Raw genomic sequence first — 55,819 nt, 5'->3', positions numbered from 1 at the left:
CGGGGAGCGGCATCAAAGGCGACGTCCCGCGGGCTCTCGTGTGTGCTGAACGCTAGACGATCGGAGGTGGTGGTGGTCAACTCCCGTCCCGTGCCGCCCTCCCGCGCGTCGTTGGTCGAGGTGCGCAACCGCGCGCTCCAGGCGACCGACGTGTCGTTCGTCATCACCGACGCCGCACCCGGTGGCCCGATCATGTGGGTCAACGACGCGTTCGTGCGCACCACCGGCTGGACGCTCGACGAGGTGCGCGGCCGCAACCCCGACGTCCTCCACGGGCCCGGCACGGACCCGGCGGCCTCGGCCGAGCTGGGCCGCGCGGTGCGCGAGCGCCGTGGGGCGACCGTGACGCTGCTGAACTACCGCAAGGACGGCACCACCTTCTGGAACCAGGTGACGATCACACCCGTGCGGGACGCCGCGGGCGGGGTCGTCCAGTGGGTGGGCGTGCAGGTGGACGTCACCGCGCAGGTGCGACGCGACGACCAGCAGCGCAGGTCGATCGCCGTCGAGCGGCGCGTGCGCAACGGCCTCCAGCTCGTGGCCCAGGTCTCCGAGCTGCTCTCGGACGTCGACAACCCCACGCTGCTGCGCGAGATCGCGCGTCTGCTGTGCCCCGAGGTTGTCGCGTGGGCCGGGTTCCTCCTGGACGACGGTGGGCTGCGCGCGGCCGAGGGCATCGGCGTGCACCACGAGTCGGGGGCCGAGCAGCGGCGTGAGGCGGCGCACCGTGCGGGGCGCCGGCCCGAGCCCGCCGGTCCCGACCCGGTGGCCGACCTGCTCGCGGGTCGTGTCGAGGGACCCGTCGAGATCGACCCGCGCGCGGACGCGCTGGGCCCCGCGACCTGCGCGGTCGTGACCCAGGTGCGCCGCGGCGGCACCCCGCCGTACCCCGTGCTGGTGCACGCCGTGCCGGGCCGCAGCCGCAACCTGGGTGTGCTGGTGACGGTGCCCCACGGCCCGGGCGGTGCGGCCGAGCTCGACGAGCACGACCGCACCGTGCTGCACCTGGTGGTCCGACGCGTCGGCATGGCTGCGGACAACGTGCGGCTGTACGCGCGAGAGCACCGCCTCGCCGAGACCCTCCAGCGCGCGATGCTCCCGGAGCAGGCGCACGTGCACGACCTCGACGTGTGGAGCTACTACGCCCCGAGCGCGGGCCACGCCCAGGTGGGCGGGGACTGGTTCGACGTGCTCCAGGTCCAGGACGACCTGGTCGCGCTCGTGATCGGGGACGTCGTCGGGCACGACGTCGAGGCCGCCGCCGCGATGGGCCAGCTGCGCTCGGTGGTGCGGGCCTACGCGCACGACCCGGCCGACCCGGGTGACGTGCTGAACCGTGTGGACCAGCTCGTGGCGGGCATGCGCGTGCCGCGCTCCGCGAGCCTCGTGCTCGCGACCCTCGAGCGACGGGCCGAGCGGTGGCTGCTGCGCTACTCGCGCGCGGGGCACCTGCCGCCCGTCGTCGCGCGCGGCCGGGAGGTCACGCGCCTCGACGGCGGCGCGGGGCCGATGGTCGGCTTCGGTGGGGGCGAGGCGGGCCGGGCCACCGGCACCCACCTGCTCGAGCCCGGGGACCTGCTCGTCCTGTACACGGACGGGCTGATCGAACGGCGCGACCGCGGCCTGCGTGAAGGCATCGCGGCCCTCGAGGCCGTGGCGCGCGACGTGGGCACGCAGGACGCCGCCGGTGTGGGCGAGGAGCTGCTGCTGCGACTCGCGGACCAGCCCGAGGACGACGTCGCCGTGGTCGTCGTCCGGGTGCCCGATCCGCAGGCCGACCCGCGCTCGCTCACGTCGCCGCGCCGCAGGCGCTGGTCGCTGCCGAGCGAGCCCGGGTCGATCGCCCGTGCCCGGCACGCCGTCGTGCGCACGTGCGAGACGTGGGGCATCCCCGGTGCGCAGTCGGCCGAGCTCGTGGTCTCGGAGATGGTCGCCAACGCGGTCATGCACGGGTGGGGTCACGTGGTGCTGCGTCTGTTCGACACGGGTGAGGGCCTGCGCATCGAGGTCGAGGACTCCAACCCCGTGCCGCCGGTCACGACGGACGGCCACCCCGGGCGGGTGGGCGGCTACGGCATGCGGATCGTGGAGCGGCTCGGCGAGTGGGGCTGGCGCCCCGCGGGCAGCGGCAAGCTGGTGTGGGCGCGCGTGCGACCCCAGCCGATCAGCGCGGCCCGGGACCGCTGAGCCGCGGGCGCCAGGTCAGGCCGGTGCGCGCTCGACGGGGCAGGCGTGCTCCTCGTCGATCCGGAACAGGTCGAGCGCACCGCACACCTCGAGCACGAAGAGCTCGCGCTCGTCGATCCCGCGCAGCACCGTCGCGCCACCGCGACGCCGTGCCGAGTCCGCGAGGGAGATGAGGAAGGCGGCGCCGGTCGAGTCCATGAAGGTGACGCCACACATGTCGATCACCAGCAGCTGGCGGCGCAGGCCGGTGACGCGTGCGGCGATCTCCGGGAACTGCTCGCGCTCGGCGAGGTCGAGGTCACCGGTGATCACCAGGCTCGCGGTGGCGGCCGAGGTGGCGATCTCGATCATGGGATGGCTCTCCGTGCGCTCCAGGGGTTTCAGCGCGTCGGTCGACCATACCGACGGCGGACCGTCGCGACCAGCCGGTGGCCGTGGGGCACGATGGGCGCATGGACGACCTCCTCGCCCCCGAGCCCACGCACCTGCCCGACGTCGACGCCCGCGTGCGGGGCGACCTCGAGTCGGGGGTGAGGGCGGACGAGGCCGCGGCGCGCACGCCGACGTCGTCCCTCGCCTGGGCCGTCCTGGCCGAGGGGGCCCTGGCCACCGACGAGCCCGTGGCCGCGTACGCCTACGCGCGGACCGGCTACCACCGTGGCCTCGACGCCCTGCGGCGGGCCGGCTGGCGCGGGCGCGGCGCGGTGCCGGTCGGGCACGGGCCGAACCAGGGGTTCCTGCGGGCGCTCCTCGCGCTCGCCGAGGCCGCGGCCGCGATCGGCGAGGACGACGAGGCCGAGCGCTGCCGCACGTTCCTGGTCGACTGCGGGACGAGTGCGGACGAGGTCGCCGCGCTGCGCTGAGCCGCCACCGCCGCTGCGGGGCCCGGGGTCACGGCTGACCGCGCACCGTCTCGGGTAGCCTCGATCCGGCCACCGCCCCGTGTGGCCGGGTGCTGCATGCGTGCGCGCCCGTGTGCGACCGGAGGAACCCACATGCCAGCCGTCGTCGTCCTCGGTGCCCAGTGGGGCGACGAGGGCAAGGGCAAGGCCACCGATCAGCTCGGCTCACGCGTGGACCACGTCGTGAAGTTCAACGGGGGCAACAACGCGGGCCACACCGTCGTCATCGACGGCGAGAAGTACGCGCTGCACCTGCTGCCCTCGGGCATCCTCTCGCCGGGCGTCACCCCGGTGATCGGCAACGGCGTGGTCGTGGACCTCGAGGTGCTGTTCCGCGAGATCGACGCGCTCGAGGCGCGCGGGGTGGACACCTCGCGCCTGCTCGTCTCGTCGGCCGCGCACCTCATCGCGGGCTACAACCGCACGGTGGACAAGGTGACCGAGCGGTTCCTCGGCAAGCGCCGCATCGGCACCACGGGTCGCGGCATCGGCCCCACCTACGCGGACAAGATCAGCCGCGTGGGCGTGCGGGTCCAGGATCTGTTCGACGAGCACATCCTGGCCCAGAAGGTCGAGGGCGCCCTCGACCAGAAGAACCACCTGCTCGTGAAGGTCTACAACCGGCGCGCGATCACGGTCGAGGAGACCGTCGAGGAGCTGCTGACCTACGCCGAGCGCCTGCGCCCGATGGTCACCGACACGTCCCTCGTGCTCAACCAGGCCCTCGACGCCGGCAAGACCGTGCTGCTCGAGGCCGGTCAGGCGACCATGCTCGACGTCGACCACGGCACGTACCCGTTCGTGACGTCGTCGTCGGCGACCGCGGGCGGCGCGTGCACGGGCGCGGGCATCGGGCCCACCCGCATCGACCGCGTGGTCGGCGTCATCAAGGCCTACACGACCCGCGTGGGCGAGGGCCCGTTCCCCACCGAGCTGCTCGACGACACGGGCGAGTGGCTGCGCAAGCAGGGCGGCGAGTACGGCACGACGACGGGGCGCCCGCGCCGCACCGGCTGGTACGACGCGGTGATCGCGCGCTACGCGACGCGCGTCAACGGGCTGACCGACCTGGTGCTCACCAAGCTCGACACCCTCACGGGCCTCGAGCGCGTGCCCGTGTGCGTGGGCTACGACGTGGACGGCGTGCGGCACGACGAGATGCCGTCGAACCAGAGCGACTTCCACCACGCGACCCCGGTCTTCGAGGAGCTCGACGGCTGGTGGGAGGACATCTCGCACGTGCGCGAGTTCGACCAGCTGCCCGCCGCGGCGCAGCGCTACGTGCTCGCGCTCGAGGAGATGTCGGGCACCCGCATCTCGGCGATCGGCGTGGGCCCGGGGCGCGAGGCGACGATCGTGCGCCACGACCTGCTGAGCTGAGCGCCGGTCCGCGGGACGGGGCTCCGCCGGGCGGGGTCGGTCAGTAGGCTGGCGGCCCGTGAGGATCCTCGTCATCGGTTCCGGCGCGCGCGAGCACGCCATCGTCCACAGCCTCGCGGCGGGTGAGCACGAGCTGCACGCGGCCCCGGGCAATCCGGGCATCGCCGCGCAGGCCACGCTGCACGAGGTGGACCCGCTCGACGGCGCAGCGGTCGCGGGCCTCGCGACCCGGCTCGAGGCCGAGCTGGTGGTCGTGGGCCCTGAGGCCCCGCTGGTCGCGGGCGTCGCCGACGCGGTGCGCGACGTGGGGATCGCGTGCTTCGGCCCGAGCGCCGAGGCCGCGCGGCTCGAGGGCTCGAAGGCCTTCGCCAAGGAGGTCATGGCCGCCGCCGGGGTGCCCACCGCGATGGCGCACGTGTGCACCACCCTCGACGAGGTCGCGGCCGCGCTCGACGCGTTCGGCGCGCCCCACGTGGTCAAGGACGACGGCCTCGCCGCGGGCAAGGGCGTGGTGGTCACGTCCGACCGCGACGCCGCCCTCGCGCACGCCCGCACGTGCCTCGAGGGCCGGCCGGGAGCCGCCGTCGTGGTCGAGGAGTTCCTCGACGGTCCCGAGGTCTCGTTGTTCTGCCTCGCCGACGGCACCGACGTGGTGGCCCTCGCCCCCGCGCAGGACTTCAAGCGGGCCCTCGACGGCGACGAGGGCCCCAACACGGGCGGTATGGGCGCGTACTCGCCGCTGCCCTGGGCACCGCACGGGCTGGTCGACGAGGTCCTGGGGCGCGTGGCGCGGCCCACGATCGCCGAGATGCAGCGCCGCGGCACGCCGTTCGCGGGCGTCCTGTACTGCGGGCTCGCGCTCACGAGCCGCGGGCTGCGCGTGGTCGAGTTCAACGCGCGCTTCGGCGACCCGGAGACCCAGGTGGTGCTCGCACGCCTCGCGACGCCGCTCGCCGAGCTGCTGCACGCGGCCGCGACCGGGCACCTGGCGGATGCGGCAGACCTGCACTGGCGCGACGAGGCCGCGGTGACCGTGGTGGTCGCGGCGCACGGCTACCCGGGCTCGGTGCGCGCGGGCGACCCGGTGGACGGCCTCGCAGAGGCCGCTGAGGTGCCGGGCGTGCACGTGCTGCACGCGGGCACGGCCGCGTCCGACGGCGGTGTGGTGTCCGCGGGTGGGCGCGTGCTGTCGGTCGTCGGCGTGGGGGCGAACCTCGCGGCGGCGCGGGCCACGGCCTACGAGGGCGTCGAGCGGATCGACCTGCGGGGCTCGCACCACCGCGGCGACATCGCGCTCGCGGCGGCCGAGGGCCGCGTGACCGCACCCGACGGGCCCGAGGTCGACGACGACGCGGACGACCCCGACGCGCTGATCTCGAGCGGGCTGTGACCGCGCCGGCGCTCCCCGGGTGGAGCCACGTCTACGCGGGCAAGGTGCGTGACCTCTACGTGCCCGAGCCCGGCTCGGCGGCCGCGGTAGCGCACGGTGACGTGGTGCTGGTGGTCGCGAGCGACCGGATCAGCGCGTACGACCACGTGCTCGCGACGCCCATCCCGGACAAGGGCGCGGTGCTCACGGCGCTGAGCCTGTGGTGGTTCGACCAGCTCGCGGACCTGGTGCCCAACCACGTGGTGACGGCCGAACCGGGGGAGGCCGGCGTGCCGGCGGCCGTGGCCGGGCGCGCGATGGTCTGCCGACGGCTCACGATGTTCCCGGTCGAGTGCGTGGCCCGCGGCTACCTCACCGGCTCCGGGCTCGTGGAGTACCGCACCGACGGCCGCGTCACGGGCATCGCCCTGCCTCCCGGGCTGGTGGACGGCTCGCGCCTGCCCGAGCCGATCTTCACGCCGGCCACCAAGGCCGCCGTCGGCGAGCACGACGAGAACGTGCCGTTCGAGGCCGTCGTCGGGCGCGTGGGCGAGGCCGACGCGACGCTGCTGCGTGACCTGACCCTCGCGGTCTACGCGCGTGCGGAGGGCATCGCGCGCGGGCGCGGCGTGATCCTGGCCGACACCAAGCTCGAGTTCGGCCGGGCGCTCGAGGGCCCGCACACCGGTGCCGTGGTGCTCGGGGACGAGGTGCTCACGCCCGACTCGTCGCGGTTCTGGCCCGCCGACGCCTGGGAGCCGGGGCGCGCGCAGCCGAGCTTCGACAAGCAGTACGTGCGCGACTGGCTCACGTCGTCGGCCTCGGGCTGGGACCGCGCCTCGGACGCGCCGCCCCCGCCGCTGCCCGACGACGTGGTCGAGCGCACGCGGGCGAGGTATCTCGAGGCTTACGAGCGTCTGACGGGGAGCTCGCTCGGGGTGTGATGCGCCGCCTTGCCGGGGTGGCCGGCGGCGTGGCCCACGTCACACCGTCCGGGTGCTGGTGAGGGGTCCCTCAGTTAGGTGAGCCTATGCTTTACTCGAGGCGACCCGACCTGAGGAGCTCGTGTGACCGTGCAGTCCGACGTGCAGACCGCTGCGCCGCGACGGTCGTCGTCGTCCTACCGGGCGTTCGAGGTCGAGGTGCTGCGCACGCGCCGCCTGAGCCCGAGCTTCCTGCGGATGACCTTCACGGGTCCTGAGCTCGACCGGTTCGGCACCGCCGGCCTCGACCAGCGCGTCAAGCTCGTGCTGCCGGCCGCGTGCGGTGCACGGATCGACACCCAGGAGTTCACGCGCGACGACTGGTTCACCGGCTGGCGGGCCAAGCCCGACGCCGAGCGTGAGCCGCTGCGCACCTACACCGTGCGTGCCGTGCGGCCCGCGCAGCGCGAGGTGGACGTCGACGTCGTGCTGCACGGCGTCACCCCGGGCAAGGTCACGACGCGCGGCTGCGGCCTCGCCGAGCTCCTCGGCTGCGCGTGCCAGGCGCAGGCCGGCCCCGCGGTGCGCTGGTGCGCTGCCGCCCGCAAGGGCGACCCGATCGTGCTGCTCGGCCCGGATGCGGACTTCGACGGCCCGCCCGTGGGCCTCGAGTGGCGTCCGCCCGCCGAGGCGTCGACCTTCCTGCTCGCCGGCGACGAGACCGCGGTGCCCGCGATCTGCTCGATCCTCGAGGCCCTGCCGCGCGAGGCCCGCGGCCACGCCTACCTCGAGGTGCCCACCGCGCACGACAGGCTCGACATCCGGGCCCCCGAGGGCGTCGAGGTGCACTGGCTCCCGCGCCAGGGCGGCGCCGCGGCCGGCGACGAGGGCGTGCGTCCCCGCATCGACGTGCCGCACGGCCTGCTGCTCGCCGCCGCCGTGCGCGGGGGTGCCGCTCGCCTGGTCGCCGAGCACGACGCCGAGGTGGCTGAGCTCGACGAGGTCGACGTCGACGCCGTGACGCTCTGGGACGTGCCCGCGGAGCCCGCGGCCGACGGCGGTGTCTACGCGTGGATCGCGGGTGAGGCCGGCGTGGTCAAGGAGATGCGCCGCTTCCTGGTGCGCGACCTGGGCATCGACCGCCGCTCGGTCGCGTTCATGGGCTACTGGCGCGAGGGCCGCGCGGAGTGCTGACCGGCTGTCCCTGCGTCAGGCGACCTGGAGGGTCGTGATGCAGGTGGGGTCGCCCTCGCCGGTGCTGACCGGCTGTCCCTGCGTCAGGCGACCTGGAGGGTCGTGATGCAGGTGGGGTCGCCCTCGCCGGTGCTGAACGGGACGCTGCCGGTCTTGTCGGCGTAGGTGACCTCGATGGTGCCCTCGACATCGCGCGGGAGCCAGAAGCCGACGAAGCCGTTGGCGTAGGTGGTGGCGTCCTCGTCCACGAGCACCGTGCCGTCGTCGGCCGTGATCGTCACGGAGACTGGCTGCTCGACGAGCTCGCCCTGGCACGTCGCGAGCGAGTGGTAGTAGCACTCGTGGGTCTGGTCCACGTAGGGCGCGATCGAGACGTACAGCTCGTCCTCGGGCAGGGCCACGGCGACCTCCTGCGTGCCATCGCCCAGCAGCACCTCGTCCTCGCGCACCGAGGCCATGAAGGCGAACGGGCGATCGTCGGTCGAGGCGTCGAGCTGCTCGACGATCTCGCGGCCGTCTATCCCGTCGAGCCCGAGCTCGGCCTGCAGGGAGTCCTCGGGACTCGACGTCGAGCAGGCCGCGAGCAGCAGCAGCGACGCACCGGCCGCAGCGAGGCGGCTGAGCACGCGGGGGCGGGACGAGGACGAGGTCGCTGCAGTCATGCGCTCCATTGTCACGGCCGACGTCGTGACAGCGCCCAGGACGATCGTCCTCGGGGGCGCGAGCGGTTGGGTAGAGACGTAGCCTGCTCCGATGACGGAGTCCCCGAGCCTCGTGCTGCGGCGGGCGCGGCTGGTGCCGCTGCCCGGCCGGGCCGCCGAACCTGCCGCTGACCTGGGCGGACGTGGGCTCGTGGACGTGCGCGTCGAGGGCGGACGCATCGCGTCGGTGACGCCGTCGGGCACCGGCACGGGCGAGGGTGCGAGCGAGGTGGTGGACCTCGACGGCCGCTGGCTCATGCCGGGGCTGTGGGACGCGCACGTGCACATGGCGCAGTGGGCGCTCGCGCGGCGCCGGCTCGACGTGTCGGAGGCTGCGTCCGCCGCCGAGGTCGCGCGCGCCGTCGTCGACGAGCTGCGGCGCACCCCCGTGCCCGACGGCGGCGCGCTGGTCGCGGCCGGCTTCCGGGACGGGCTGTGGCCGGACGTCCCGACGGCCGAGCTGCTCGACCGTGCCGTGGTCGACGCCGGCCTGCCGCCGGTCCCGGTGGTCGTGGTCTCGGCCGACCTGCACTGCGCGTGGTTCAGCAGCACCGCGCTTGCCGAGGTGGGCGTGGACCACCCGACCGGGCTGCTGCGTGAGACCGAGTGGATGCCCCTCATGGCCCAGGTGGACCGGGCCCCCGAGGTCGCGCTCGACGCCTGGGTCGACGACGCCGCGGCGGCCGCGGCGAGGCTCGGCGTGGTGGGCATCGTGGACCTCGAGATCGCCGACAACGTCGCGGCCTGGTATCGGCGTGCTGCCGCCCGGCCGCTGCGGCTGCGGGTCGACGCCGCGCTGTGGCCCGAGCACCTCGACGCGGCGATCGAGCGGGGCCTGGCCTCGGGCGCGTGGGTGACCCCGGACGGCCTGGTGCGCGTGGGCCCGTTCAAGGTGATCGCGGACGGCTCGCTCAACACCCGCACCGCGTTCTGCCACGAGCCCTACCCGCCCGTCACCGACGGCGTCGCGTGGACCGGGGCCCTGAACGTCGAGCCCGAGCACCTCGCCGAGCAGATGACCCGCGCCGCCCGCCACGGGATCCGCTGCGCGATCCACGCGATCGGGGACCACGCGAACGCCGTCGTGCTCGACGCGTTCGAGGCCACCGGTGCCCGAGGCTCGATCGAGCACGCCCAGCTGCTCACTCCCGACGACGTCACGCGCATGGCCGCACTGGGCGTGGTCGCGAGCGTCCAGCCCGAGCACGCGCTCGACGACCGGGACGTGGCCGACGTGCACTGGGCGGGCCGCACCGGCAGGTCGTTCGCGTACGGGGACCTCGCGCGCGCCGGCGTGACCATGACGTTCGGCTCCGACGCGCCCGTGGCCCGGCTGGACCCGTGGGCGGCGATCGCCGCGGCGGTGACCCGCGCGCGCGACGGCCGCGAGCCGTGGCACCCCGAGCAGGCCGTGAACCTCGGCACCGCGCTCGCGTCGTCGGTGCGCTCGCGGGTCACGCCGGGTGAGCCCGCAGACCTGGTGGTGCTCGACGCCGAGCCCGTGCCCGACGGCGACCTGCTGCGCGCGATGCCCGTCGCGGCCACGATGCTCGCGGGCGCCTGGACCCACCGCGCGCTCTGACGCGCAGCGCGGCAGATCCGGATGGCCGTCACCCTTGCTCACCGGTCGACCGGCGCTCGAGGCTGTGTGGCATGGGCGAGCCATCCGCAGGTCTACCGGCGACGCTGGGGAAGCCTGCCACCCGAGCCCTCCAGGCCGCTGGCTACGGCACGATCGGCGACCTCCGCGGAGCCAGCGAGCGGGAGCTCCTTGATCTCCACGGGGTCGGACCGCGAGCGATCACGATCCTGCGAGAGCACGGGACGGAGCTCGTGCCGTGACTCCGAGGACCACGCCGTCCGCGGCATGACCGTGCGTCGAGGGTCGCCGCGCCGACGCGGCTCGCGGGAACGCTCAGTCCTCGAGGATCGCCGCCGGCTCGCCCGGGCCCCATGACTGCAGCTCGACGGGGTTGCCCTCGGGGTCGGTGACGTAGCACCAGGTCACCGAGCGATCGGCAGCGACCTGGGTGCGCACGATCTGCCCGAGCGCGGAGCCACCGGCGGCGAGGACCTCGCGCCGGGCCGCCGCGACGTCCGCGACCTGGAAGGCGAGGTGCCCGTAGCCGGGGCGGTCGACCGCCGTCGGCGGCTTGGGCGGCATGGTGCCGAAGCTGTAGACCTCGAGGGTCGGCCCGTCCGGGCCGTGGCCCGGCAGCCGCAGGTGCATGCCGTTGAGCGTGGCGTCGGTGACTCCCGTGCCTGCCGCGACGACGGGGCCGTACAGGTCACGCTCGGGCGGCACCGGCTCGCAGCCGAAGAGCGTCACGTAGAAGTCGACCAGGCGACGCCAGTCGTGTGCGACGACGTTGGTGTGGCCGTACCGGACACCTTCGATCATGGTGCTTCCTCGCTGTCGAGACGTACGCGGTCAGCTCGTGGGGTGCAGGCCCAGGTCGAGCGGTGTGCGGCTCGGCTCGAGCACCGCGGCCACGATCGCCTCGATCGCGAACGCGCTCGCCTCGGCCAGCTGCACGTCGTCGGGCGAGAGCAGCCACTGCACCTGGAGGCCGTCCATGACGGCGAGGATGCTCGCCGCGGCCCGGTCCACCGTGGCCGGCGCCGTGATCCCGCGCTCGGCGCACACCGCCGCGAAGGCCTCGGTGATCTCTCGCCGCAGCGTCTGGTAGCGCTCCTCGAAGTACGCGCGTCCGGGGTGCTCGTCCGTCACGGACTCGGCCGAGAGCACCGCGTAGGCCTGCACGATGCCCGGCCGGGTCTCGTTGGTGAACGCGGTGCGCACCAGGTGCCGGAACAGCTCCATGCCGCCCGGGATGTGGGCGCCCTCGAGCGGTGCGACGTCCTCCTGGTCGCGGTACTTCAGCACCTCGACCAGCAGCTGATCCTTCGAGCCGAAGTGGTGCAGGATCCCGGCGTGCGTCATGCCGACCTGGTCGGCGATCTCGGTGAGCGGCCCGTTCTTGTAGCCCTTGGCCCCGAAGGTCGCCGTCGCGGCGCGCAGGATCTCGGTGCGCTTGACCAGGGTCTCGGGCCGCGCGCGGGGAGCGCGCCTCGTGGTCATCGCGTCCTCGTCTCCCTCATCGTGCCCGCGCGCGGCGGGCGTCGCCGGGGCCGCCGTCGGCCCGTCTGGCTCGGTCGAGTCTAGGTCTCCGGCCCCGCCGCCGAGCCGGGAGGGTCACAGGTTGGTCACGGCCTCTGGACATCACTTACTGACAGCGTAGTAACCTCTCGACCGCCAGGCACCCGGATTTCCGGACCGACGTCGTCGTCGGCCCCGCACCCCCGGACGGCACCTCGCCGGCCTGGTCGCACGCCCGTACGCGTCGCGTCGACCGCCGTGACGTCCGTCTCGAAGGAGAGATCGATGAGGGTGAAGTCCCGTGCCATCGCGCTAGGCCTCGCTGGGGCCCTGGCGCTGACCGCGTGCTCAGGCGGAGGGTCGGGTGACGACGACGCGAGCCCCGCACCGGGTGACGGCGCCGCGCTGACGATCGCCAAGCCCGACGGCGCGATCACCACCGAGTCCCACAACCCGTACCTGGGTGACTCGTCCGCCTCGAAGTACGGCTACGCGAAGGTGATCTTCGAACCGCTCGCGCTCGTCAACCCCACCGGAGACCTCGGCACGACCCCCTGGCTTGCCGAGTCCGTCGAGTGGAACGACGACTACACCGAGCTCACGGTGGTGCCGCGCAGCGGTGTGACCTGGAGCGACGGCACCGAGTTCACCGGTGACGACATCGTCTACACGTTCGACCAGTACCTCGACGGTCGCCTCACCGACACCGCGGGCCTGAAGTACGAGGGCGCGACCGTCGACGGCGACGCGATCACCCTGAGCTTCGGGGAGTCGAAGTACACCGCCCAGGCGCGCGTGCTGCACACGCCGATCGTCCCCAAGCACATCTGGGAGGGCCTCGCCGACCCGAACACCGACCCCCTCACGGAGGACGGCACGGCGGTGGGCACCGGCCCGTACGTGCTCGACTCGTGGTCCACCGAGTCGGTGACCCTCACCGCGAACCCCGACTACTGGGGCGGCGAGCTCGCGGTCCCCGAGCTGCACTACATCTCCTACGGTGACAACGCGGCGCTGACCACCGCGCTCGTCTCGGGCGAGGCCGACTGGGCGCAGGCGTTCATCCCGCAGATCGAGGACAGCTACCTGGCCGCCGACGAGGACAACCACTTCCTGGTGTCCCCCACGGCCGGCGCCGCGACGCTGTTCATGAACCTGCAGACCAAGCCGTTCGACGACCCGGCGCTGCGTGAGGCGCTCGCCTGGACGATCGACCGTCAGGCCTACGTGGACATCGCCCGTGAGGGCGCGAGCGAGCCGGTGTGGAACGTCACCGGCCTCAGCAGCGTGCTCGAGGACGAGATCGTCCCCGAGCTCCAGGGCGAGGAGTACGCCGTCGACGTCGACAAGGCGCGCCAGATCCTCACCGACGCCGGTTACACGTGGGAGGGCGATGCCCTGATCGACCCCGACGGCACGCCTGTCTCGTTCTCGATCTCCGTGCCCGCCGGCTGGAGCGACTGGAACACCGAGCAGGCCCTCATCGCCGAGGAGCTGGGCGAGGGCCTGGGCATCGAGGTCGTCGTGGACCAGCCCGACTGGGGCGGCTGGGACGCCGCGCGCCAGGAGGGCACGTTCCAGGCGATCATCCACTGGCTCGAGGACACGGGGAACGCCTACGGCCTCTACACCTCGACCATGGACCCGCGCTGGATCGTCGACGACCGCGCGCAGTTCAACTTCGGCCGCTTCGAGGACCCGGCGGTCACCGAGGCGCTGAACACCTACGCCACCGCGTCGTCCGACGACGAGCGGACGGCCGCCTCGGCCGTGCTGCAGCAGGCGTTCGCCGAGCACGTGCCCGCCATCCCGCTCGGCGCGCACCCCCTGCTGGGCGAGTACAACACGCGCAACTACGTGGGCTGGCCCACGGAGGACGACCAGTACGCCTCCGCCGACCCGACCCAGCCGGGGATCGTCCAGGTGCTGACGAACCTCGAGCCCGCCGAGTAGCCGAGCCGACGGGGCGGGTGGCGCACGCACCCGCCCCGTCCTCGGCGACCAGACCCCACGAGAGCGAGCGCGCACCGATGAGCGATCCGCTGCTGTCCGTCCGAGACTTCTCGGTCACCTACGACGTCGACCCGCCCGTCGAGGCGGTCAAGCACGTCACCCTCGAACTGCGCCGCGGCGAGATCCTCGGTCTCGCCGGCGAGAGCGGCTGCGGCAAGACCACCCTCGCGTACGGCGTGCAGCGCCTGCTCAAGGCCCCGGCCGTCATCACGAGCGGCTCGGTCGTGTTCCACGACGCCTCGGGCGAGGACGTCGACGTGCACCGGCTCGACGCCGAGCAGATGCGCCGGTTCCGCTGGGACAAGGTCTCGATGGTCTTCCAGGGCGCGATGAACGCGCTCAACCCGGTGGCGCCCATCGGGTCGCAGCTCGAGGACGTCTTCGAGGTGCACCGCCCGGGCATGTCCCGCGCGCAGCGGCGGGAGGCCGTCGCCGAGCTGCTCGAGATCGTCAAGGTGGGGCGCCAGCGCGCACGCTCGTTCCCGCACGAGCTCTCGGGCGGCATGCGCCAGCGCGTGATGATCGCGATGGCGCTCGCGCTGCGCCCGCAGCTCATGGTCATGGACGAGCCGACGACGGCGCTCGACGTGCTGGTCCAGCGCGAGATCCTGCGACAGATCTCCCAGCTGCGCCACGAGTTCGGGTTCACGGTCGTGTTCATCACGCACGACCTTCCCCTGCTGCTCGAGATCAGCGACCGCATCGCGATCATGCGCGAGGGCGAGATCGTCGAGCTCGCCACCGCCGAGCAGATCTGGACGGCCCCGCGCGACGAGTACACGAAGACGCTGCTGTCGTCGTTCCCCCGCCTGACCGGGGAGAGAGGAGTGGTCGCGCGATGACGGTCCTCGAGGTCGACCGCGTTACCAAGGTCTACGCGGTGCGCGGCGCAGGCCAGATCAAGGCGCTCGACGACGTGAGCTTCACGCTCGAGTCCGGCCGCACGATCGGGCTCGTCGGGCAGTCCGGCAGCGGCAAGTCCACGATCGCGCGGATCCTCACCCAGCTCGAGACGCCCACGAGCGGGCAGGTGCGCCTCGACGGGCAGCCGATCCCGCGCCGCGGCGCCGGCCTGCGGGCCTACCGCCAGAAGTTGCGCATGGTGTTCCAGGACCCGTTCGCGTCGCTCAACCCGTACCACTCGATCCGGTACCACCTCGAGCGCCCGCTGCGCCTGGACGGCGTCGTGCCCGGGGCCGAGGTCGAGGACGAGGTACGGCGACTGCTCACCCGGGTCCGTCTCGACCACGACGTGATCGACCGGCGCCCGCACGAGCTGTCGGGCGGTCAGCGCCAGCGCGTCGCGATCGCCCGCGCGCTGGCCTCGCGGCCCCGCCTGCTGGTGGCCGACGAGCCCGTCTCGATGCTCGACGTCTCCATCCGCCTCGGCGTGCTCAACCTGCTCGCCGACCTGGGGCGTGAGGAGGGCCTCGGCGTCCTCTACATCACCCACGACCTGGCGACCGCCCGACACTTCAGCGACGAGATCCTCGTGCTCAACCAGGGCCGGGTGGTCGAGAGCGGCCCGGCGGACGACGTGATCCTCCGCCCGCAGGACCCGTACACCCGCGAGCTGCGCGCCGCGTCGCCCGACCCCGAGAAGCACTTCGGCTCGGTGTCCGGCGCGCTCGGAGGTGCCCGATGACCGCCGTCCAGCCCCATCCCGCCGAGCCCTCGCCGACGCGAGACGCCCTTGAGGTCGGCACCACCGCGACCACGGTCGCGCGGGGACGCTCACGCGTCCCGTGGCGGTTCCTCGCCGGGCGCGCCGGCTTCTACCTGTTCACCCTCTGGGCCGCCATCACGATCAACTTCTTCCTGCCCCGCATGATGAAGGGCGACGCGGTCGACCAGTACCTCTCCCGCAACCGCAACGTCAGCCCCGAGGCGGCCGACGCCCTGCGCTCGTTGCTCGGCCTCGACACCGACAAGTCGCTGCTGCAGCAGTACGTCGACTACTGGGGTCTCCTGCTGCGGGGAGACCTCGGCGTCTCGCTGCTGCACGGCCTGCGCCCGGTCACCGAGGTGATCAGCCAGGCGTTGCCCTGGACCGTGGGGCTGGTGGGCTTCGCGACCGTCGTCTCGTTCGCGATCGGCACGATCGGCGGGGCCGTGGTCGGCTGGCGCCGTGGCAGCAGGCTCGACGGGCTCATCCCGCTGACCACGTTCCTCAGCACGATCCCGTACTTCTGGCTGGGCCTCCTGGCGATCGCCCTGTTCTCGGTGACGCTCGGCTGGTTCCCCATCGGCAAGGCCTACGGCGTGGGGATGACGCCCGAGTGGTCGGCGGAGTTCGTGGGGCAGGTGATCCACCACGGCACGCTGCCCGCGGCCACCATCGTGCTCGCCTCCCTGGGCGGCTGGATGCTGGGCATGCGCAACATGATGCTCACGGTGCTCGACGAGGACTACGTGATGGTCGCGCAGGCCAAGGGCATGCCGAACCGGCGGGTGCTGTGGCGCTATGCCGCGCGCAACGCGGTGCTCCCGCAGATCCAGAGCTTCGCGCTGTCGATCGGCTTCATCGTGGGCGGCACCATCGTCATGGAGATGGTCTTCAGCTACCCCGGGGTGGGCAAGCTGCTGCTCGACGCGACCAACGCGAAGGACTACGCCCTGATGCAGGGCGTGTTCCTGGTGATCACGCTGTCGGTGCTCGTCGCCAACGTCCTGGCCGACGTCGCCTACGCGTTCCTCGACCCGCGCACCCGCCAGACGGAGGCCTGATCATGACCACCGACCTCCGCACCGAGCAGGCGCCCCAGGTGCGCACGGGCCCGACGGCGCCCCCGCGGGTGACCGTCCGCGCGCGGCTCGGCTCGGCCTTCGCGATGTTCCGCAACCGCAAGTCGATCACCGGCCTGGTCATCCTGGGCTTCTTCGTGCTCGTCGCGGCGCTCGCCGACGTGCTCGCGCCGTACTCGCCCACGCAGGTCGACCACACCGCGCGGTTCGAGCCGCCGTCGGCCGAGCACTGGCTCGGCACCACCCACCTGGGCGAGGACGTGCTGAGCCAGGTGATCCACGGCACCCGGGGCGTGATCGTCGTCGGCTTCCTCGCCGCGATCATGGCCACGATCATCGCGATCGTCGTCGGGGTGGTCGCCGGGTACCTGCGGGGCTGGCGCAGCGAGAGCCTCTCGGCCCTCACGAACGTGTTCCTCGTGATCCCAGGGCTCCCGCTGATCATCATCGTGGCCTCGATGTTCGAGAACCCGCCGCTGGTGCTGATCGCGGCCGTGCTGGGCCTCACGGGATGGGCATGGGGGGCGCGCGTGCTGCGCGCCCAGACGATGTCGCTGCGCAACCGCGACTTCGTCCAGGCCGCGCGCGCCAACGGCGAGCCGCTGTGGCGCATCATCGGTCACGAGATGCTGCCCAACCTCATGGCGCTCATCGCGGCGAGCTTCGTCGGGACCGTGACCGCCGCGATCCTGGGGCTCACCACGCTCTCCTACATCGGCGTGATCCCGGTGAACACGTACAACTGGGGCACGATCCTGAACTGGGCCGGCGCGCAGGGGGCGTTCCGGCAGAACCAGTGGTGGTGGTTCCTGCCACCGGGCCTCTGCATCGCCGCCATCGGCGTAGCGTTGTCACTGATCAACTTCGGCATCGACGAGTACGTCAACCCACGGCTGAGGTCCGCCGGTGAGCGCGCCCGGGCGATGCGCAAGCGGGGTCTGGACGTCAACGACCCCGTGACCGCCGTACGGACGACGACGTCCGCGGGCGACGACGCGTGACCGCGACCGTCCCCGCGCAGCCCTGCACCGCACCACGACCCGCACCACGACCGAGGGATCCGATGACCGTCACCACCACCGCGCCGTACCAGGACCCGACCCTCGGCGTCGCCGAGCGGGTCGAGGACCTCCTGGCGCGGATGACCCTGGCCGAGAAGGTCGGCCAGATGCTCCAGCTCGACGCACGGGACGACCTCGACGACCACGTGCTGCGTCGCCACGTGGGCTCGGTGCTGCACACCTCCCCGGAGCGCGTGCTGCGGGCGCACGAGCTCACCGCGCGCACCCGCCTGGGCATCCCGCTGCTCATCGCGGAGGACTGCATCCACGGCCACTCGTTCTTCGAGGGTGCCACGATCTACCCCACGCAGCTGGGCATGGCCGCCACCTGGGACCCCGCGCTGCTCGAGCGGGTCGCGCGCGCGACGGCGGTCGAGGTGGCGGCCACGGGCATCCACTGGACGTTCTCGCCCGTGCTCTGCATCAGCCGCGACCTGCGCTGGGGCCGTGTCGACGAGACCTTCGGCGAGGACCCGCACCTGATCGGCGAGCTCGCTTTGGCCATGGTGCGCGGCTACCAGGGCGACGGGCTCACGGACCCGACGGCGATCCTCGCGAGCGCCAAGCACTTCGCGGGCTACTCCGAGACCCAGGGCGGGCGCGACGCGTCGGAGGCCGACATCAGCCGCCGCAAGCTGCGCTCGTGGTTCCTCCCGCCGTTCGAGCGGGTCGCGCGCGAGGGCTGCCGCACCTTCATGCTCGGCTACCAGACCATGGACGGCGTGCCGATCACGGTCAACGACTGGCTGCTCAACGACGTGCTGCGCGGCGAGTGGGGCTACACCGGCACGCTCATCACCGACTGGGACAACGTGGGCCGCATGGTCTGGGAGCAGCGCGTGCAGCCCGACTACGCGCACGCGGCGGCCGCGGCGGTGCGTGCCGGCAACGACATGATCATGACGACGCCCGGGTACTTCGAGGGAGCCCTCGAGGCGGTCGAGCGCGGGTTGCTCGACGAGCACGCGTTCGACGACGCGGTGCGCCGCATCCTGACCCTCAAGTTCGAGCTCGGGCTGTTCGAGGACCCGCGCCGGCCGTCGCCCGAGCGCATCGAGGCGGTCGTCGGGACGCACGGCGACCTCAACCTGGAGGTCGCGCGCCGGTCCGTGGTGCTGCTCGCGAACGACGGCGTGCTCCCGCTCGCGGGCGGGTTCGCGGCGGACGACGACGGCCGCGCCGTGGCCGCCACGGACGCGCGGCCCGCGAAGGTCGCCGTCGTCGGGCCCCTCGCGGATGACGCGCAGACCCAGCTGGGCGACTGGGCGGGCAGCTCGGGCCAGGCGGGCTGGATCGCCGACGGTCACCCGCGCGAGATGATCTCGACCGTGCTCGACGGGCTGCGCGCGCACGTGCCGGCGGGCTGGACGGTGACGCACGAGCAGGGGGCGGACATCCTCACGCTCGAGCCGCACCCCGACGGCGAGCGGTTCCCCGACGGGCAGCCGCGCCCGCCCGTCGTGGTGCCGGCCCCGACGGACGACGACGCGATCGCGCAGGCTGTGGCGGCGGCGCGCGAGGCCGACTACGTGGTGGCCGTCGTCGGGGACCGGATCGAGCTCGTGGGTGAGGGGCGCTCGACGGCGACCCTCGAGCTGCTGGGCGGGCAGGTCGCGTTGCTCGAGGCGCTCGCGGCCACCGGCACGCCCATGGTCGTGGTGCTGCTCGCGTCGAAGCCGCTCGTGCTGCCGCCCGCGGCGCTCGACGCCGCCGCGCTGCTGTGGGTCGCGAACCCCGGCATGCAGGGTGGGCGCGCGGTGGCCGAGGTGCTGCTCGGCCTCGTCGAGCCCTCGGGCCGGCTGCCCGTCTCGTTCGCGCGGCACGTGGGCCAGCAGCCGACCTACTACAACCAGGTGCGTGGTCAGCACGGCGACCGGTACGCCGACCTCACCCAGCGGCCGGCCTTCGCCTTCGGGCAGGGGCTCTCGTACACGACGGTCGAGTACAGCGACCTGCGGGTGCTCGAGCCGTCCCTGCGACCGGGCGACGTGGTGCGCGCCGAGGTGACGCTGCACAACAGCGGGGCGCGTCCGGCGCTCGAGACCGTGCAGGTGTACGTGAGCGACCTGGTGACCTCGGTGAGCTGGGCCGACCAGGAGCTCAAGACGTTCACGCAGGTGCACCTCGAGCCCGGCGAGCGACGCGTGGTCGCGCTCGAGCTGCCGGTCGCGGAGTGCACGGTGGTCGACGGCGCAGGTGACCGTGTGGTCGAGGCAGGGGACTTCGAGCTGCGCGTGGGCCGCTCGTCGCGCACCGAGGACCTGCTCGCGGCGCGCTTCACCGTGAACGCCTGAGGGGCATCATGGGCGCGTGCGCGCCGTCGTGATCGATCAGCTCCAGGCCCTGCCCTCGGTGCGCGAGGTCCCCGACCCCGCGTGCCCGCCCCACGGCGCCGTCGTGCGCGTCGAGGCGACGGGTGTGTGCCGCAGCGACTGGCACGCCTGGATGGGGCACGACGTCGTGCGTCTGCCGCACGTCCCGGGGCACGAGCTCGCGGGGACCGTGGTCGAGGTGGGGCCCGACGTGCGCACGCGACGGGTCGGGGAGCGGGTGACCGTGCCGTTCGTGTGCGCGTGCGGAACGTGCGCGGCGTGCACCGCTGGTGAGCAGCAGGTGTGCGAGCGGCAGACCCAGCCGGGCTTCACGGGCTGGGGCTCGTTCGCCGAGCTCGTCGCGCTCGACCACGCGGACCTCAACCTCGTCCCCCTGCCCGACGGCGTCTCGTCCGTCGCGGCCGCGTCCCTGGGCTGCCGGTTCGCGACGGCCTACCGTGCGCTGACCGTCCACGGGCGCGTGAACGCGGGTGCCGTGGTCGCGGTGCACGGATGCGGCGGGGTGGGGCTCTCGGCCGTGATGATCGCCGTCGCGCGCGGTGCGCGGGTGGTCGCGGTGGACGTCGCGGCCGAGGCCCTCGCGGCTGCGCGTGAGCTCGGCGCCGAGGTGGTGGACGCGACCGGGCTGACGCCCGAGGAGGTCGCGACCCGCGTGGTCGAGCTGTCCGGCGGCGGCGCCCACGTCTCGCTCGACGCGCTCGGCAGCCCCGCGACGGCCGTGGCCTCGGTGCTGGGCCTGCGGCGACGCGGCCGTCACGTGCAGGTGGGGCTGCTGCTCGCCGAGCACGCGCGCACCCCGCTGCCGATGGACCGGGTGGTCGCGTGGGAGCTCGAGCTGTACGGCTCGCACGGCATGGCTGCGCACGAGTACCCCGCGATGCTCGACGACGTCGTCGCGGGCCGGCTCGACCCCGAGCGGCTCGTGGGTCGGCGCGTGGGGCTCGACGAGGCGCCCGCCGCGCTCGCGGCGATGAGCGGCCCGGCCACGGGGGCGGGGATGACCATCGTCGTGCCGTGAGCGTGACGGCGTGACGGCGTGAGATCGGGACCTCGGGCCCTGGACGTGGAGCCGTCGTGGTGCTCCGCTGGGCATGGAGGTGGTCGCGATGGGGGACGGACGGCGCGGCGTGCGGCTGGGCGGGGCGCGGACGGTCATGTGGCGGACGGCGGCGGTGGTGGGACTGCTCGGGATCGGGCCGGTGCTCGCGGCCTGTGCGCCGGGCACCAACGACGCGGTACGGACCGTGGGTGAGTCCGGCACGGTCGCGGGGTTCTGGTTCGGCCTGTGGCACGGGTTCATCAGCCCGATCACGTTCGTGATCTCGCTGTTCACCGAGTCGGTGGGCATCTACGAGATCCACAACAACGGCGGCTGGTACGACTTCGGGTTCCTCATCGGGGTGTCGATCTTCTTCGGCGGCAGCGCGGGCGGCGGGAGCCGGGCCAAGCGTCGCTGAGTCTTGCGGCAGAGAACGGGTGACCGGTCCGCGGGCAGCGCGTGGGGGCGTCGGTGCGCGCGGGTAGGCTGGCGCGCGGCTGAGCACGGTGTGGTGCAGCCTGCCGCACGCAGCTCAGCCACTCGCCGCTCAGACCCAGAACGGGAGCACTCGTGGGACGTGTCGTCGTCGATGTGATGCCGAAGCCCGAGATCCTCGACCCCCAGGGCAAGGCCGTCGCCGCGGCCCTCCCGCGCCTCGGCTTCCACGGCGTGACCGAGGTGCGCCAGGGCAAGCGCTTCGAGCTCGAGGTCGAGGGCGACGTGACGGACGAGGTGCTCGCCATGGTGCGCGAGGCCGCCGAGACCCTGCTCTCCAACCCCGTGATCGAGGACGTCGTCCGCGTGGCGCCCGCTGCCGAGCACGACGGGGCGACGGCGTGAGCGTCGAGGCCGAGGCGCGCGCGCGGCCGACGGCGCCTGCCGATGTGCGGATCGGCGTCGTCACCTTCCCGGGCACGCTCGACGACCGGGACGCGGCGCGGGCCGTGCGGCTCGCGGGCGGCACCGCGGTGCCCCTCTGGCACGCGGACGCCGACCTGCACGCGGTCGACGCCGTCGTGCTCCCCGGCGGTTTCTCCTACGGCGACTACCTGCGCGCCGGCGCGATCAGCCGCTTCGCCCCCGTGATGGAGTCGCTCGTCGACGCCGCACGCGGCGGGCTCCCGGTGCTGGGCATCTGCAACGGCTTCCAGATCCTGTGCGAGGCCCACCTGCTGCCCGGGTCGATGATCAAGAACGACCACCGCACGTTCATCTGCCGTGAGCAGGAGCTCGCGGTCGAGAACGTCGACACCCCGTGGACGCGCAACCTCCCCACGGGCGCCCGCATCACCGTCCCGCTCAAGAACCAGGACGGTCAGTACGTGGCCGACGAGCACACGCTCGACCTGCTCGAGGGCGAGGGCCGCGTGGTCTTCCGCTACCAGGGGTGGAACCCCAACGGCTCGCGCCGCGACATCGCGGGGATCAGCAACGAGGCCGGCAACGTCGTGGGCCTCATGCCGCACCCCGAGCACGCGGTCGAGGCCGGCTTCGGCCCCGACGGACCGGCGGGCCCGCGCAGCGGCACCGACGGGCTCGCGCTGTTCACCTCGGTCATCTCGACGCTCCTCGGCGAATGACCCTCGGGGGCGCACCCGTCGGTGAGCCCGTGCCCGACGGCGCCCCGTTGCCCGACGGCGTCTCGCTCACCCTGGTCCCGTGGGACCACCCCGACGCGCACGCCTTGCGCGTGACGCAGCAGGAGGAGCTGCGCGAGCGCTACGGCCAGCCAGCCCCCGAGGGCGAACCACCGGCCGAGCAGATGCTCGCGACCGTGCTGATCAGCGTCGCTGGACAGCCCGCGGGGTGCGGGTCCCTGCGCGACGCCTCCCACCTGGGTCCCGGCCTCGGTGAGATCAAGCGCATGTTCGTCGCCCCCGACCAACGGGGGCAGGGCCTGGCACGCCACGTGCTCGCAGCGCTCGAACGCATCGCCGTCGGGCACGATCACGAGCGCCTCGTGCTCGAGACCGGGGTGCGCCAGCCCGAGGCGATCCGCCTCTACCGCGCGGCCGGGTACCGGTGCATCCCGAGCTACGGCGTCTACGCGGACGACCCGGAGTCGGTCTGCTACGCACGCTGGCTCGACCCGACGGCCGCCACGCGCGTGCTGCTGGTCAACGGGACGGTCGGCGCCGGCAAGACCGTCGTCGCGGCAGCCGTGGGGCGCGAGCTCACGGCGCGCGAGGTGCCGCACGCCGTGCTCGACCTCGACGCGTTGGCCTGGGCGTGGCCGCTGGAGGACCGGTTCGGTCAGGGCCTCGTGCTCGAGAGCCTCGAGCGGATCGCGCCCGCGCTCCGCGGGCGCGGGTACCGACGCGTGGTGCTCGCGCGCGTCGTCGAGGAAGCCGCCGAGCGCGAGGCCTACGAACGCGCGCTCGACGGCGCGGACGTGACGATCGTGCGGGTCACGGCCGACGCGTCCACGCGTGAGCAGCGGATCGTCGCGCGCGAGGACCGTCCTGAAGCGCGCACGTGGCACATCGAGCGCAGCGGCGAGCTCGAGCGGGTCCTCGACCAGACCGCGCTCGACGACGCCGTCGTCGACACGACCCACCTCACACCCGAGGCCGCCGCGACCGAGGTGCTCGACGCCGCGGGCTGGTGAACGGGGCCCGACGGCCGCTCAGATCGTCGGGGTGCCGTCGGGCGCGACCGACCACGACGGGTTGAACGCGATCTCCCACAGCACGCCCGCCGGGTCCGCCACGTACGCGTGGTAGCCGCCCCAGTCGGTGGGCTGCGCCTCCTTGACCGGCGTGGCCCCTGCGGCGAGCGCGCGGGCGAGAGCCGCGTCGACCTCGGCCGACGAGCCGACGTTGTGGGCGAGCGTGAAACCGGCCGGCGGTGATCCGGGGACGTCGGGTCCGTGCGCGTCGGCCGCGAGCTGCTCCGCGCCGAACAGCGACAGCATCAGCCCGTGGCCGGCCTGGAAGAAGATCACCTGATCCGGCACCTCGAGAGCGGGCTCCCAGCCCAGGCCGTCGACGTAGAACGCGCGGGCCTCCGCGAGGTCGGGCACTCCGAGCGTGATGAGCGAGACGCGAGGTTCCATGCCCCGACGCTAGCGGGGCCGTCCGACGCCGGCGGGCGCTACCGGACCGTGAGCCCCACGTGCGCGGCGAGCGCGGGCGCGAGCTCGACCAGCTGCTCCTCGCTGACGGTCGCCCCGCGCAGGCCGGCGAGCCCGTCGATCGCCGCGAGATCCGCGCCCCGCAGGTCCACGTCCGTGAGCGACGCGCGGGTCACGTCCAGGCGACCCACCCGGCAGTCGCGGACCACGAGGCGGCGCACCTCGGCGCCGCCCAGGTCGAGCTCGCCGAGCACGCAGCCCTCGAGCAGCACGTCCGTGAGCCGGGCGCCGCGCAGGTTGAGGTAGTCGACCTTCCCGCCCCGCAGCGTCAGGTGCGCGCCCTCGGCGTCGTAGGCCTGGACGGCCCCGAGCCGGCAGCCCTCGAGGTCCACCCGGGTGAGCGTGGCACCCACCAGGTGCAGCTCACCCGCGTGGCACGCCTCGAACCGGGTGTCGAGCATGTGGGCGTGGTCCAGCCGCACGCCGTCGAGCCCGACCGCACGCAGCAGGCACTCGTCGAACCGGGCGTGCCGGGCGTCCTGCCCGGCGAGGTCGACGTCAGAGATCTCGAGCAGCTCGAGGTCCCCCTCCGGCTCGAGCGGCCCTGCCGACGGCGTGCGCTGCGTCATGCCGCGAGCCTGCCACGATCCGCCGACGCGTAGGGTGCGCCCGGGACCGCGTGGGCGTTCCCGCTGACGGGAGGGCCATGGGACTGTTCGGCCGACGACGCACCCCCACCGAGGCGGAGCTCGGGACCGGCACGCCGCTGCGCGTGGTCGCCGTCGACGGGCAGACGCCGTCGCTCGTCCGGTGGAACCGCGAGCGCTGGGGTGCGCTGGACAGCGCGCAGCCGACCCTGCGGGTGCTGCGCGCCGCGGGGATCGAGGGTGACGTCGACCTGCGGTCCCGCGGGCGCGACGAGTCCGACGGCGAGGTGCGGCTGCCCGACGGCGGCGCGGTGCGGTTCGTCGTCGACATCGTGGGCTCGAGCCGGCTCGTCACGGAGCGTGGACGCGACGACGAGGACGTCGTCGGCTATCTCGACACCGCGCGGCCGGAGCCGCTCGACCCGCAGACCGCGCTCGGGGACGTGGCCTTCGCGATGTCCTCGCTCGTGGTGCACGAGGGAGGCGCACCCGTGCAGCTCCCGCCGCCGCTGACGGTCACCACGGCGAACCTGCAGCTCCTCGAGCCTGCGGACGGTCTCCCCGCCCGCTGGTGCGTGTGCATCTTCGTCACCCGGGCGCACGAGGTCCCCGCCGACGCGGACGCGGTGCGCCGCGAGGAGCTCTGGGTCGAGCACTCCGTGGGCGTCAAGCTGCATCTGGACGGCACGGTCGCCCTCGACCCGCACGACGACGATCCCGACGGCACGCGCTCGCGCGAGAGCCTCGCGACGGCGCAGCAGTGGGCGGGTGCGCCCGTGGACCTCGTGCCCTACGCGCGCTGGCTCGCGGACGCCACCGCCGCGCGCCTCGGCCGGACCATCCCCGGGCTCTGACGCCCGGCGCTCCTGCCCGGCTTCAGAGGCTCAGGCGTCCGCGGCGAGCGCCTCACGCACCAGGGGGGCCACACGGGTGCCGTAGAGCTCGATCGCGTGCATCGTGTGCTCGTGCGGCAGCGGCCCCTGGGAGAGCTTGAGGCTGAACCGGTCGAGGCCGAGGCCACGTGCGCTGCGCACGATCTTGTTCGCGACCGTCTCGGGTGAGCCCACCATCAGCGCGCCCTCGGGCCCCGCGGCCTCCTCGAAGGACTCGCGCGTGGGCGGCGGCCAGCCCCGCTCGGCGCCGATCCGCCCCACGTAGGTGCGGTAGTGCGGCCAGAGCTGCTCCTTGGCCTCGTCATCGGTATCCGCGACATGGCCGGGGGAGTGCTGCCCCACGCGCCCCGGACCGGTGCCGAGCTCGGTGAGCGCGCGGTGGTAGAGGTCGACGAACGGGCGGAAGCGCAGCGGGTCGCCGCCGATGATCGCGAGCATCATCGGCAGGCCGTGCCGCGCCGTCCGGATCACGGACTCGGGGCTTCCGCCCACACCCACCCAGGTGGGCAGGTCACCCTCGAGGCGCGGGAAGAGGGTCTGTCCCTGGAGCGGCGCGCGCAGCCTGCCCTGCCAGGTGACCGGACCGCCGTCGAGCAGGCGCCGGAACAGCTCGAGCTTCTCCTCGAAGAGCTCCTCGTACTGCTCGAGCGGGTAGCCGAACAGCGGGAACGACTCGGTGAACGAGCCGCGCCCCACGACGACCTCGGCGCGCCCGTTGCTCAGGGCCGCGAGGGTCGAGAAGCGCTCGAACACGCGCACCGGGTCGTCCGAGGAGAGCACCGTCACGGCCGAGGCGAGGCGGATGCGCTCGGTGCGGGCCGCGATCGCCGCGAGCACCACCTCGGGGGCGGAGACCGCATAGTCGTCGCGGTGGTGCTCGCCCAGGCCGATCGCGTCGACACCCACCCGGTCCGCGAGCACGCCCTGCTCGACGAGGTCCCGCAGCACCTCGCCCTCGTGCTTGAGGGCGCCGTCGGGCCCCTGCGTCACGTCACCGAAGTGGTCGATGCCCAGCTCGATCGTCATGGTCCCTCCAGGGTCGCGCCTCTGCTGACCCAACCCGCGGCCCGGGGCCGGTGTTCCCCGCTGCAGGCCGGCGGTCACACGCGGGCGCCGCGCACCCGCTCGAGGCCCGCGGGCGAGGTGAGCTCAGGGCGCGCCTCGGGGTGCTCGAGGTACCACTGGAGCACCGCGAGCAGGAGGACGGGATCGACGTCGACCTCCGCGGCCGGGACCCGGAGGTGCGGTGCCAGGCGATCCTGGCCGGGACGCCGACGCGCGTGCGGCTCGACGGGCGCGGCTGCACCGGCACGGTGGGCGACGACGACGAGCAGGTGCGGGTCGCGGTCCCCCGACGGGACCACGGACACGATGTCGCGCCAGGCGATCTCGACGGCCGACCGGGCTGTGCGCTGCACGAGCCCTTGCGGCGTGAGGACGAGGACGGACGGCCGCGCCCGCGTCGCGACCCAGGCCCGGAGCTGCCGAACGGCCACGGCCAGCAGCACAACGCCCACGAGCACACCTGCGACGCCGAACCCTGCGTCCCCGCGTGCGGCGAGGCCGAGGCCGCCGAGCACGAGAGCGACGCCCAGCAGACCCAGGTACGTCGCGAGCAGCCCACGCAGCAGGGCCGTGTCCCGGCGGAAGGGGACTGTCACGCCCGCCGGCGCCTCGTCGGGTGCCGCCGGCCGCACCGCCGTCGTCGAGGTCCGTCGTCGCAGCACACGCGTCCGCAGCACGAGCAGTGCGAGGAGCACGAGCGCCGGGACGGCGGCCAGGCCGAGCACGCCGCGCTCGTCACGCACCTGCCCGGTGGCGAGCAGCGCGAGACCGATGACGGCCGCGGCGGCGAGCCCACCGGCGACGAGCGCGGAGAGCGCGCGGCTCGGGCGCGCCCAGCGGGCCGGCCACCGAAAACGGGCGAGATCGACCGTGGTGCCCGACCAGGTGCTCATGCCCGCGAGGATGGCGTGCCCGACGCGGGCGACGCCACCCCGGCGGGTGCTTCGCCTCAGGGGAGGGGGCGGACGGCGCCCTCGAGGTGGGTGCGGCCCGAGCGCGAGCTCCAGACCCGGAAGGCGTGGCCTGCGCCGTCGTCGGCGATGCGCACGTCGACGGTCGACGGCAGGAGCACGGGCTTGGCGAACGTCACGTCCCACGTGAACGCCTCGCCCCGGGCGCGCGGGCCCACCTCGGCGAGCGCCCGGGCGGCCGTGTACATGCCGTGGGCGATCGCGCGCGGGAAGCCGAAGGCCTTGGCGGCGAGCGGGTTCGTGTGGATCGGGTTCTGGTCGCCCGAGACCGCGGCGTAGCGTCGGCCGGTGTCGGCCGCGAGGCGCCACCGCGCCGTCGGCGCGAGGGGAGCATCCGCGGTCGGCGGCGCCGTGGGGGCGTCCGGTGACTCACGCGGCCGGTCGTCGTCGGCCGCGTCGCCGTCGGACAGCTGGTACCCCTTGGCGAGGTACGTCGAGCGGCCCACCCACGCGACGTCGTCGTCGGCCCGGACCGTCGCGACGAGGTCCACCGAGACTCCCGAGCGGTGCGCCGCGAGACCCTCGGCGTGCACCTCGATGTCGAGCTCGTCGGTCACCGTGAGGGGACGCCGCTGCTCGACGTGGTTGGCGAGGTGCACCATGCCCAGCAGCGGCAGCGGGAACTCGCCGCGCACCATGAGCGCGGTCGCGACCGGGAACGCCAGCACGTGCACGAACCCGGCGGGCAGCACGTCGCTCCCGGTCTCACCCACCAGGCGCTGGTAGTCGGTCAGGTGCGCGGGGTCCGGCGAGACGCCGCCGACGTGCAGCCTCGTCCGCGGCAGGTCGTCGCTGCGCACGGTGCGCGAGCGGCCCGGCCGCACCGACCCCGCGACACCGCGCGCGTAGAGGCCGCCGAGCGAGGGCACGCCGGCGAGCGCGACCACGACGGGCTCGGGGCGCGCGGCCGTCACGCGCCCACCAGGTTCTGCCCGCACACCCGCAGCACCTGGCCGTTGACCCCACCGGCCTGGGGCGACGCGAGGAACGCGATGGCCTCGGCGACGTCGATCGGCCGACCGCCCTGCTGGAGCGAGTTGAGCCGCCTGGCCACCTCACGCGTCGCGAACGGGATGCGCGAGGTCATGTCCGTCTCGATGAAGCCCGGCGCGACGGCGTTGATGGTGCCGCCCGCCGCAGCGAGGTCCGCCGCCGAGGCGCGCACCATGCCGATGACGCCGGCCTTCGACGCGCCGTAGTTGGTCTGGCCGCGGTTGCCCGCGATGCCGCTGGTCGACGCGAGGCACACCACGCGAGGGGCGTCGCCGAACGCCCCGGCCGCGAGCACCTTCTCGGTGATCGTGAGCGGTGCGGTGACGTTGACCGCGATCACCGGGTCCCACGTGGCGGGCTTCATGTTGGCGAGCAGCTTGTCGCGCAGGATCCCCGCGTTGTGCACCAGCAGGTCGAGCCGTCCGTGGCGGGACCGTACGTGCTCCACGAGGCGGTCCGCGGCGTCGTCGGCCGTCACGTCGAGCTGGAGCGCGCTGCCGCGCACCTCGTTCGCCACCTGCGCGAGCGCGTCGCCCGCGGCCGGCACGTCGACGACCACGAGCGTCGCGCCGTCGCGCGCGAGCGTGCGCGCGATCGCGGCGCCGATGCCCCGGGCGGCCCCCGTCACCACGGCGACCTGCCCCGCGAGGGGACGCTCCCAGTCCGCGGGCTCCGCGCCGCCGTCGGCGACCCGGAGCGGCTGTCCGTCCACGAACGCCGACCGCGCCGAGAGCAGGAAGCGCAGGGCCCCCAGGGCCGACGGCGCGGTGGGGGCGGTGGTGCCGGTGAGCACCACCTGGTTGCCCGTGGCACCGCCCCGCAGCTCCTTGGCGAGCGACCGCATCATGCCGTCGATCCCCTGGCGCGCGGCTGCCGTCGCGGTCGAGCCCGCGTCCTCGGGGGCGCGCGAGACGATCACCACGCGGCCGCCCGGGCGCAGCCCCCGCAGCACCGAGCCCACCTCGAGCATGGGCGCGCCCAGGTCTGCCGGCGCCGAGACCTCCGTGAGCACCACGACGACGGCGCCGTGACGCTCGGCCGGGTCGGCGTGGCGGCGCACGTCGAGGTCCCAGTCGAGCAGGCGCTGCGCGACGGCGTCGGCGGCGTCACCCGACGCGGCGTCGCTCACGACGAGCACGGGGCCCGGTACGAGCGGCTCGCCCTGGCGGTGGCGACGCAGGTGCGCCGGGCGCGGCAGGCCCAGTCGCTTGGCGAGGGTCTTGGTGAAGCCCGAGTTGACGAGGTTCACGTAGCTGTCGCTCATGCTGCCTCCAGGATCGCGACGACGGCCTGGCCGCCCGCGGCGCACACCGAGATCAGGCCGCGGCTACCCGGCCCCTTCTCGGCGAGCATCTTGGCGAGGGACGCGACGATGCGTCCGCCCGTGGCCGCGAACGGGTGGCCCGCCGCCAGGGACGAGCCGTGCACGTTGAGCTTGCTGCGGTCGATCGGGCCGAGCGCGCCGTCGAGCCCCAGGCGCTCGCGGCAGTACTCCTCGCTCTCCCAGATCGCCAGGTTGCACAGCACGGTCGAGGCGAACGCCTCGTGGATCTCGTAGAAGTCGAAGTCCTGGAGCGTCAGGCCGTTGCGCGCGAGCAGACGCGGCACGGCGTGCGCGCCGGCCATGAGCAGCCCGTCCCGGCCGTGCACGAAGTCCGTCGCGCCGGCCTCGGCGTCGACGACCGTCGCGAGCACGGGCAGGCCGCGCTCGGCCGCCCACTCGTCGCTCGCGAGCAGCACGGTCGAGGCGCCGTCGGACAACGGGGTCGAGTTGCCGGCCGTCATGGTCGCGGGGGTCTCGAGCTGTGTGCCGAACACGGGCTTGAGCTTCGCGAGCTTCTCCGCCGACGTGTCCGGCCGCAGGTTCTGGTCGCGCGTGAGCTTGCGGTAGGGCGTGAGCAGGTCGTCGAAGAACCCGGCGTCGTAGGCCGCGGCGAGGTTGTGGTGGCTCGCCATCGCGAGCTCGTCCTGCGCCTCACGGGAGATCCCGAACGCCGCCGTCGTGAGCGCCTGGTGCTCGCCCATGCTCAGGCCCGTGCGCGGCTCGCCCGTGGTCGGGGCCGACGGCGCCAGGTGGTTGGGCCGGATGCGCGCGACCGCGGCGAGCTTCTGCTGGGCTGTCTTGGCGCGCGAGAGGTCGAGCAGGATGGTGCGCAGCGCGTCGCTCACCACGATCGGGGCGTCGGACGTCGAGTCGACACCGCCCGCGATGCCGCTCTCCAGCTGGCCGAGGCGGATCTTGTTGCTCAGCCCGACGATCGCCTCCATGCCCGTCGCGCACGCCATCTGCACGTCGTACGCGGGGGTCTCGGGCGACAGCGCGGAGCCGAGCACGGCCTCGCGCGTCAGGTTGAAGTCCTTGGAGTGCTTGAGCACCGCGCCGCCCGCGACCGAGCCGATGCGCTCGCCGGCGAGGCCGAAGCGCGCGACCAGCCCGTCGAGGGCCGCGGTGAGCATGTCCTGGTTCGAGGCCCGCACGTACGGGCCGCCGGCCCGCGCGAACGGGATCCGGTTCCCGCCGACGACGACGGCGCGTCGTGGCGTGCCGTCCGTGGTGGGGGTGGGGGTGGCCTTCGGGCTGCGGGCCTTGGAGGTGCTGGTCGAGGTGCTGCGGGACTCCGCCATGCGCACGGTCCTCTCGGGGTTCGTCGTCGATCTCGAGGGTGTCTGACACCCACAGTACCTGATACTGTCAGTTTCGTGAGTCGCGTCACATCGGCAGCGGAGCCGGACGCCCAGGCCCTGGGCGCCGCGGCCACCCCTGCCCTGCCTGAGCCGGCCTCGCCCCCCGTGGGCGCCCCGCTCCCCGACGGTGCCGCCGCGCCCGACGACGCCGTCGTCCCCGACGGGCGCTCGACGCGCTGGGCCGACCACCGCGCGGCCCGCCGCGCCGAGCTCGTGCGCGTCGCGCGCAAGGCCGTGCACCGCCAGGGCCCGGACGTGTCGATGGACGAGATCGCGGCCGCCGCCGGCACGTCCAAGTCGATCGTCTACCGGTACTTCGGCGACAAGACGGCCCTGCAGGTCGCCGTCGGCGAGGCGGTCGTGGCGCAGATGCATGCCGCGCTCGACGAGGCCGCGCGCTCGGCGACCACGCCGCGCGAGGGGCTGCGCTCGATGATCGACGTCTACCTCGAGATGGTCGAGGCCTCTCCCAACGTCTACTCGTTCGTCACCCGCCCCGTCACCGAGGACGCGTCGGGTCCCATCGGTCACTTCCTCGACGCCGTCGCGACCCTCATCGCCCGGCCGTTCGCGCAGGTGATGCACGTGGACGGCGACCAGGCCTGGGTCGACGTCTGGGCCGCGGGCGCCGTCGGCTTCGTGCGCGGCACCGGCGAGTGGTGGCTCAACCACCGCGACGTCCCCGGTGCGCCCACGCGTGCCGAGCTCACCGAGCGCACGACGGCGTGGCTGTGGGCCGGGCCCGTGAGCGCCCTCCGCGGCCCGTCCCGGCCCGCGCGCCCCACCCCCGATCCCGCACCCGAACCCATCGAGACCGAGGAGGAGCGATGACCGCTCTCACCGACCGGCCCGTCAGCGTCGACGGCCCCACCCCTCGCGTGGACGTGGGCGCCCTCGAGGGCGTCCTGCTCGGCCGCTGGGCCGACGTGCGTCGCGCGGCGCGCGCGCTCATCACCGACCCGCGCCTGCACCGCGTCGAGGGCCAGCCCATGGCCGAGCACCGTGACCGCGTGCTCGAGCAGCTGCGCCTGCTGGCGCGTGAGGGCGACGTGCTGCGCGCGTTCCCCGCCGCGCTGGGCGGCAAGGACGAGCACGGCGCGAGCCTCGCGCGGTTCGAGGAGCTCGTCGCGGCGGACCCGTCGCTCCAGATCAAGGCGGGGGTCCAGTGGGGCCTGTTCGCGTCGGCGATCCTGCACCTCGGCACGGCCGACCACCACGAGCGCCTGCTCCCGGCGGCCATGAGCGTCGACGTGCCGGGCGCCTTCGCGATGACCGAGACCGGCCACGGCTCGGACGTCGCGAGCATCGGCACCACCGCGACGTACGACCCCGAGACCGAGACGTTCGACCTGCACACGCCGTTCCGCGGTGCGTGGAAGGACTACCTGGGCAACGCCGCGCTGCACGGCACGGCCGCCGTCGTCTTCGCGCAGCTCGTGACCGGGCGCGCGGGCGACCGCCGCGTCAACCACGGCGTGCACGCGTTCTACGTGCCGATCCGCGACCCGCAGACCGGTGAGTTCCTCGACGGCGTCGGCGGCGAGGACGACGGTCACAAGGGCGGGCTCAACGGCATCGACAACGGCCGCCTGCACTTCACGCACGTCAGCGTGCCCAGGCGCGATCTGCTCGACCGCTACGGCGCCGTCGCGGCCGACGGCGCCTACTCCTCGCCCATCACCAACCCGGGCCGGCGCTTCTTCACGATGCTCGGCACGCTCGTGCAGGGACGCGTCTCACTCGACGGCGCCGCGGTGAACGCCGGAAAGATCGCGCTGACCACCGCGATCACCTACGGCAACCAGCGCCGGCAGTTCTCGGGTGTCGCCCCGGGCGACGAGGTGGTGCTGCTCGACTACGCCGAGCACCAGCGCCGCCTGCTGCCGCGTCTCGCACAGACCTACGCGCAGACGTTCGCGCACGAGCGCCTGCTCGAGACCTTCGACCTGGTGTTCTCGGGCGCCGAGGACACCGACGAGAAGCGGCAGGACCTCGAGACCATCGCGGCTGCCCTCAAGGCGTCGTCCACCTGGCACGCGCTCGACACGATCCAGGCGGCCCGCGAGGCGTGCGGCGGCGCGGGGTTCCTGTCGGAGAACCGTCTGGTCGGGCTGCGCGCGGACCTCGACGTCTACGTGACGTTCGAGGGCGACAACACGGTGCTGCTCCAGCTCGTGGCCAAGCGGCTGCTCGCCGACTGGGCGCAGGAGTTCAAGGGCCTCGACGCCGGCGGCGTCGCGCGGTACGTCGCGGAGCGCGCGGCGGACGCCGCCCTCCACCGCACGCCGCTCGCGCGCGTGGTGCAGACCCTCGCCGACGGTGGCAACGTGCGCCGCTCGGCCGGGCAGCTGCGCGAGACCGAGACGCAGCGCGAGCTGCTGTCGGACCGCGTCGAGACGATGGTGGCCGAGGTCGCGACGGCCCTGCGGCCCGCCATGAAGGCCCCCAAGGCCGAGGCCGCCCGGCGCTTCAACGAGCACCAGCACGCGCTCATCGAGTGCGCGCGGGCGCATGCCGACCTGCTCCAGTGGGAGGCGTTCACGGCCGGGCTCGACAAGGTCACGGACCCGGGCACCCGGCAGGTGCTCACGTGGCTGCGTGACGTGTACGGGCTCACGGTGATCGAGCGCAACCTCGCCTGGTACCTCATCAACGGGCGACTCTCGGCCCAGCGTGCGCGGACGGTGACCTCGTACATCGACCGCCTGCTGACCCGCCTGCGCCCGCACGCGCAGGACCTCGTGGACGCGTTCGGCTACGCACCCGAGCACGTGCGCGCGGCGATCGCGAGCGGTGCCGAGGCCGAACGCCAGGAGGAGGCGCGCGACCACTACCGCCGTCTGCGCGCGAGCGGCGCCGAGCCGGTCCCCGAGAAGCTGGTGCGCGCGAGCCAGTCGACCAACCCGGCCACCAGCCCCGGCTGAGCCCGGCTCCAGCCGACCCCACGGGTGAGTTCGCACTCCCGCACCGAGTTCGCACACGCAGAGATGCGAACTCGCTGCGGGAGTGCGAACTCGAGCCCGGACGCTCAGACGAGGGCACGGCGGAGGGTGGGGAGGTTCGCCTCCGTCCACTCGGCGTCGCGGCGCCAGACGGCGCCGTGGCCCTCGTCCCACAGGCGCGCCCAGGGCTGCTCACCCGTGCGGTGCCCGTGCTCGAGCAGCGTGTGCATCGACCACGTGCGCGGGCCGAGCGTCGCGAGCAGTCGCTCGCGCCCCGGCCCGTCCAGTCCGTAGCCGTCGGCGAGCCCGCGCAGGCGCTCGGCCGCGACGTCGAGCGGGGTGCCGGGGTCGAGCGGGACGAGGCCGTGCGCGAGGTACGCGAGGTCCCACGTGCGGGTCCCGGGCGAGGCGCCGTCCCAGTCGATGACCACCAGCCGGTCCTCGGCCACGACGAGGTTCCACGGTGCGAGGTCGTTGTGGACGACGAGGTCGCGCCCGTCCGTGGGGATGGGGCACGTCCAGACCGCGTCCGACGGCGGCTCCCACCCGTCGAGCGCGTCGTGCAGCTCGCGCGTGAGCCTGCCCACCTCGGCCGGGTCCAGCGGCGGCATGTCCGGGCCGTCGGGGTGGGCCATCCGCCCGGGCACGAACTCGAGCACGTGCCGACCGGCGTCGTCGAGCCCGAACGAGCGCGGCGCGTGCCGGAACCCCACGTCCCTCAGGTGCTCGAGCAGCGCGTGCACCGCCGACGTCTGCGGGCCCGCCGGCCGGCGCACGGTGTCACCCACGCGCACCACGCCCGCGCTGACGTTGCCCCCGGTGAGCTGCTCCTCCACCGGCTCAGCCGAGCACGTCGGCCAGGTCGAAGCGCACCGGCACCTCGAGCTGGGCGTACGTGCAGCTCTCGGGCTCGCGGTCCGGTCGCCAGCGCTCGAACTGCGCGGTGTGCCGGAACCGCACGCCCTCCATGTGGTCGTAGCGCACCTCGACCACGCGCTCGGGCCGCAACGGCACGAACGACAGGTCCTTGCCCGAGTTCCAGCGGCTTCCCGCCGCCTCGGTCGGCGTGCGCGAGCCCGAGGCCTGCGCGGCCTCGCTCCACGGGTGCTCGCCCAGGTCGTCGGGCCCCACGACGAGCGGCTGGAGCTCGGCGAACAGCTCCTTGCGACGTGCCATCGGGAACGAGCTCGTGACCCCCACCGACGCGAGCCGGCCGTCGTCGTCGTACAGGCCCAGCAGCAGCGAGCCCACGGCGTCGTCGGCCTGCTTGTGCACGCGGTAGCCCGCGACCACGCAGTCGGCCGTCCGCGTGTGCTTGATCTTGGCCATGACGCGCTTGTCGGGCTGGTACCTCGACGCCGGGTCCTTGGCGACGACGCCGTCGAGGCCCGCGCCCTCGAACTGCTCGAACCACTCGGCGGCCTCGTCGGCGTCGGTCGTCACGCGGGTCAGGTAGACCCCGGGACCGCCGCCGGGCAGGACCTGCTCGAGCTGTGCGCGGCGGTCGGCGAACGGAAGGCCCGTGAGGTCCTCGTCGTCGACGGCGAGCAGGTCGAAGGCGACCAGCACCGCGGGCGTCTCGCGGGCGAGCAGCTGCACGCGCGAGTCGGCCGGGTGGATGCGCTGGAGCAGCGCCTCGAAGTCGAGCCCGCTCCCGTCGGCCGAGGCGATGACGATCTCGCCGTCGACCACGCAGCGCTCGGGGAGCTCGCGCAGGGCGGCCGCGACCACCTCGGGGAAGTACCGCGTGATGGGCTTGGTGTTGCGGCTGCCGATCTCGACCTCGTCGCCGTCACGGAACACGATCGCGCGGAAGCCGTCCCACTTGGGCTCGTAGCTCTGACCGGCCGGGATGGTCGGCACGGACTTCGCGAGCATCGGCTTCACGGGCGGCATCACCGGCAGGTCCATGGCGCCCAGTGTGCTGCTCACGCCCGCGCGCCACCAGCGTTCACCAGCGGTTGCGGGCCTCCTCGGCCCAGCCCTCGACGCCGTCCACCCGCACGCGCTCGCCGTCGTCGGCCGTCATCCAGCCGTGCCAGGTGCCGAAGCACTGGTGGGTCTCGCTCGCGACCACGAGCAGGTCGGTGCGCGCGGCCCGCTCGTGGAACGGTGTGAACGTCAGGTCGACGCGCTCGCGCGCCGCGTCGTGCACGTGCCAGGGCGCGGTCCAGTCCTCTCGGTCGTACTCCCACACCAGCTCGTCACCGTTCTTGTGGACCCGTCCGTCCACGACGAGCGCGTTCTCGGTCGAGCCCGTGCCGTCCGTCCACCGTCCGCCCACCTGCACGCCCACGACGCGACCCTCGACCACCCCGCTTCCCGCGCCCCAGTTCCAGCGCATGGCGTACGGCCAGCGCCCGCGACCGTGGTCGAGGACGGCCCACGCGTCGTCGACGGCGACCGTCACGCCGTCGACGGTGAGCGAGCCGCGCAGCGGACGCGCGACGTCCTTGACCGTGTACTGGAACAGCCGCGGGCTCCACGGCACGACGACGCCCATGGCCTCGTGCCCCGCGGGCCGCTCGGCCACGAGGTCGAGCTCGACGCGCGGCGTGCGGGCGCGCAGGCGGGTGCCGCCGTCCACCGGTTCGAACCTGAGCGCCAGGTCGCGCGCGACCCCCACGGCGGGACCCTCGTCGAGCGTGTCGGGCAGCTGCGCGCCGCGGGCGAGGGGCACCACGCCGACGGCGTCCACCTCGGTGCCCGTCGCGCGGTCGAGCACCCAGACCTGGTGCAGGGCCGCGTAGTCCAGGCTCGAGACGGTGAGCCCGACGACGTGGGTGGGTGTCATCAGGCCCCAGTACTCCCAGCGCTTGCCGCGCCCCCAGCCGCGCAGCGCGGTCCGGTGCAACGGCCGGCGGGTCCAGCCGACCGCGTCGGGGTCCAGCCGGCCGCGCGGGGTGCACAGGTCGACGGGGGAGGTGATCTCGCGCTCGCGGGGGCCGCGGTGCTGCCCGGCGGCGTCGGTGGCGTCGGTCATCGGGCGATCCTCGCAGGTCAGGTGGGGTTGCAGGCCGCGGCGAGCACGCCCAGCAGGCCGACGTCGGGCCGCCACGGCTCGAGGTTCCAGCTCTCCTTGTCCGGCGCGCCGACGCTGTGGCACACCAGCTGGTCGTCCATCACCGCGGAGGTGGTCTCGGGCTCCGCCGCGTGCAGCTGCGCGCGCAGCAGCTCGAGCGCCGCCTCGTGGCCCCCGCGGGCCCACGCGGTCGGCACGACGGCGAGCGACCGGCCGCCCTCACGATCGCCCCAGTCCGCGCTCACGAGCGCCGCGGTGCCCACCCGCAGCGTGAGATCGACGTCGCCGATCGTCGCGTCGTCGGCCACGCCACCGGCGTTGAGCGTGAGCGTCAGCACGTCCTCGGTCCGGAGCTCGTGCACCACGAGGGGATCCGGCGCGCCGTCCGCGGCCACGCCCGTGGGCGGGGCCACGCCCACGCGGGCCACACCGTCCGCGTCGCGGGCGACCACGGAGCCGTCGTCGTGCAGGTCCAGGGTCCAGCCGTCGGCCGCGACCAGGTGCACGGCCGCGGCGACGGCGACGTCGGCCACCGGTCCGCCACGCGTGGTCCACGTGAGCGTCCGCATCCCCTCGGCGTCCACGTCGTCGGGCCCGCGCGTGAGCCCCTCGCCGGCCACGACGCCCAGCCCCGGCACGACGTCGTCGGCCGCGGTGCGCAGCTCGGCCGTGGACGGCTCCACGGCGGCCGAGGGCGTGGGCGTCGACGTGGCGGCCCGGTCCGGCGCGCCGGTGCCCGACGGCGTCGCGGTCGCGCCCGTACCGTCCCGGTCCGGAGCGGTGCAGGCCGCGGTCGCGAGGAGGGCGGCGGCGAGCAGTGCCACGACCGGGCGCGTGCGGGATCGGGTCATCCGCCCATCCTGGCGGGGCCGTCGCCTCGACGGCGAGACGGCCGATCGCCTGTCCCGAGGGCGCGGGTAGCCTGGGCCGCGTCCCCGTGGCCCTTCCGGTAGGGAATCGATGACCACCACCCCTGACCGCGCCGCCGTCGAGCAGAACGTCGACACGGTCGAGCGCGCCGCAGCCACCCCTGAGACCGCGCTCCCGTACGCCGAGCTGGGCCTCAAGGACGACGAGTACCAGCGCATCGTCGACCTCCTCGGGCGGCGCCCGACGGCCGCCGAGCTCGCGATGTACTCCGTCATGTGGTCCGAGCACTGCTCGTACAAGTCGTCCAAGGTGCACCTGCGCCAGTTCGGCGAGAAGACGAACGACGCGATGCGCGAGCACCTGCTCGTCGGGATCGGCGAGAACGCCGGTGTCGTCGACGTCGGCGACGGCTGGGCGGTCACGTTCAAGGTCGAGAGCCACAACCACCCGAGCTACGTCGAGCCGTACCAGGGCGCCGCGACCGGCGTCGGCGGGATCGTGCGCGACATCATCTCGATGGGCGCGCGCCCCGTCGCCGTGATGGACCAGCTGCGCTTCGGCGCGGTCGACCACCCGGACACGGCGCGCGTGGTGCACGGCGTGGTCGCGGGCGTGGGCGGCTACGGCAACTCGCTCGGCCTGCCGAACATCGGCGGCGAGCTCGTCTTCGACGGCGCTTACCAGGGCAACCCGCTGGTCAACGCCCTGTGCCTGGGCGTGCTGCGGCACGAGGACATCCACCTCGCCAACGCCTCGGGGGCCGGCAACAAGGTCGTCCTGTTCGGTGCGCGCACGGGTGGCGACGGCATCGGCGGCGCCTCGATCCTCGCGTCCGAGACGTTCGACGACACCAAGCCCTCCAAGCGGCCCAGCGTCCAGGTGGGCGACCCGTTCATGGAGAAGGTGCTCATCGAGTGCTGCCTCGAGCTCTACGCCGCCAAGGTGGTCGAGGGGATCCAGGACCTGGGCGCCGCCGGCATCTCGTGCGCCACGAGCGAGCTCGCCTCCAACGGCGACGGCGGCATGCACGTGGACCTCGAGAACGTGCTGCTGCGCGACCCGACGCTCACCGCGGGCGAGATCCTCATGTCGGAGTCCCAGGAGCGGATGATGGCCGTGGTGCGGCCGGACAAGCTCGACGAGTTCCTCGCGATCACCTCGCGCTGGGACGTCGAGACCGCGGTGATCGGCGAGGTCACCGGCACCGGCCGGCTCACGATCGACCACCACGGCCACCGCATCGTCGACGTCGACCCGCGCACGGTCGCGCACGAGGGTCCGGTCTACCACCGGCCGTACGCGCGCCCGGGCTGGATGGACGGGCTCCAGGCCGACACGATCAGCGGTCCCGCGGGCGCCGCGCGCTACCCGCGCCCGGCCTCGGGCGACGAGCTGCGCGCGACCCTGCTGCGCCTGGTCGCCTCGCCGAACCTCGCGAGCCCCGCCTGGGTCACCGACCAGTACGACAGGTTCGTCCAGGGCAACACCGCGATGGCCCAGCCGGACGACGGCGGCGTGGTGCGGGTGGACGAGCAGACCGGCCTGGGCGTCGCGCTCGCGACCGACGCCAACGGGCGCTACGCCAAGCTCGACCCGTACGCGGGCGCCCAGCTCGCGCTCGCCGAGGCGTACCGCAACGTCGCGACCGTCGGCGCCCGGCCGCTCGCGGTCACGGACTGCCTGAACTTCGGCTCACCCGAGGACCCGGACGCGATGTGGCAGCTCGTCCAGGCGATCGAGGGGCTCGCGGACGCGTGCCTCACCCTGTCCGTCCCCGTCACGGGCGGCAACGTGTCGCTCTACAACGGCACCGGTGAGCCGGGCACGATCGACTCGTCGATCCACCCCACTCCCGTGGTGGGTGTGCTCGGCGTGCTCGACGACGTCGCGCGGGCCACGCCGTCGGGTTGGCGCACCCCCGGCCAGGCGATCTACCTGCTCGGCACGACGCGCGGCGAGCTCGACGGCTCGGCATGGGCCGACGTCGTGCACGGCCACCTGGGCGGCACCCCGCCGCGGGTGGACCTCGCGGCCGAGCGCAGCCTCGCCGCGATCCTCGTCAACGCCTCGCGCGACGGCCTGGTGGACGCGGCCCACGACCTGTCCGAGGGTGGGCTCGCGCAGGGGCTGGTCGAGGCGTGCCTGCGCTACGGCACGGGTGCGCGCGTGCAGCTCGCCGAGCTGTGCGAGCGCGACGAGGTCACCCCGTTCGAGGCCCTCTTCGCCGAGTCCGCGGCGCGCGCGCTGGTGGCCGTCCCGCGCTCGGAGGAGGTGCGCTTCGTCGACATGTGCACCGCCCGCGGCGTCCCGTACCTGCGCATCGGCGTCACCGATGACACCTCGGACGAGGACGCCGGTGCGGCCGGCCCCTCGCTCGAGGTCCAGGACCTCTTCGACATCCCGCTGAGCGAGCTCGACCGGGCCTGGCGCGGCACCCTTCCGCGCCTGTTCGGCTGAGCCCCCCCGAACCCCCACGCCGACGGCGTGGTTCCCGATCCAGGAGAACCCGATGCACCAGAACCTCGAGCCCGTCTTCGCGCAGGTGCTGCGCCGCAACCCCGGTGAGGCGGAGTTCCACCAGGCCGTCCGCGAGGTCTTCGACAGCCTCGGCCCGGTGCTCGCGAAGCACCCGCACTACGCCGACGCCGCGGTCCTCGAGCGCATCTGCGAGCCCGAGCGCCAGATCATCTTCCGCGTGCCGTGGGTCGACGACGCCGGTCGCGTGCAGATCAACCGCGGGTTCCGCGTCGAGTACAACTCGGCCCTCGGCCCGTACAAGGGCGGCCTGCGGTTCCACCCGTCGGTGTACCTGGGCATCGTGAAGTTCCTCGGCTTCGAGCAGATCTTCAAGAACGCGCTCACGGGCATGCCGATCGGCGGCGGCAAGGGCGGCTCGGACTTCGACCCGCGTGGCCGGTCGGACGGCGAGATCATGCGCTTCTGCCAGTCGTTCATGACCGAGCTGTACCGGCACCTCGGCGAGTACACCGACGTGCCCGCGGGCGACATCGGCGTGGGCGGCCGCGAGATCGGCTTCCTGTTCGGCCAGTACAAGCGCATCACCAACCGCTACGAGTCGGGTGTGCTCACGGGCAAGGGCCTCACCTGGGGCGGCTCCCTCGTGCGTCGCGAGGCGACCGGCTACGGCACGGTCCTCTTCGCCGAGGAGATGCTCAAGACCCGCGGCGAGTCGCTCGCCGGGCAGCGTGTGTCGGTCTCGGGCGCCGGCAACGTCGCGATCTACGCGATCGAGAAGGCCGAGCAGCTCGGGGCCAAGGTCGTCACGTTCTCCGACTCGTCGGGCTACGTGGTGGACGAGGACGGTGTGGACCTCGCGCTGCTCAAGGAGGTCAAGGAGGTACGGCGCGGCCGTGCGGCCGACTACGTGGCCGAGCGTCCGCACGCGCGCGTGGTGACCGACGGCAGCATCTGGGACGTCCCGGCCCAGGTCGCGCTCCCGTGCGCGACGCAGAACGAGCTCACGGGTGCGGACGCCAAGCGCCTGCTCGAGAACGGCGTGGTGGCCGTGGCCGAGGGCGCCAACATGCCGACGACGCCCGACGCCGTCGCGCTGCTCCAGGAGGCGGGCGTGCTGTTCGGCCCGGGCAAGGCCGCCAACGCCGGTGGCGTGGCCACGTCGGCGCTCGAGATGCAGCAGAACGCGTCGCGGGACTCGTGGAGCTTCGAGCACACCGAGGAGCGGCTCGCCGAGATCATGGTGGGCATCCACGACCGGTGTGCCGCGACGGCCGACGAGTACGGCGCCCCGGGCAACTACGTGGTCGGTGCGAACATCGCGGGCTTCCGCCGTGTGGCGGACGCGATGCTCGCGCTCGGCGTCGTCTGAGCGGTGCCACCGCGGAGGCGGACGGACCTGCGCGCCGGGCGTGCGGCCGTCGAGGAGTGGCACCGGGCGGGGCCCGAGGGCGCCCCGCGTGACGTGGTGCGCACCGCGGTGCGCTTCACGCTCGAGGAGCTCGCGGCGATCGCTCCCGGCAACGCCGTGGAGGTGCGGGTCCCGCCCGACGGCGCGGTCCAGGCCGTCGAGGGTCCTCGTCACACCCGCGGGACGCCGCCCAACGTGGTCGAGACGGACCCCGCGACGTGGCTCGCGCTCGTGGCGGGTGACCTGACCTGGGCGGACGCCGTCGGGCAAGCGCGCGTGCGCGCGTCCGGGGAGCGCGCGGACCTGAGCCCGTGGCTGCCGCTCGCGGCCGCCCGCCGACGCCCTTGAGGGGCCGAGTTCGCACGCGCGCGCCGAGTTCGCACCCCTGGGAGTGCGAACTCGCTGCGGGAGTGCGAACTCGGGGGTCGTCGCGCTCCGTCCCGTGACCGGCAGGTGGACGAACCGTCCAGCAGCTGAACGGTCGTCAACGAGCCCGTGACGGACGTCACAGAGGATCTGGATTTCTTCACCCTCCCGGGTCTAGCGTGCAGCGCGTCAGGGCGCCCACCGGTGCCTGCACCCGCGCATGCGACCCCCTGGAGGTCCTTCCCATGCACCACGTCCGGCGCCCCACCCGGCGCCTCGTCCCCCTCTCGGCCGCAGGCGCGCTCGCGCTGACCGCCGTCCTCGTCCCACCCGCCGTCGCTGCCGACACGGTCGCGATCGCCGACGTGCAGGGCACCGGCGACGCGACCCCGATCGACGGCCAGACGGTCACCGTCGAGGGCGTCGTCACGGCCGACCACACCACGGGCGGCTACCGGGGCCTGTACGTCCAGACGGCCGGTTCGGGGGGTGCCGAGGACGCGACCCCCGGCGCCTCGGACGCCGTCTTCGTCTACCTCGGCAACCGCACCACGGACGCCGGCATCGGCGACCTGGTGACCGTGACCGGCCGCGCGTCCGAGTACTTCGGGCTCACGCAGCTCAACGCGAGCAGCGGCAGCACCTCGGTGACCGTGACCGGCACGGCGGACCTGCCGGCGCCGGTCGCGCTGCCGGACACCCTGCTGGGTGACGAGCGCGAGCAGTACGAGGGCATGCTCGTCGCCCCCGAGGGGGACTACCTCGTGGCCTCGACGCACGAGGTCGACCGGTACGGCACGGTGTGGCTCAGCGCGGGCGACACCCTTCCGGTCAAGAGCACCGAGCTCGCCCGGCCGGGCGCGGAGGCCGACGCGATCGCCGCGGAGAACGCCGCGCGTCGGCTGCTGCTCGACGACGGCCGCAGCCAGCAGGTCACCGGCGCCACCCAGCCGTACCTGACGGCGGACGACCCGGTGCGCGTGGGCGACGGGGCCGAGCTCGAGGGCCTGCCCTACGTGCTCCACTACGGCTTCGACGAGTGGCGGCTGCAGCCCACCACGCCGATCGACGCGAGCACCCCTGCCGACGAGAAGGCCGGCTTCACCGAGCTCAACCCGCGTCCCGAGGCGCCCGAGGCCGTCGGCGGCGACCTGACGGTCGCGAGCTTCAACGTGCTCAACTACTTCACGACCTTCACCGAGGACGACGGCGACGCGCGCGGCGCGCGCAACCAGGCGCAGTTCGACCTCCAGAAGCCGAAGATCCTCGCCGCGATCACCGCGCTCGACGCCGACGTCGTCGCGCTCCAGGAGATCGAGAACTCGGTGCACTTCGGTGACGGGACGCCCGACGTCGCGCTCGCCGACCTGGTCGCGGGCCTCAACGGGCTCGCGGGCGCCGAGGAGTGGGCCTACGTGCCCACGCCCGCCGCGCTCGTGGGGGAAGGCGCGCCGGACACCGACGTCATCATGAACGCACTCATCTACCGCACGGCGTCGGTCACGCCCGTGGGCGAGAGCCTCACGGACGTCGACGAGGAGGTCTGGGACATCGCGCGTGAGCCGATCGCCCAGGTCTTCACCACGCCCGCGGGCGAGGGCAGCGAGCTCGCCGTGGTCGCGAACCACTTCAAGTCCAAGGGCGGCGACGGCGAGGAGCCGGCCGACGGCCAGGGGCAGTTCAACGCGGAGCGCGTCGAGCAGGCCGAGGCCGTCATCGACCTCGTCGCCGAGATCCAGGCGGGCACGGGCGTCGAGGACGTCGCGGTGCTCGGCGACACGAACTCCTACAGCCAGGAGGACCCGATGGCGGCGTTCGCCGCGGCCGGGTTCGTGGACCTCGTCGCGCAGCACGCTCCGGGCGAGTACACCTACACCTTCGACGGCGAGCAGGGCTCGCTCGACCACGCGCTCGGCACGCCGTCCTTCGCGGCGCGTGTGACCGGCGCCGACGTGTGGGACATCAACGCCGAGGAGTGGTTCGGCTACCAGTACTACGGCGCGTTCCCGCAGGCCGAGGCCGGCACGGTCTACCGGGCCTCGGACCACGACCCGATCCTCGTGGGCCTGGGCGCCGAGGGCTCGGGCGGTGACGGCACGGTCGACATCGACCTGCTCGGCATCACCGACTTCCACGGCCGCCTCGTCGCCGACCGCGACGCCGCCGGGGCCGCGGTGCTCGCGGGTGCGGTGAACAGCTTCCGCGCCGCCAACCCGAACACGCTGTTCGCCTCGGCGGGCGACAACATCGGCGCGTCGACCTTCGTCTCGTTCGTCCAGCAGGACACCCCGACGATCGAGGCGCTCAACGCCATGGGCCTCGACGTCTCGGCCCTGGGCAACCACGAGTTCGACCAGGGTCGCGACGACCTGGACGACCGCGTGCTCGACCTCGCCGACTTCCCGTACCTCGCGGCCAACGTGTACGACCGCGACTCGGGTGAGCCTGCCTTCGAGGAGGCCTGGGTCACCGAGGTCGACGGCGTCGACGTCGGGTTCGTCGGTGCCGTCACCGAGGACCTGCCGAGCCTCGTGACGCCCGCCGGCATCGCGTCGCTCGAGGTGCGTCCCGTGGTCGACGAGGTCAACCGCGTCACGGCCGCCCTCACGGACGGGGACGACGCGAACGGCGAGGCCGACGTCGTCGTCCTGCTGGTCCACGAGGGAGCGTCCGGCTCGGCCCTCGAGGACGTGGTCGGGGACGACGCCTTCGGGCAGATCGTGACGGGCGTCGACGACGTCGACGTGATCTTCGGCGGTCACACCCACGTGCAGCTCGCGCACGAGGTCGAGGTGGACGGCGAGATCCGCACCGTGGTCCAGGCCGGTGAGTACGGCGAGGCCCTGGGCCGCGTCGCGCTCACGGTCGACACCGAGACCGGTGACGTGGTGGAGCAGGCGGGCGAGGTCATCCCCCTCGCCGGGGCGTTCGAGCCCGACGCCGAGGTCCAGGCGATCGTCGACGAGGCGGTCGCCGCGGCCGACGAGCTCGGCTCGGTCTCGCTCGGCGAGATCACGGCCGACGTGACGCGTGCGCGCCAGAGCGACGGCAGCGAGAACCGGGGCGGCGAGTCGACCCTCGGGAACCTCGTGGCCGACGTCCAGCTGTGGGCCACCCAGGACAACGGGGCGCAGATCGCGTTCATGAACCCCGGCGGCCTGCGTGCGGACCTCACCTACGCCTCGACCGGTGAGGACGACCCGGACGGCAACGTCACCTACCAGGAGGCGGCGTCGGTCCAGCCGTTCGCCAACACCCTGGTGACGATGACCCTCACGGGCGAGCAGGTGGTCCAGGTGCTCGAGGAGCAGTGGCAGCCCGCGGGCGCGAGCCGTCCGTTCCTCAAGCTCGGGGTCGCGGGTCTCACGTACACGTACGACCCGACCGCAGCGGAGGGCGAGCGTGTGCAGGACGTGGTGGTCGACGGCACCGCCCTCGACCCCGCTGGTGAGTACCGCGTGGTCGCGAACTCCTTCCTGGCCTCGGGTGGCGACAACTTCGCCACGCTCGCCGAGGGCACCGACGTGGCCGACTCGGGCCGCGTCGACCTCCAGGCGTTCGTCGACTACATGGCCGAGTTCTCACCCGTGAGCCCCGACACCGCGCAGCGGGCCGTGGGCGTGCAGGTCGACGCCCCCGAGGGCGGCTACCTGCCGGGTGACGAGGTGACCGTGGCGCTGTCCTCGCTGCTGTTCAGCACGGCGCAGCCCGCCGACCCGCAGGTGAGCCTGACGGTGGCCGGGGAGGTCGTCGCGACCGCACCGATCGACCCGACGATCGTCGACACGACCGACGAGGTGGGCCGCGCCGAGGTCACCTTCACGGTGCCCGAGGGCACCCCGGAGGGTGACCTCGTGGTCACCGTCGAGGTCGAGGGCACCGGGACGACGACGTCGTTCGACGTGCCCGTGGCCGAGGTCGACGAGCCCGAGGGCTCGTGGCTCGAGCAGCTGCTGCGCAAGCTGTTCGGCTGGCTCTGGTGGCTGTTCGCGGGCTGGTGGCGCCCCTGACGACTGAGCGGGTCTGACGACGACCCGTGACGTGCACCAGGACCCCGTCCGCGGCTCGCGGGCGGGGTCCCGGTGTGAGTACGGTCCGAGGGTGAGCGACCAGACCCCTGCCCCCGGGCCCGCGGACGAGAGCCCCACGGACGAGCGCCCCGCGGACGAGACCCCCGCCGAGCCGCGCGTCGTCGGCGAGGCCGTGGTGCGCCGGGTCCCGCGCTACCGGGCGTGGGTGGTGACCGGCGGCCTCGTCGGCCTGGTCGTGGGGCTCCTGCTCGTGCTGCTGTGGCCGTCGGAGGGGGATGCCGGCCTGGGGATGGCTCCCGTGGCGGTCTTCGTGGCCCTCGTGGGCGTCGTCGTCGCAGCCCTGCTCGGGGCCCTCGTCGCCGTGCTGGTGGAGCGCGCGCGGCGCTGAGCGTGGTCCCGCTCCGCCGTGCGTCGCGGAGCGTGCGGGCGTTGTCCCAGCCTTCGGCCCCGGTGCTGTCGGGCGTCCGCGGGTGTGCGACCATGGCGACGTGGCCCGCCCCGACGGACGACTGACGCACGACCTCATGCCCGGTGAGAAGGGCCCCCAGGACGCCTGCGGCGTCTTCGGGGTCTGGGCGCCCGGCGAGGAGGTCGCCAAGCTCACCTACTTCGGCCTGTACGCCCTGCAGCACCGCGGGCAGGAGTCGGCCGGCATCGCCACATCCAACGGTGAGCAGCTGCTGGTCTACAAGGACATGGGCCTCGTCTCGCAGGTGTTCGACGAGACCGCGCTCAACGCCCTCACCGGCCACCTCGCGATCGGGCACACCCGCTACTCGACCACCGGGGCGTCGGTGTGGGAGAACGCGCAGCCCACGCTCGGCCCGACGGCGGGCGGCACGGTCGCCCTCGCGCACAACGGGAACCTCACCAACACGGACGAGCTCATCGACCTCGTCGCCGAGCGCTACGGCTCCCAGCGCCGCGGTGAGCTCGCGCGGGGCAACACGACGGACACCGCGCTCGTGACGGCGCTGCTCGCGGGGGACCCGGACCACACGCTCGAGGCGACGGCGCTCGAGGTGCTGCCGCGCCTGCGCGGTGCGTTCTGCCTCGTCTTCATGGACGAGCACACGGTGTACGCCGCACGTGACCCGCACGGCGTGCGCCCCCTCGTCCTCGGTCGGCTCGAGCGCGGCTGGGTCGTGGCGAGCGAGACGGCTGCCCTCGACATCGTCGGTGCGTCGCTCGTCCGCGAGGTCGAGCCGGGCGAGCTCATCGCGATCGACGCCGAGGGCCTGCGCAGCACGAGGTTCGCCCCCGCCACTCCCACGGGCTGCTCGTTCGAGTACATCTACCTCGCGCGCCCCGACACGACGATCGCCGGTCGCTCGGTGCACGCCGCTCGCGTCGAGATGGGCCGTGCGCTCGCACGCGAGCACGCCGTCGACGCGGACATCGTGATCCCCGTGCCCGAGTCCGGGACGCCGGCGGCGATCGGCTACGCCGCGGAGTCGGGGATCCGCTACGCGCAGGGCCTGACCAAGAACGCCTACGTGGGACGCACCTTCATCCAGCCGTCGCAGACGCTGCGCCAGCTCGGGATCCGGCTCAAGCTCAACCCCTTGCGCGAGGTGATCCGGGGTCAGCGCCTCGTGGTCGTGGACGACACGATCGTGCGCGGCAACACCCAGCGTGCGCTCGTGCGCATGCTGCGCGAGGCGGGTGCGGCCGAGGTGCACGTGCGTATCTCGGCGCCGCCCGTGATGTGGCCGTGCTTCTACGGGATCGACTTCGCGTCGCGCGCCGAGCTCATCGCGACGGGGCTCAGCCCGGAGGAGATCGGCCGCTCGATCGGCGCGGACTCGCTCGGCTACCTCTCGCTCGAGGGCATGGTCGCGGCGACCGAGCAGCCGTCCTCGCGGTTGTGCACGGCGTGCTTCACCGGCCGCTACCCGATCGAGCTGCCACCGGCGCAGCGCATCGCGACCGTGCTCACCGAGCAGAGCGAGCTCCCCCTGGGGCAGCCCGAGGACGGTCTCGCCCACCTGCTTCCTGCGACCGGTGGCGCCGACGCGCTGGGCCGGCCGTGAGCGGCACGACGAGGGTCACGTACGCCTCGGCCGGGGTCGACACCGAGGCGGGGGACCGCGCGGTCGAGCTCATGAAGGACGCGGTGCGCGCGACGCACGGTCCGCAGGTGCTGGGTGGCGTGGGCGGGTTCGCGGGCCTGTTCGACGCGACGGCCCTCACGCGCTACCGGCGGCCCCTGCTCGCCACCTCGACCGACGGCGTGGGCACCAAGGTCGCGATCGCGCAGGCGCTCGACGTGCACGACACGATCGGCATCGACCTCGTGGGCATGGTCGTGGACGACATCGTGGTCGTGGGCGCCGAGCCGCTGTTCATGACCGACTACATCGCGACGGGCCGCGTGGTGCCTGAGCGCGTGGCCGACGTGGTGCGCGGCATCGCGCGAGGGTGCGCCGAGACCGGTACCGCGCTGGTGGGCGGGGAGACGGCCGAGCACCCGGGCCTGCTGGCCCCGGACGAGTACGACGTCGCCGGTGCCGCGACGGGCGTGGTCGAGGCCGACGAGCTGCTGGGCCCGGAGCGCGTGCGGGAGGGCGACGTCGTCCTGGCGATGGCGTCGTCCGGTCTGCACTCCAACGGCTACTCGCTCGTGCGGCGAGTGATCGAGGTGGCGGGCTGGGGCCTCGAGCGGGAGGTACCCGAGCTCGGTCGCGCCCTGGGTCTCGAGCTGCTCGAGCCGACCCGGCTCTACACCAAGCCGTGCCTCGCCCTCGCGCGCACGGCGGCGGCGCAGGTGCACGCCTTCTCGCACGTGACCGGCGGAGGCCTCGCGGCCAATCTTGCGCGCGTGCTGCCCGCAGGGGCGCTCGCCCGGGTGGATCGCGGGTCGTGGGTGGTCCCGCCCGTGTTCGAGCTGGTGCGCGGCCTGGGCCAGGTGCCGTGGGCTGACCTCGAGGCAACCCTCAACCTGGGCGTCGGGATGGTCGCCGTGGTGGGCGCGGACGGTGCCGACGCGGCGCTCGCCCAGCTCGCCGACGCGGGGGTCCCGAGCTGGGTCCTCGGGGAGGTGCACGCGGACGACGGCGCCGTGGGCCCCGACGTGGTGCGCGGGACCAAGGGCGTGCACGCCGGAGCCGTGCGGCTCGACGGGACCTACCGCACGGTCTGATCCGCTCGGCCCCCTGGCTCGCCGCGCGCAGGCGGCACGGCAAGGAGCCGTGACGGATCGGCGCCCCCGTCAGGGGCGCCGGTGCACGTGCGAGGTGGCCGAGGTGACGTCAGCGGTCGTCCGGCCACGTCCCGTAGGGGTCGACCTCGTCGTCCGCGGGCTCGCGCGTGTCCGTCGCGAGGTCGCTGCGGCGTCCGCCACCGGACGCGAGCTCCTGCTCGAGGGCCCGGTAGTTGGGCTCGTAGCTCGAGTACTTGAGCTCGCGCGCCACCTTGGTCTGCTTAGCCTTCTGACGGCCGCGCCCCATGGCACCGACCCCCTCTGACGTAGAAGCGGGGCGGCACCGTGTGTCACGTGCGGCCCCGGGGTGCTGTGTCTGTCGTGGTCCTAACGCTACAGGGCCGATGCTTGTTCCGGCGACCCGCGAGGTCAGAGCGCCGGCGGAGCGGCTCCGTGCCGGTTCGCCGGACGCGACGGTGGACGCACCGTCCCACGGACCGGTCGCTGCCGGATGCGCCGGAATCCGTCGCAGGAGGCCGGACGACGACGGTCTTCACCCGTTCGGCCCAGACGTCCGACGCGTCGCGGCCGTGGCGCACCGAGTCGATCACGGAATCCGTCCGGCGCGTCACGTGGCGAGCGCCCGCCCGGAGTGCGCCGGTTTGGTACACCTGGCAGCATCGCGAGGAACGCGCGTCCCGCGCCCGAATGGAGGGAGACCCGGATGAGCACGCACGACGGTCAGGTGCTGATGACCCCGGCTGAGGTCGCGGCCCTCTTTCGCGTCGACCCCAAGACGGTGTCCCGCTGGGCCGAGGCGGGGAAGATCCCCTCGGTCAGGACGCTGGGCGGTCACCGGCGCTATCCCGCCGACGAGGTGCACCAGCTGCTCGACGTCCCCCGGCAGCAGCGCGCCGCGGGCTGACGAGTCGCGCTCCTGACCTGGCGGCTCAGCGCCGCAGGATCTTGACGCCGAGCGCCAGGACGAGCGCAGCGGCCGAGCCCAGCACCACCCAGCCCGCCTTTCCGGGCTCACGCTCCCCGTAGGGCTTCGCCTCGCCCGTGACCTTGCGCTTGAGGTCCGCGACGGCGAGCTTGACGTCCTCGCTCACGCGCTCGGCCTGCACGCGGGGGTCGAGGCGCTCGGAGAGCTCGTCGACGGTGAGGCGCAGCTCCTCGCGCGTGCGTGCGATCTGGGCCTGGATCTCCTGCGGCGTCTCCCCGCTCATCACTGCAGTCCTTCCTTGAGGGCCTCGACGTCCTGCTTGACGCTCGCCTGCGCCTTCTCCGGCGTCGGCGGCATGCCCTGGCTGAGCGAGCGCTTGCCGAGAAGTGCCAGCACGGCGGTCACGGCGAGCAGGACGACGGCCACGATCAGTGCGGCGAGCCACGGCGCGACGGCTTCGGCGAGACCGAGCACGGCGGTGGCGATGAGCACGGCGAGCGCGAAGAAGCCGAGCAGGGCCGCGCCCGCGAAGAGCCCGAGCCCGATGGCGGCGTGCTTGGCCTTCTCTGCCATCTCCGCCTTGGCGAGCCGGATCTCGTCGCGCACGAGCGTCGAGAGCTTCTCCGACAGGTTGCTGACGAGGTCGCCCAGGCTCGGCCTGTCCTCCGGGGGTCCGTACGTGCTGCTCACGTCATCACGTCCTTCGTGGTCATCGGGGTGCGGCACGGGTCGCTGATCACCGCGTGCTCCCGCCCTCAGCCAACCGGTCCCGGCCCCGTTCGGCAATCGGAGGAAGGTCCCGGTGGGTGGCGGGACCGGCGCGTCGCGTCGCGACCGGCCGTGCTGGCGACGCCTGCGCCCAGGAACGACGACGCCCCGGGGTCCTGAGGACTCCCGGGGCGTGGCTGCGACTGCTGCGAGGTGGCCAGACGCGGGTTCGAACCGCGGACCTTTCGATTTTCAGTCGAACGCTCTACCAACTGAGCTATCTGGCCCTGCACTGCCGCCCGACCAGTCGAGCGACCGAGCGGGCGACGAGCGACCCCGACGGGACTTGAACCCGCGACCTCCGCCGTGACAGGGCGGCGCGCTAACCAACTGCGCTACGGGGCCTTGGTTGGACCAAGGTCCGGAACTGCTAGGTGATGCATTCTCCCACGTGCTCGGTCCGTACCCCCAACGGGATTCGAACCCGTGCTACCGCCGTGAAAGGGCGGGGTCCTAGGCCGCTAGACGATGGGGGCCCCGTCTCAGGACGCCCGTGACGTCTAGCGTCGAAGACCTCGAGAAGCATAGAGGCTCGCCGCCCGATCTCCAAAGCGAGTCCGACGGCGATGCTCGTCCGGGCGCCGCCGTCGGGCTGGGAGGATGGTCGCATGGTCGAGATGGGTCGCGCGGAGTTCGAGGACGCGGTGCGTGACGCGCTCGACCTGCTGCCACCGGAGCTGGCCGCGCAGATGGACAACGTGGTCGTGCTCGTCGAGGACGACGCCCCCGAGGACGACCCGGAGCTGCTGGGCCTGTACGAGGGTGTCGCCCTCACCGAGCGCGACCAGTGGTGGGGCTCGGGCCAGCTGCCCGACAGGATCACCATCTTCCGCAACCCCACGCTCGCCATCTGCGACACCCCTGCGGAGGTGGTCGAGGAGGTCGCGGTCACCGTGGTGCACGAGGTCGCGCACCACTTCGGCATCGACGACGAGCGCCTGCACGAGCTGGGCTGGGCCTGAGGAGACGCATGAGGTTCGGGATCGTCCTGCTGCCGCAGGAGCGCTGGGCCGCCGACCGCGAGCGCTGGCGGCGGGCCGAGGAGTACGGCTTCGACCACGCGTGGACGTACGACCACCTCGCGTGGCGGAGCCTGGCCGACGAGCCCTGGCTCGCGACCGTCCCGCTGCTCGCGGCCGCGGCGACCGCGACCGAGCGCATCCGCCTCGGCACCTGGGTCGCGTCCCCCAACTACCGCCACCCGGTGCCGTTCGCCAAGGACGTCATGGGGCTCGACGACGTGAGCGGCGGCCGGCTGCTGCTCGGCCTGGGGGCCGGCGGGACGGGGTGGGACGCCGACGTCCTCGGCCCGCGGGTGACCACCCGGGTGCGCACCGAACGGTTCGAGGAGTTCACGACGCTGCTCGACCTGCTGCTGACGCAGCCGGTCACGGACTGGACCGGGACGCACTTCGAGGCGCACGGGGCGCGGATGATCCCGGGCTGCCTCCAGGAACCGCGGGTGCCGTTCGTGGTCGCCGCCAACGGCCCGCGGGCGCTGCGCGTCGCGGCGCGGCACGGGCAGGGGTGGGCGACGTACGGTCCGCCGGTCGAGGAGGGTGCCAGCCCCGGGGCCGCGGACGCGGCCTGGTGGGACGGGCTGGCCGGCCTCGTCGGGCGGTTCGAGGAGGTGGCGGCCGCAGCGGGGCGCGACCCGGCGACGATCGACCGGTACCTGAACGTGGACGCCTCACCCACCTACGCGCTCGCGTCGGTCGACGCGTTCGAGGACGCGGTGGGCCGTGCGCGCGAGCTCGGTTTCACGGACCTCGTCGTGCACTGGCCGCGGGACGGTGCGCCGTACGCCGGCAGCGAGACCGTGCTCGAGCAGGTCGCGGCGCGTCTCGGGGCGCTGCGCGCCTGACGACGGCCGTCAGGCCCCGGCGGCCGCCTGCCGCGCCTGCCACGCGCTCGCGACCATGTCGGCGAGCGAGTGGCGCATGCGCCAGTCGAGGTCCCGTGCCGCGAGCTCGCCCGACGCCACGATGCGGGCCGGGTCCCCGGGCCGCCGCGGTCCCTCGAGCGGCGTGAAGTCGATGCCGGTGACCTCGGCGACCGCCGTCATGATCTGCCGCACCGAGACGCCGTCGCCGCTGCCGAGGTTGTAGACCGGCTCGAGCGGGCGGCCCTCCTCGAGCGCGCGCGCGGCTGCGACGTGCGACAGGGCGAGGTCGGCCACGTGCAGGTAGTCCCGCACGCACGTGCCGTCGTCGGTCGCGTAGTCGGTGCCGTAGATGGTCGGGGTGCGCCCCTCGACGAGGGCGTCGAGCACGAGGGGGAACAGGTTGTGCGGGCTCGTGTCGTACAGCTCGGGGCTGCCCGAGCCCACGACGTTGAAGTAGCGCAGCGAGGTGTGCCGCAGCGGCACGGCGTCCTGCGTCGTCGCGCGCGCCTGGTCGCGCAGCACCCACTCGCACACGAGCTTGCTCTCGCCGTACGGGGACTCGGGCAGGGTCGGCGTCTGCTCGGTGACGAGGTCCGTGTGCGGCGTTCCGTAGACCGCGGCGGACGACGAGAAGACGATCTGGCCCACGCCCGTGTCGGCCATCGCGCGCAGCAGGCTGACGGTGCCCGCGACGTTCTGGTCGTAGGTGTGGAGGGGGCGCTGGACGCTCACGCCCGCGTACTTGAACCCTGCGAGGTGCACCACGCCCGTGACACCGTGCTCGGCGATCGACTTCTCGAGACGCACCGTGTCGAGGATGCTGGCCTCGACGAACGGCACGTCGTCGGGCACGAACTCGGCGTGACCGCTCGAGAGGTCGTCGACGACGGCGACCGACAGGCCCTGCGCACGGAAGGCCTGGACGACGTGGGACCCGATGTAGCCGGCGCCGCCGGTGACCAACCATGTCATGGCCCCAGCATAGCGCGCACAGTTCAACGAGAATCAACACTTTCGAACATCGCCGCCACCGGTGCGGAGCGTTTCGGGCTGCGACACGCCGGCGAGGGCCCCGCGAACGCTCCACATGGACGGGTATCGCTCCACCTGGGCCGGGAGCGCTCCACAGTCGGGGGAGCGGGCGAGGGGTGCGCGGGTGGCCGGGGGCGGACGCGCCGGTGCCCGGTGGCGTGAGGCCACCGGGCACCGGGTGTCGGGGGAGCTGTGCGGTCAGACGCGTCGACGGCTGCCGAGCAGGTTGGCGGCGATCGTGACGCCCACCACGGCGAGCCCGATCTGGATGGCGAGCTCGATCCAGTCGATGCCGCCGGTGTCCTCGACGCCGATCACGCCTGCGAGCCAGGTGCCCAGGAGGGCCGCCAGGATCCCGACGATGATCGTCACGAGGATCGAGATGTTCTGCTTCCCGGGCGCGAACAGCCTGCCGAGTGCGCCGATGATGAGGCCGACGACGATCGCGGCGATGATGGATCCGATGCCCATGGCGGTACTCCTTCGTCAGCGGTCAGGGCGGGTGCCTGCCCTCGTCCCGGACGCTAGACCCGGCTCCAGGGGCTCGCACGCCGAGAGGTGGGACGTCCTCCGCGCGGGTGACGCCGCGGCGCGTACCGTCGGGTCATGCAGAGCGACGCGACGACGCCCGAGGAGTACCTCGCGACGCTGGAGCCCGAGCGCCGGGCGACGGTGGCGACCGTCCGTGACGCGGTGAACGCCGCGATGCCCGAGGGGTACGCGGAGACCATGGCCTTCGGGATGATCGGCTGGGTCGTCCCGCTCGAGCGGTACCCCACCACCTCCAACGGGCAGCCGTTGTCGTACGTGTCGCTCGCCGCGCAGAAGCGCCACTGCTCGCTGTACCTCATGGGCGTGTACGCCGACCAGGAGTCCGCGTTCCGCGAGCGGTGGGCCGGCGGGCGCGCGCTCGACATGGGCAAGAGCTGCGTGCGGTTCCGCCGCGTCGAGGACCTGGACCTCCCGCTGATCGCCGCGACCATCGCCTCGACGTCGGTCGACGACCACGTCGCGCGGTACGAGGCGGCGCGCGGCCGCAAGGGCTGAGACGCGCGCCGTCGCGTCGCGCGCAGGCGCCGGGCCTGGCGCCGGCGGGGTGCTCCGAACGGGTGACGGCCGGATGGGGGACGTCCGCCACCCGTTCGGCCTAGTCTGACCGCGTGCTCCCCCTCACGCTGAACCACCTGACCGGCCGGGCCGCGCTCGCGACCGCGCCCGCCGTCGAGGCCGACGACGTGGTCGACGGCACCGTCTCCGTGCTGGCGGTCGCGCTCGCGGCACTCGCCGGCGTGGTGCTCGCGCTGCTCCTGGCCGAGGTCGTCTCGGCGGTGGTGCGCGCCGCCGGACGGCGGACGTGGCTCGCCGACAACCTCTCGCGACGAGCCCGGCGTCCGCTCCGGTTCGTGCTCGTGACGGTGGCCGTGTGGATCGCGCTGCGGATCGTCTCCGACGGCGCGACCCCGTGGCGTCCGGCGGTCGACCACGTGGCGCTCATCGCCCTGATCGTCTCGGTCGCGTGGCTCGTCGGCGCGCTCGCGTTCGTGGTCGAGGACGCCGCCGTGGCCCGCTACCGCACGGACGTGCCCGACAACCGTCACGCGCGTCGGGTGCGCACGCAGGTCAGCGTGCTGCGTCGGGTCACCGTCGCGGTGCTC

53 protein-coding genes and 3 tRNA genes (1 of these 56 only partly in view) are annotated in these 55,819 nt (G+C 73.6%); 33 read left to right on the top strand and 23 right to left on the bottom strand.

The features are described from left to right. Nucleotides 1–90 precede the first annotated feature (90 nt). A complete protein-coding gene (locus GXB85_RS05115; protein WP_161916566.1) occupies nucleotides 91–2,187 on the top strand; it encodes a SpoIIE family protein phosphatase in 2,097 nt (698 codons plus the stop codon). 15 nt (nucleotides 2,188–2,202) lie between these two features. On the opposite strand, the gene GXB85_RS05110 is transcribed toward GXB85_RS05115, so the two are convergent. Continuing rightward, nucleotides 2,203–2,538 carry an STAS domain-containing protein gene (locus GXB85_RS05110; protein WP_161916565.1) on the bottom strand — a complete coding sequence of 112 codons (336 nt, stop codon included), beginning with the start codon at nucleotides 2,536–2,538 and terminating at the stop codon, nucleotides 2,203–2,205. A gap of 101 nt (nucleotides 2,539–2,639) precedes the next feature. Between GXB85_RS05110 and GXB85_RS05105 the strand changes: the two genes are divergently transcribed. The 5 genes from GXB85_RS05105 to GXB85_RS05085 all read left to right on the top strand — a co-directional run bounded on the left by GXB85_RS05105 (nucleotide 2,640) and on the right by GXB85_RS05085 (nucleotide 7,955). Then, entirely contained in the window at nucleotides 2,640–3,050 is a 411-nt protein-coding gene (locus GXB85_RS05105) for a DUF3151 domain-containing protein (protein ID WP_161916564.1), read from the top strand. A 132-nt stretch (nucleotides 3,051–3,182) separates the two neighbouring features. After that, complete coding sequence (locus GXB85_RS05100; RefSeq protein WP_161916563.1) at nucleotides 3,183–4,469, top strand: adenylosuccinate synthase; 1,287 nt, start codon at nucleotides 3,183–3,185, stop codon at nucleotides 4,467–4,469. A 58-nt stretch (nucleotides 4,470–4,527) separates the two neighbouring features. Continuing rightward, entirely contained in the window at nucleotides 4,528–5,859 is a 1,332-nt protein-coding gene (purD, locus tag GXB85_RS05095) for a phosphoribosylamine--glycine ligase (protein ID WP_161916562.1), read from the top strand. Continuing rightward, a complete protein-coding gene (locus tag GXB85_RS05090) occupies nucleotides 5,856–6,782 on the top strand; it encodes a phosphoribosylaminoimidazolesuccinocarboxamide synthase (protein WP_161916561.1) in 927 nt (308 codons plus the stop codon). The genes purD and GXB85_RS05090 overlap by 4 nt, the downstream gene beginning before the upstream one ends. A gap of 123 nt (nucleotides 6,783–6,905) precedes the next feature. Continuing rightward, nucleotides 6,906–7,955 carry a siderophore-interacting protein gene (locus GXB85_RS05085; protein WP_370524007.1) on the top strand — a complete coding sequence of 350 codons (1,050 nt, stop codon included), beginning with the start codon at nucleotides 6,906–6,908 and terminating at the stop codon, nucleotides 7,953–7,955. An 83-nt stretch (nucleotides 7,956–8,038) separates the two neighbouring features. On the opposite strand, the gene GXB85_RS05080 is transcribed toward GXB85_RS05085, so the two are convergent. After that, nucleotides 8,039–8,617 (bottom strand): CueP family metal-binding protein, encoded by a 579-nt coding sequence (locus tag GXB85_RS05080; protein ID WP_161916560.1) that lies wholly within the window; start codon nucleotides 8,615–8,617, stop codon nucleotides 8,039–8,041. 91 nt (nucleotides 8,618–8,708) lie between these two features. On the opposite strand from GXB85_RS05080, the gene GXB85_RS05075 reads away from it, so the two are divergent. Continuing rightward, entirely contained in the window at nucleotides 8,709–10,238 is a 1,530-nt protein-coding gene (locus tag GXB85_RS05075) for an amidohydrolase (RefSeq protein ID WP_161916559.1), read from the top strand. A 333-nt stretch (nucleotides 10,239–10,571) separates the two neighbouring features. Here GXB85_RS05075 and GXB85_RS05070 read toward each other — a convergent pair whose 3' ends face one another. Both GXB85_RS05070 and GXB85_RS05065 read right to left on the bottom strand, forming a co-directional pair. Continuing rightward, on the bottom strand, nucleotides 10,572–11,057 hold the full coding sequence (locus GXB85_RS05070) for a VOC family protein (RefSeq protein ID WP_161916558.1): 486 nt from the start codon (nucleotides 11,055–11,057) through the stop codon (nucleotides 10,572–10,574). Nucleotides 11,058–11,087: 30 nt separating this feature from the next. After that, nucleotides 11,088–11,738, bottom strand: a complete 651-nt coding sequence (locus GXB85_RS05065) for a TetR/AcrR family transcriptional regulator (protein WP_161916557.1) — start codon at nucleotides 11,736–11,738, stop codon at nucleotides 11,088–11,090. Between the two features lie 303 nt (nucleotides 11,739–12,041). Between GXB85_RS05065 and GXB85_RS05060 the strand changes: the two genes are divergently transcribed. From GXB85_RS05060 to GXB85_RS05010, 11 genes are all read left to right on the top strand, one after another. Further along, entirely contained in the window at nucleotides 12,042–13,709 is a 1,668-nt protein-coding gene (locus GXB85_RS05060) for an ABC transporter substrate-binding protein (protein WP_161916556.1), read from the top strand. Between the two features lie 77 nt (nucleotides 13,710–13,786). Beyond that, complete coding sequence (locus GXB85_RS05055) at nucleotides 13,787–14,611, top strand: ABC transporter ATP-binding protein (protein WP_161916555.1); 825 nt, start codon at nucleotides 13,787–13,789, stop codon at nucleotides 14,609–14,611. After that, nucleotides 14,608–15,414, top strand: a complete 807-nt coding sequence (locus GXB85_RS05050) for an ABC transporter ATP-binding protein (protein WP_161916554.1) — start codon at nucleotides 14,608–14,610, stop codon at nucleotides 15,412–15,414. The genes GXB85_RS05055 and GXB85_RS05050 overlap by 4 nt, the downstream gene beginning before the upstream one ends. Further along, complete coding sequence (locus GXB85_RS05045; protein WP_161916553.1) at nucleotides 15,411–16,496, top strand: ABC transporter permease; 1,086 nt, start codon at nucleotides 15,411–15,413, stop codon at nucleotides 16,494–16,496. The genes GXB85_RS05050 and GXB85_RS05045 overlap by 4 nt, the downstream gene beginning before the upstream one ends. A 2-nt stretch (nucleotides 16,497–16,498) precedes the next feature. Further along, nucleotides 16,499–17,515, top strand: a complete 1,017-nt coding sequence (locus GXB85_RS05040) for an ABC transporter permease (protein WP_370524006.1) — start codon at nucleotides 16,499–16,501, stop codon at nucleotides 17,513–17,515. Between the two features lie 62 nt (nucleotides 17,516–17,577). After that, nucleotides 17,578–19,869: a glycoside hydrolase family 3 N-terminal domain-containing protein gene (locus GXB85_RS05035; protein WP_161916552.1), complete on the top strand. Its 2,292-nt coding sequence runs from the start codon at nucleotides 17,578–17,580 to the stop codon at nucleotides 19,867–19,869. Nucleotides 19,870–19,885: 16 nt separating this feature from the next. Then, a complete protein-coding gene (locus tag GXB85_RS05030) occupies nucleotides 19,886–20,926 on the top strand; it encodes a zinc-dependent alcohol dehydrogenase family protein (RefSeq protein WP_161916551.1) in 1,041 nt (346 codons plus the stop codon). An 88-nt stretch (nucleotides 20,927–21,014) separates the two neighbouring features. Continuing rightward, the gene (locus tag GXB85_RS05025) at nucleotides 21,015–21,365 is read left to right on the top strand and encodes a hypothetical protein (RefSeq protein WP_237727984.1); all 351 of its coding nucleotides are present in this window, start codon (nucleotides 21,015–21,017) and stop codon (nucleotides 21,363–21,365) included. Nucleotides 21,366–21,517: 152 nt separating this feature from the next. Beyond that, nucleotides 21,518–21,787, top strand: a complete 270-nt coding sequence (purS, locus tag GXB85_RS05020; protein ID WP_161916550.1) for a phosphoribosylformylglycinamidine synthase subunit PurS — start codon at nucleotides 21,518–21,520, stop codon at nucleotides 21,785–21,787. Further along, nucleotides 21,784–22,527, top strand: a complete 744-nt coding sequence (gene purQ / locus GXB85_RS05015; protein ID WP_161916549.1) for a phosphoribosylformylglycinamidine synthase subunit PurQ — start codon at nucleotides 21,784–21,786, stop codon at nucleotides 22,525–22,527. The genes purS and purQ overlap by 4 nt, the downstream gene beginning before the upstream one ends. Next, the gene (locus GXB85_RS05010) at nucleotides 22,524–23,555 is read left to right on the top strand and encodes a GNAT family N-acetyltransferase (protein ID WP_161916548.1); all 1,032 of its coding nucleotides are present in this window, start codon (nucleotides 22,524–22,526) and stop codon (nucleotides 23,553–23,555) included. Before purQ ends, GXB85_RS05010 begins: the two co-directional genes overlap by 4 nt. Nucleotides 23,556–23,573: 18 nt before the next feature. Here the strand turns inward: GXB85_RS05010 and GXB85_RS05005 are convergent, their stop codons facing one another. Then, nucleotides 23,574–24,002, bottom strand: a complete 429-nt coding sequence (locus GXB85_RS05005; RefSeq protein ID WP_161916547.1) for a VOC family protein — start codon at nucleotides 24,000–24,002, stop codon at nucleotides 23,574–23,576. Between the two features lie 38 nt (nucleotides 24,003–24,040). Continuing rightward, complete coding sequence (locus GXB85_RS05000; protein ID WP_161916546.1) at nucleotides 24,041–24,649, bottom strand: pentapeptide repeat-containing protein; 609 nt, start codon at nucleotides 24,647–24,649, stop codon at nucleotides 24,041–24,043. A gap of 77 nt (nucleotides 24,650–24,726) precedes the next feature. Here GXB85_RS05000 and GXB85_RS04995 point away from each other — a divergent pair, with 77 nt between their 5' ends. After that, entirely contained in the window at nucleotides 24,727–25,521 is a 795-nt protein-coding gene (locus GXB85_RS04995) for a hypothetical protein (RefSeq protein WP_161916545.1), read from the top strand. 30 nt (nucleotides 25,522–25,551) lie between these two features. On the opposite strand, the gene GXB85_RS04990 is transcribed toward GXB85_RS04995, so the two are convergent. From GXB85_RS04990 to GXB85_RS04970, 5 genes are all read right to left on the bottom strand, one after another. Continuing rightward, the gene (locus GXB85_RS04990; protein ID WP_161916544.1) at nucleotides 25,552–26,586 is read right to left on the bottom strand and encodes an Atu2307/SP_0267 family LLM class monooxygenase; all 1,035 of its coding nucleotides are present in this window, start codon (nucleotides 26,584–26,586) and stop codon (nucleotides 25,552–25,554) included. A gap of 74 nt (nucleotides 26,587–26,660) precedes the next feature. After that, entirely contained in the window at nucleotides 26,661–27,518 is an 858-nt protein-coding gene (locus GXB85_RS04985; RefSeq protein WP_161916543.1) for a hypothetical protein, read from the bottom strand. Nucleotides 27,519–27,574: 56 nt separating this feature from the next. Next, nucleotides 27,575–28,510, bottom strand: coding sequence for a MaoC/PaaZ C-terminal domain-containing protein (locus tag GXB85_RS04980; RefSeq protein WP_161916542.1), 936 nt, complete (start codon nucleotides 28,508–28,510; stop codon nucleotides 27,575–27,577). Next, nucleotides 28,507–29,853 (bottom strand): 3-oxoacyl-ACP reductase, encoded by a 1,347-nt coding sequence (locus GXB85_RS04975; RefSeq protein ID WP_161916541.1) that lies wholly within the window; start codon nucleotides 29,851–29,853, stop codon nucleotides 28,507–28,509. The genes GXB85_RS04980 and GXB85_RS04975 overlap by 4 nt, the downstream gene beginning before the upstream one ends. Next, nucleotides 29,850–31,214, bottom strand: coding sequence for an acetyl-CoA C-acetyltransferase (locus GXB85_RS04970; protein ID WP_161916540.1), 1,365 nt, complete (start codon nucleotides 31,212–31,214; stop codon nucleotides 29,850–29,852). Before GXB85_RS04970 ends, GXB85_RS04975 begins: the two co-directional genes overlap by 4 nt. Nucleotides 31,215–31,289: 75 nt before the next feature. Here GXB85_RS04970 and GXB85_RS04965 point away from each other — a divergent pair, with 75 nt between their 5' ends. Both GXB85_RS04965 and GXB85_RS04960 read left to right on the top strand, forming a co-directional pair. Next, nucleotides 31,290–32,105 (top strand): TetR/AcrR family transcriptional regulator, encoded by an 816-nt coding sequence (locus tag GXB85_RS04965; RefSeq protein WP_370524005.1) that lies wholly within the window; start codon nucleotides 31,290–31,292, stop codon nucleotides 32,103–32,105. Continuing rightward, nucleotides 32,102–34,198, top strand: a complete 2,097-nt coding sequence (locus tag GXB85_RS04960; RefSeq protein ID WP_161916539.1) for an acyl-CoA dehydrogenase — start codon at nucleotides 32,102–32,104, stop codon at nucleotides 34,196–34,198. The genes GXB85_RS04965 and GXB85_RS04960 overlap by 4 nt, the downstream gene beginning before the upstream one ends. A 104-nt stretch (nucleotides 34,199–34,302) precedes the next feature. On the opposite strand, the gene GXB85_RS04955 is transcribed toward GXB85_RS04960, so the two are convergent. From GXB85_RS04955 to GXB85_RS04940, 4 genes are read right to left on the bottom strand one after another with little or no spacing between them, the layout of a single operon-like run. Continuing rightward, complete coding sequence (locus tag GXB85_RS04955; protein ID WP_202627600.1) at nucleotides 34,303–35,052, bottom strand: phosphotransferase; 750 nt, start codon at nucleotides 35,050–35,052, stop codon at nucleotides 34,303–34,305. Nucleotides 35,053–35,056: 4 nt separating this feature from the next. Further along, entirely contained in the window at nucleotides 35,057–36,127 is a 1,071-nt protein-coding gene (locus GXB85_RS04950; RefSeq protein ID WP_161916631.1) for an ATP-dependent DNA ligase, read from the bottom strand. Between the two features lie 40 nt (nucleotides 36,128–36,167). Then, nucleotides 36,168–37,199, bottom strand: coding sequence for a DUF2804 domain-containing protein (locus tag GXB85_RS04945; RefSeq protein ID WP_161916538.1), 1,032 nt, complete (start codon nucleotides 37,197–37,199; stop codon nucleotides 36,168–36,170). 17 nt (nucleotides 37,200–37,216) lie between these two features. Next, a complete protein-coding gene (locus GXB85_RS04940; protein WP_161916537.1) occupies nucleotides 37,217–38,089 on the bottom strand; it encodes a DUF2599 domain-containing protein in 873 nt (290 codons plus the stop codon). 109 nt (nucleotides 38,090–38,198) lie between these two features. Here GXB85_RS04940 and purL point away from each other — a divergent pair, with 109 nt between their 5' ends. The 7 genes from purL to purM all read left to right on the top strand — a co-directional run bounded on the left by purL (nucleotide 38,199) and on the right by purM (nucleotide 49,533). Continuing rightward, nucleotides 38,199–40,565, top strand: a complete 2,367-nt coding sequence (gene purL, locus GXB85_RS04935) for a phosphoribosylformylglycinamidine synthase subunit PurL (RefSeq protein ID WP_161916536.1) — start codon at nucleotides 38,199–38,201, stop codon at nucleotides 40,563–40,565. A gap of 52 nt (nucleotides 40,566–40,617) precedes the next feature. Beyond that, nucleotides 40,618–41,955 carry an NADP-specific glutamate dehydrogenase gene (gene gdhA / locus GXB85_RS04930; RefSeq protein ID WP_161916535.1) on the top strand — a complete coding sequence of 446 codons (1,338 nt, stop codon included), beginning with the start codon at nucleotides 40,618–40,620 and terminating at the stop codon, nucleotides 41,953–41,955. Between the two features lie 3 nt (nucleotides 41,956–41,958). Beyond that, entirely contained in the window at nucleotides 41,959–42,342 is a 384-nt protein-coding gene (locus GXB85_RS04925) for a sterol carrier family protein (protein WP_161916534.1), read from the top strand. Nucleotides 42,343–42,605: 263 nt separating this feature from the next. Beyond that, nucleotides 42,606–46,370, top strand: a complete 3,765-nt coding sequence (locus GXB85_RS04920; RefSeq protein WP_161916533.1) for an ExeM/NucH family extracellular endonuclease — start codon at nucleotides 42,606–42,608, stop codon at nucleotides 46,368–46,370. Between the two features lie 91 nt (nucleotides 46,371–46,461). Beyond that, complete coding sequence (locus tag GXB85_RS04915) at nucleotides 46,462–46,779, top strand: hypothetical protein (protein ID WP_161916532.1); 318 nt, start codon at nucleotides 46,462–46,464, stop codon at nucleotides 46,777–46,779. A 136-nt stretch (nucleotides 46,780–46,915) separates the two neighbouring features. Beyond that, nucleotides 46,916–48,424, top strand: coding sequence for an amidophosphoribosyltransferase (gene purF / locus GXB85_RS04910; protein ID WP_202627605.1), 1,509 nt, complete (start codon nucleotides 46,916–46,918; stop codon nucleotides 48,422–48,424). Next, nucleotides 48,421–49,533, top strand: a complete 1,113-nt coding sequence (gene purM, locus GXB85_RS04905) for a phosphoribosylformylglycinamidine cyclo-ligase (protein WP_161916530.1) — start codon at nucleotides 48,421–48,423, stop codon at nucleotides 49,531–49,533. The genes purF and purM overlap by 4 nt, the downstream gene beginning before the upstream one ends. Before the next feature lie 109 nt (nucleotides 49,534–49,642). Here the strand turns inward: purM and GXB85_RS04900 are convergent, their stop codons facing one another. Next, a complete protein-coding gene (locus GXB85_RS04900; RefSeq protein ID WP_161916529.1) occupies nucleotides 49,643–49,840 on the bottom strand; it encodes a DUF3073 domain-containing protein in 198 nt (65 codons plus the stop codon). 417 nt (nucleotides 49,841–50,257) lie between these two features. Here GXB85_RS04900 and GXB85_RS04895 point away from each other — a divergent pair, with 417 nt between their 5' ends. Then, complete coding sequence (locus GXB85_RS04895; RefSeq protein ID WP_161916528.1) at nucleotides 50,258–50,458, top strand: BldC family transcriptional regulator; 201 nt, start codon at nucleotides 50,258–50,260, stop codon at nucleotides 50,456–50,458. Between the two features lie 25 nt (nucleotides 50,459–50,483). Here GXB85_RS04895 and GXB85_RS04890 read toward each other — a convergent pair whose 3' ends face one another. The 5 genes from GXB85_RS04890 to GXB85_RS04870 all read right to left on the bottom strand — a co-directional run bounded on the left by GXB85_RS04890 (nucleotide 50,484) and on the right by GXB85_RS04870 (nucleotide 51,723). After that, nucleotides 50,484–50,762: a DUF3618 domain-containing protein gene (locus tag GXB85_RS04890; protein ID WP_161916527.1), complete on the bottom strand. Its 279-nt coding sequence runs from the start codon at nucleotides 50,760–50,762 to the stop codon at nucleotides 50,484–50,486. Then, complete coding sequence (locus tag GXB85_RS04885; protein WP_161916526.1) at nucleotides 50,762–51,169, bottom strand: phage holin family protein; 408 nt, start codon at nucleotides 51,167–51,169, stop codon at nucleotides 50,762–50,764. The genes GXB85_RS04890 and GXB85_RS04885 overlap by 1 nt, the downstream gene beginning before the upstream one ends. 232 nt (nucleotides 51,170–51,401) lie before the next feature. Continuing rightward, nucleotides 51,402–51,474, bottom strand: a tRNA-Phe gene (locus GXB85_RS04880). A gap of 44 nt (nucleotides 51,475–51,518) precedes the next feature. Continuing rightward, nucleotides 51,519–51,592, bottom strand: a tRNA-Asp gene (locus tag GXB85_RS04875). Nucleotides 51,593–51,650: 58 nt separating this feature from the next. Beyond that, nucleotides 51,651–51,723: transfer RNA gene (locus GXB85_RS04870), tRNA-Glu, on the bottom strand. A 132-nt stretch (nucleotides 51,724–51,855) separates the two neighbouring features. Here GXB85_RS04870 and GXB85_RS04865 point away from each other — a divergent pair. Further along, on the top strand, nucleotides 51,856–52,209 hold the full coding sequence (locus tag GXB85_RS04865; protein ID WP_161916525.1) for a metallopeptidase family protein: 354 nt from the start codon (nucleotides 51,856–51,858) through the stop codon (nucleotides 52,207–52,209). 8 nt (nucleotides 52,210–52,217) lie between these two features. After that, entirely contained in the window at nucleotides 52,218–53,111 is an 894-nt protein-coding gene (locus GXB85_RS04860; protein ID WP_161916524.1) for an LLM class flavin-dependent oxidoreductase, read from the top strand. A 9-nt stretch (nucleotides 53,112–53,120) separates the two neighbouring features. Here GXB85_RS04860 and galE read toward each other — a convergent pair whose 3' ends face one another. Beyond that, nucleotides 53,121–54,104 carry a UDP-glucose 4-epimerase GalE gene (galE, locus tag GXB85_RS04855; protein ID WP_161916523.1) on the bottom strand — a complete coding sequence of 328 codons (984 nt, stop codon included), beginning with the start codon at nucleotides 54,102–54,104 and terminating at the stop codon, nucleotides 53,121–53,123. Between the two features lie 258 nt (nucleotides 54,105–54,362). Then, nucleotides 54,363–54,635: a GlsB/YeaQ/YmgE family stress response membrane protein gene (locus GXB85_RS04850; protein ID WP_161916522.1), complete on the bottom strand. Its 273-nt coding sequence runs from the start codon at nucleotides 54,633–54,635 to the stop codon at nucleotides 54,363–54,365. A gap of 135 nt (nucleotides 54,636–54,770) precedes the next feature. On the opposite strand from GXB85_RS04850, the gene GXB85_RS04845 reads away from it, so the two are divergent. Beyond that, on the top strand, nucleotides 54,771–55,211 hold the full coding sequence (locus GXB85_RS04845; protein WP_161916521.1) for an iron chaperone: 441 nt from the start codon (nucleotides 54,771–54,773) through the stop codon (nucleotides 55,209–55,211). Between the two features lie 188 nt (nucleotides 55,212–55,399). Beyond that, a protein-coding gene (locus tag GXB85_RS04840; RefSeq protein WP_161916630.1) for a mechanosensitive ion channel family protein crosses the window boundary here: on the top strand, nucleotides 55,400–55,819 show its start. Its footprint extends 990 nt past the window's final position; the window shows 420 of its 1,410 coding nt (coding positions 1–420); its start codon is at nucleotides 55,400–55,402; the stop codon falls past the right edge of the window.

This window comes from Cellulomonas sp. APG4 (genome assembly GCF_009996735.1).
Lineage (GTDB): Bacteria > Actinomycetota > Actinomycetes > Actinomycetales > Cellulomonadaceae > Actinotalea.
This window is presented reverse-complemented; position numbering and strand designations above follow the sequence as displayed.

Coding starts and splice junctions, on each gene's coding strand:
- GXB85_RS05000 (WP_161916546.1), bottom strand. CDS start 24,649: ATGACGCAGCGCACGCCGTCGGCAGGGCCGCTCGAGCCGGAGGGGGAC.
- GXB85_RS05040 (WP_370524006.1), top strand. CDS start 16,499: ATGACCACCGACCTCCGCACCGAGCAGGCGCCCCAGGTGCGCACGGGC.
- GXB85_RS05110 (WP_161916565.1), bottom strand. CDS start 2,538: ATGATCGAGATCGCCACCTCGGCCGCCACCGCGAGCCTGGTGATCACC.
- GXB85_RS05055 (WP_161916555.1), top strand. CDS start 13,787: ATGAGCGATCCGCTGCTGTCCGTCCGAGACTTCTCGGTCACCTACGAC.
- GXB85_RS04990 (WP_161916544.1), bottom strand. CDS start 26,586: ATGACGATCGAGCTGGGCATCGACCACTTCGGTGACGTGACGCAGGGG.
- GXB85_RS05070 (WP_161916558.1), bottom strand. CDS start 11,057: ATGATCGAAGGTGTCCGGTACGGCCACACCAACGTCGTCGCACACGAC.
- GXB85_RS04970 (WP_161916540.1), bottom strand. CDS start 31,214: ATGGCGGAGTCCCGCAGCACCTCGACCAGCACCTCCAAGGCCCGCAGC.
- GXB85_RS05050 (WP_161916554.1), top strand. CDS start 14,608: ATGACGGTCCTCGAGGTCGACCGCGTTACCAAGGTCTACGCGGTGCGC.
- GXB85_RS04890 (WP_161916527.1), bottom strand. CDS start 50,762: ATGAGCGGGGAGACGCCGCAGGAGATCCAGGCCCAGATCGCACGCACG.
- GXB85_RS04940 (WP_161916537.1), bottom strand. CDS start 38,089: ATGACCCGATCCCGCACGCGCCCGGTCGTGGCACTGCTCGCCGCCGCC.
- GXB85_RS05065 (WP_161916557.1), bottom strand. CDS start 11,738: ATGACCACGAGGCGCGCTCCCCGCGCGCGGCCCGAGACCCTGGTCAAG.
- GXB85_RS05025 (WP_237727984.1), top strand. CDS start 21,015: ATGGGGGACGGACGGCGCGGCGTGCGGCTGGGCGGGGCGCGGACGGTC.
- GXB85_RS04860 (WP_161916524.1), top strand. CDS start 52,218: ATGAGGTTCGGGATCGTCCTGCTGCCGCAGGAGCGCTGGGCCGCCGAC.
- GXB85_RS05060 (WP_161916556.1), top strand. CDS start 12,042: ATGAGGGTGAAGTCCCGTGCCATCGCGCTAGGCCTCGCTGGGGCCCTG.
- GXB85_RS04920 (WP_161916533.1), top strand. CDS start 42,606: ATGCACCACGTCCGGCGCCCCACCCGGCGCCTCGTCCCCCTCTCGGCC.
- GXB85_RS04895 (WP_161916528.1), top strand. CDS start 50,258: ATGAGCACGCACGACGGTCAGGTGCTGATGACCCCGGCTGAGGTCGCG.
- galE (WP_161916523.1), bottom strand. CDS start 54,104: ATGACATGGTTGGTCACCGGCGGCGCCGGCTACATCGGGTCCCACGTC.
- GXB85_RS04900 (WP_161916529.1), bottom strand. CDS start 49,840: ATGGGGCGCGGCCGTCAGAAGGCTAAGCAGACCAAGGTGGCGCGCGAG.
- GXB85_RS05035 (WP_161916552.1), top strand. CDS start 17,578: ATGACCGTCACCACCACCGCGCCGTACCAGGACCCGACCCTCGGCGTC.
- gdhA (WP_161916535.1), top strand. CDS start 40,618: ATGCACCAGAACCTCGAGCCCGTCTTCGCGCAGGTGCTGCGCCGCAAC.
- GXB85_RS05080 (WP_161916560.1), bottom strand. CDS start 8,617: ATGACTGCAGCGACCTCGTCCTCGTCCCGCCCCCGCGTGCTCAGCCGC.
- purF (WP_202627605.1), top strand. CDS start 46,916: ATGCCCGGTGAGAAGGGCCCCCAGGACGCCTGCGGCGTCTTCGGGGTC.
- GXB85_RS04995 (WP_161916545.1), top strand. CDS start 24,727: ATGGGACTGTTCGGCCGACGACGCACCCCCACCGAGGCGGAGCTCGGG.
- GXB85_RS04950 (WP_161916631.1), bottom strand. CDS start 36,127: ATGGACCTGCCGGTGATGCCGCCCGTGAAGCCGATGCTCGCGAAGTCC.
- GXB85_RS05100 (WP_161916563.1), top strand. CDS start 3,183: ATGCCAGCCGTCGTCGTCCTCGGTGCCCAGTGGGGCGACGAGGGCAAG.
- GXB85_RS04945 (WP_161916538.1), bottom strand. CDS start 37,199: ATGACCGACGCCACCGACGCCGCCGGGCAGCACCGCGGCCCCCGCGAG.
- purL (WP_161916536.1), top strand. CDS start 38,199: ATGACCACCACCCCTGACCGCGCCGCCGTCGAGCAGAACGTCGACACG.
- GXB85_RS05105 (WP_161916564.1), top strand. CDS start 2,640: ATGGACGACCTCCTCGCCCCCGAGCCCACGCACCTGCCCGACGTCGAC.
- GXB85_RS05010 (WP_161916548.1), top strand. CDS start 22,524: ATGACCCTCGGGGGCGCACCCGTCGGTGAGCCCGTGCCCGACGGCGCC.
- GXB85_RS04845 (WP_161916521.1), top strand. CDS start 54,771: ATGCAGAGCGACGCGACGACGCCCGAGGAGTACCTCGCGACGCTGGAG.
- GXB85_RS04960 (WP_161916539.1), top strand. CDS start 32,102: ATGACCGCTCTCACCGACCGGCCCGTCAGCGTCGACGGCCCCACCCCT.
- GXB85_RS04850 (WP_161916522.1), bottom strand. CDS start 54,635: ATGGGCATCGGATCCATCATCGCCGCGATCGTCGTCGGCCTCATCATC.
- GXB85_RS04985 (WP_161916543.1), bottom strand. CDS start 27,518: ATGAGCACCTGGTCGGGCACCACGGTCGATCTCGCCCGTTTTCGGTGG.
- GXB85_RS05075 (WP_161916559.1), top strand. CDS start 8,709: ATGACGGAGTCCCCGAGCCTCGTGCTGCGGCGGGCGCGGCTGGTGCCG.
- GXB85_RS05045 (WP_161916553.1), top strand. CDS start 15,411: ATGACCGCCGTCCAGCCCCATCCCGCCGAGCCCTCGCCGACGCGAGAC.
- GXB85_RS05005 (WP_161916547.1), bottom strand. CDS start 24,002: ATGGAACCTCGCGTCTCGCTCATCACGCTCGGAGTGCCCGACCTCGCG.
- GXB85_RS04865 (WP_161916525.1), top strand. CDS start 51,856: ATGGTCGAGATGGGTCGCGCGGAGTTCGAGGACGCGGTGCGTGACGCG.
- GXB85_RS04975 (WP_161916541.1), bottom strand. CDS start 29,853: ATGAGCGACAGCTACGTGAACCTCGTCAACTCGGGCTTCACCAAGACC.